45 protein-coding genes and 2 pseudogenes are annotated in these 48,839 nt (G+C 46.0%); 8 read left to right on the top strand and 39 right to left on the bottom strand.

What is annotated here, in order from left to right:
- Nucleotides 1-246 precede the first annotated feature (246 nt).
- The 4 genes and pseudogenes from FGQ85_RS12880 to FGQ85_RS19190 all read right to left on the bottom strand — a co-directional run.
- Complete coding sequence (locus FGQ85_RS12880; protein ID WP_243128561.1) at nucleotides 247-1,044, bottom strand: DUF262 domain-containing protein; 798 nt, start codon at nucleotides 1,042-1,044, stop codon at nucleotides 247-249.
- Between the two features lie 17 nt (nucleotides 1,045-1,061).
- Complete coding sequence (locus FGQ85_RS12875; RefSeq protein ID WP_138373633.1) at nucleotides 1,062-2,417, bottom strand: P-loop NTPase fold protein; 1,356 nt, start codon at nucleotides 2,415-2,417, stop codon at nucleotides 1,062-1,064.
- Between the two features lie 38 nt (nucleotides 2,418-2,455).
- Nucleotides 2,456-2,719: a hypothetical protein gene (locus tag FGQ85_RS12870; protein WP_138373632.1), complete on the bottom strand. Its 264-nt coding sequence runs from the start codon at nucleotides 2,717-2,719 to the stop codon at nucleotides 2,456-2,458.
- 58 nt (nucleotides 2,720-2,777) lie between these two features.
- Nucleotides 2,778-2,891, bottom strand: a pseudogene (locus FGQ85_RS19190) (nucleoside triphosphate pyrophosphohydrolase); the annotation flags it as partial.
- Between the two features lie 188 nt (nucleotides 2,892-3,079).
- On the opposite strand from FGQ85_RS19190, the gene FGQ85_RS12865 reads away from it, so the two are divergent.
- Nucleotides 3,080-4,354, top strand: coding sequence for an ATP-binding protein (locus tag FGQ85_RS12865; protein WP_138373631.1), 1,275 nt, complete (start codon nucleotides 3,080-3,082; stop codon nucleotides 4,352-4,354).
- A gap of 672 nt (nucleotides 4,355-5,026) precedes the next feature.
- Here the strand turns inward: FGQ85_RS12865 and FGQ85_RS12860 are convergent.
- From FGQ85_RS12860 to FGQ85_RS12810, 12 genes are all read right to left on the bottom strand, one after another.
- On the bottom strand, nucleotides 5,027-6,073 hold the full coding sequence (locus tag FGQ85_RS12860) for a virulence RhuM family protein (protein WP_138373630.1): 1,047 nt from the start codon (nucleotides 6,071-6,073) through the stop codon (nucleotides 5,027-5,029).
- 273 nt (nucleotides 6,074-6,346) lie between these two features.
- Entirely contained in the window at nucleotides 6,347-6,829 is a 483-nt protein-coding gene (locus tag FGQ85_RS12855; protein WP_138373629.1) for a MazG family protein, read from the bottom strand.
- 200 nt (nucleotides 6,830-7,029) lie between these two features.
- Complete coding sequence (locus FGQ85_RS12850) at nucleotides 7,030-8,133, bottom strand: HNH endonuclease domain-containing protein (protein ID WP_243128560.1); 1,104 nt, start codon at nucleotides 8,131-8,133, stop codon at nucleotides 7,030-7,032.
- A 233-nt stretch (nucleotides 8,134-8,366) separates the two neighbouring features.
- Nucleotides 8,367-9,368 carry an ABC transporter substrate-binding protein gene (locus FGQ85_RS12845; RefSeq protein ID WP_243128559.1) on the bottom strand — a complete coding sequence of 334 codons (1,002 nt, stop codon included), beginning with the start codon at nucleotides 9,366-9,368 and terminating at the stop codon, nucleotides 8,367-8,369.
- 32 nt (nucleotides 9,369-9,400) lie between these two features.
- On the bottom strand, nucleotides 9,401-10,153 hold the full coding sequence (locus tag FGQ85_RS12840) for an ATP-binding cassette domain-containing protein (RefSeq protein ID WP_138373628.1): 753 nt from the start codon (nucleotides 10,151-10,153) through the stop codon (nucleotides 9,401-9,403).
- 3 nt (nucleotides 10,154-10,156) lie between these two features.
- Nucleotides 10,157-11,134: an iron chelate uptake ABC transporter family permease subunit gene (locus FGQ85_RS12835; protein ID WP_138373627.1), complete on the bottom strand. Its 978-nt coding sequence runs from the start codon at nucleotides 11,132-11,134 to the stop codon at nucleotides 10,157-10,159.
- Nucleotides 11,131-12,135: an iron chelate uptake ABC transporter family permease subunit gene (locus tag FGQ85_RS12830; protein ID WP_279233662.1), complete on the bottom strand. Its 1,005-nt coding sequence runs from the start codon at nucleotides 12,133-12,135 to the stop codon at nucleotides 11,131-11,133. Before FGQ85_RS12830 ends, FGQ85_RS12835 begins: the two co-directional genes overlap by 4 nt.
- A gap of 140 nt (nucleotides 12,136-12,275) precedes the next feature.
- On the bottom strand, nucleotides 12,276-13,178 hold the full coding sequence (locus FGQ85_RS12825) for a LysR family transcriptional regulator (RefSeq protein ID WP_138373625.1): 903 nt from the start codon (nucleotides 13,176-13,178) through the stop codon (nucleotides 12,276-12,278).
- A 119-nt stretch (nucleotides 13,179-13,297) separates the two neighbouring features.
- On the bottom strand, nucleotides 13,298-13,579 hold the full coding sequence (locus tag FGQ85_RS19030; RefSeq protein ID WP_347563099.1) for an HAD hydrolase family protein: 282 nt from the start codon (nucleotides 13,577-13,579) through the stop codon (nucleotides 13,298-13,300).
- Nucleotides 13,580-13,587: 8 nt separating this feature from the next.
- Nucleotides 13,588-14,103, bottom strand: a complete 516-nt coding sequence (locus FGQ85_RS19025) for an HAD family hydrolase (RefSeq protein WP_279233661.1) — start codon at nucleotides 14,101-14,103, stop codon at nucleotides 13,588-13,590.
- 17 nt (nucleotides 14,104-14,120) lie between these two features.
- The gene (locus FGQ85_RS12815; RefSeq protein ID WP_138373634.1) at nucleotides 14,121-14,717 is read right to left on the bottom strand and encodes an HDOD domain-containing protein; all 597 of its coding nucleotides are present in this window, start codon (nucleotides 14,715-14,717) and stop codon (nucleotides 14,121-14,123) included.
- Between the two features lie 80 nt (nucleotides 14,718-14,797).
- Nucleotides 14,798-15,718, bottom strand: coding sequence for an AraC family transcriptional regulator (locus FGQ85_RS12810; protein ID WP_138373624.1), 921 nt, complete (start codon nucleotides 15,716-15,718; stop codon nucleotides 14,798-14,800).
- 155 nt (nucleotides 15,719-15,873) lie between these two features.
- Here FGQ85_RS12810 and FGQ85_RS12805 point away from each other — a divergent pair, with 155 nt between their 5' ends.
- Nucleotides 15,874-16,647, top strand: coding sequence for a protein-ADP-ribose hydrolase (locus FGQ85_RS12805; RefSeq protein WP_138373623.1), 774 nt, complete (start codon nucleotides 15,874-15,876; stop codon nucleotides 16,645-16,647).
- A gap of 94 nt (nucleotides 16,648-16,741) precedes the next feature.
- Here FGQ85_RS12805 and FGQ85_RS12800 read toward each other — a convergent pair whose 3' ends face one another.
- The 6 genes from FGQ85_RS12800 to FGQ85_RS12775 are packed head-to-tail and all read right to left on the bottom strand — an operon-like array spanning nucleotide 16,742 to nucleotide 22,361.
- On the bottom strand, nucleotides 16,742-17,698 hold the full coding sequence (locus FGQ85_RS12800) for a carbohydrate kinase (protein WP_138373622.1): 957 nt from the start codon (nucleotides 17,696-17,698) through the stop codon (nucleotides 16,742-16,744).
- Between the two features lie 28 nt (nucleotides 17,699-17,726).
- Nucleotides 17,727-19,076: a glycoside hydrolase family 32 protein gene (locus FGQ85_RS12795; protein WP_138373621.1), complete on the bottom strand. Its 1,350-nt coding sequence runs from the start codon at nucleotides 19,074-19,076 to the stop codon at nucleotides 17,727-17,729.
- Nucleotides 19,077-19,116: 40 nt separating this feature from the next.
- Complete coding sequence (gene ugpC / locus FGQ85_RS12790) at nucleotides 19,117-20,217, bottom strand: sn-glycerol-3-phosphate ABC transporter ATP-binding protein UgpC (protein ID WP_138373620.1); 1,101 nt, start codon at nucleotides 20,215-20,217, stop codon at nucleotides 19,117-19,119.
- A 4-nt stretch (nucleotides 20,218-20,221) separates the two neighbouring features.
- Complete coding sequence (locus FGQ85_RS12785; RefSeq protein ID WP_087169002.1) at nucleotides 20,222-21,073, bottom strand: carbohydrate ABC transporter permease; 852 nt, start codon at nucleotides 21,071-21,073, stop codon at nucleotides 20,222-20,224.
- Nucleotides 21,045-21,944: a sugar ABC transporter permease gene (locus FGQ85_RS12780; protein WP_087169001.1), complete on the bottom strand. Its 900-nt coding sequence runs from the start codon at nucleotides 21,942-21,944 to the stop codon at nucleotides 21,045-21,047. The genes FGQ85_RS12785 and FGQ85_RS12780 overlap by 29 nt, the downstream gene beginning before the upstream one ends.
- A gap of 3 nt (nucleotides 21,945-21,947) precedes the next feature.
- On the bottom strand, nucleotides 21,948-22,361 hold the full coding sequence (locus tag FGQ85_RS12775) for a hypothetical protein (protein ID WP_243128557.1): 414 nt from the start codon (nucleotides 22,359-22,361) through the stop codon (nucleotides 21,948-21,950).
- A gap of 22 nt (nucleotides 22,362-22,383) precedes the next feature.
- Between FGQ85_RS12775 and FGQ85_RS12770 the strand changes: the two genes are divergently transcribed.
- From FGQ85_RS12770 to FGQ85_RS12755, 4 genes are all read left to right on the top strand, one after another.
- Nucleotides 22,384-23,409 (top strand): substrate-binding domain-containing protein, encoded by a 1,026-nt coding sequence (locus FGQ85_RS12770; protein ID WP_138373619.1) that lies wholly within the window; start codon nucleotides 22,384-22,386, stop codon nucleotides 23,407-23,409.
- Between the two features lie 178 nt (nucleotides 23,410-23,587).
- Nucleotides 23,588-23,929 (top strand): PadR family transcriptional regulator, encoded by a 342-nt coding sequence (locus FGQ85_RS12765; protein ID WP_138373618.1) that lies wholly within the window; start codon nucleotides 23,588-23,590, stop codon nucleotides 23,927-23,929.
- A complete protein-coding gene (locus FGQ85_RS12760; protein WP_138373617.1) occupies nucleotides 23,922-24,587 on the top strand; it encodes a hypothetical protein in 666 nt (221 codons plus the stop codon). The genes FGQ85_RS12765 and FGQ85_RS12760 overlap by 8 nt, the downstream gene beginning before the upstream one ends.
- 82 nt (nucleotides 24,588-24,669) lie before the next feature.
- On the top strand, nucleotides 24,670-25,179 hold the full coding sequence (locus tag FGQ85_RS12755; protein WP_138373616.1) for a nitroreductase family protein: 510 nt from the start codon (nucleotides 24,670-24,672) through the stop codon (nucleotides 25,177-25,179).
- A gap of 137 nt (nucleotides 25,180-25,316) precedes the next feature.
- Here FGQ85_RS12755 and FGQ85_RS12750 read toward each other — a convergent pair whose 3' ends face one another.
- The 6 genes from FGQ85_RS12750 to acgA all read right to left on the bottom strand — a co-directional run bounded on the left by FGQ85_RS12750 (nucleotide 25,317) and on the right by acgA (nucleotide 30,862).
- Nucleotides 25,317-26,774: an ATP-binding protein gene (locus tag FGQ85_RS12750; protein WP_138373615.1), complete on the bottom strand. Its 1,458-nt coding sequence runs from the start codon at nucleotides 26,772-26,774 to the stop codon at nucleotides 25,317-25,319.
- 135 nt (nucleotides 26,775-26,909) lie between these two features.
- Complete coding sequence (locus tag FGQ85_RS12745) at nucleotides 26,910-27,830, bottom strand: Sir2 silent information regulator family NAD-dependent deacetylase (protein WP_171027963.1); 921 nt, start codon at nucleotides 27,828-27,830, stop codon at nucleotides 26,910-26,912.
- A 10-nt stretch (nucleotides 27,831-27,840) separates the two neighbouring features.
- Nucleotides 27,841-28,461: a 4Fe-4S binding protein gene (locus FGQ85_RS12740; RefSeq protein ID WP_087168995.1), complete on the bottom strand. Its 621-nt coding sequence runs from the start codon at nucleotides 28,459-28,461 to the stop codon at nucleotides 27,841-27,843.
- Nucleotides 28,440-29,336, bottom strand: coding sequence for a zinc-binding dehydrogenase (locus FGQ85_RS12735; protein WP_243128556.1), 897 nt, complete (start codon nucleotides 29,334-29,336; stop codon nucleotides 28,440-28,442). Before FGQ85_RS12735 ends, FGQ85_RS12740 begins: the two co-directional genes overlap by 22 nt.
- 103 nt (nucleotides 29,337-29,439) lie before the next feature.
- The gene (gene acgM / locus FGQ85_RS12730) at nucleotides 29,440-30,477 is read right to left on the bottom strand and encodes a radical SAM/SPASM domain protein, ACGX system (RefSeq protein WP_087168994.1); all 1,038 of its coding nucleotides are present in this window, start codon (nucleotides 30,475-30,477) and stop codon (nucleotides 29,440-29,442) included.
- A 139-nt stretch (nucleotides 30,478-30,616) separates the two neighbouring features.
- Nucleotides 30,617-30,862, bottom strand: a complete 246-nt coding sequence (acgA, locus tag FGQ85_RS12725; RefSeq protein ID WP_087168993.1) for an ACGX-repeat peptide — start codon at nucleotides 30,860-30,862, stop codon at nucleotides 30,617-30,619.
- Nucleotides 30,863-31,057: 195 nt separating this feature from the next.
- Here acgA and FGQ85_RS12720 point away from each other — a divergent pair, with 195 nt between their 5' ends.
- Together FGQ85_RS12720 and FGQ85_RS12715 are read left to right on the top strand one after the other, a co-directional pair.
- On the top strand, nucleotides 31,058-31,387 hold the full coding sequence (locus FGQ85_RS12720) for a helix-turn-helix domain-containing protein (protein WP_138373614.1): 330 nt from the start codon (nucleotides 31,058-31,060) through the stop codon (nucleotides 31,385-31,387).
- A 16-nt stretch (nucleotides 31,388-31,403) separates the two neighbouring features.
- The gene (locus FGQ85_RS12715) at nucleotides 31,404-32,513 is read left to right on the top strand and encodes an MBL fold metallo-hydrolase (RefSeq protein ID WP_138373613.1); all 1,110 of its coding nucleotides are present in this window, start codon (nucleotides 31,404-31,406) and stop codon (nucleotides 32,511-32,513) included.
- 162 nt (nucleotides 32,514-32,675) lie between these two features.
- On the opposite strand, the gene FGQ85_RS12710 is transcribed toward FGQ85_RS12715, so the two are convergent.
- From FGQ85_RS12710 to FGQ85_RS12660, 11 genes and pseudogenes are all read right to left on the bottom strand, one after another.
- Entirely contained in the window at nucleotides 32,676-35,918 is a 3,243-nt protein-coding gene (locus tag FGQ85_RS12710; RefSeq protein WP_138373612.1) for a UvrD-helicase domain-containing protein, read from the bottom strand.
- Nucleotides 35,919-36,071: 153 nt separating this feature from the next.
- Entirely contained in the window at nucleotides 36,072-36,602 is a 531-nt protein-coding gene (locus tag FGQ85_RS12705; RefSeq protein ID WP_087168989.1) for a hypothetical protein, read from the bottom strand.
- Nucleotides 36,593-37,237: a DnaJ domain-containing protein gene (locus tag FGQ85_RS12700; RefSeq protein WP_087168988.1), complete on the bottom strand. Its 645-nt coding sequence runs from the start codon at nucleotides 37,235-37,237 to the stop codon at nucleotides 36,593-36,595. Before FGQ85_RS12700 ends, FGQ85_RS12705 begins: the two co-directional genes overlap by 10 nt.
- The gene (locus tag FGQ85_RS12695) at nucleotides 37,218-38,075 is read right to left on the bottom strand and encodes a DUF5685 family protein (protein WP_118636638.1); all 858 of its coding nucleotides are present in this window, start codon (nucleotides 38,073-38,075) and stop codon (nucleotides 37,218-37,220) included. The genes FGQ85_RS12700 and FGQ85_RS12695 overlap by 20 nt, the downstream gene beginning before the upstream one ends.
- A 4-nt stretch (nucleotides 38,076-38,079) precedes the next feature.
- The gene (locus tag FGQ85_RS12690) at nucleotides 38,080-39,465 is read right to left on the bottom strand and encodes a diguanylate cyclase (RefSeq protein ID WP_171027962.1); all 1,386 of its coding nucleotides are present in this window, start codon (nucleotides 39,463-39,465) and stop codon (nucleotides 38,080-38,082) included.
- Complete coding sequence (locus FGQ85_RS12685; protein WP_138373610.1) at nucleotides 39,455-41,740, bottom strand: EAL domain-containing protein; 2,286 nt, start codon at nucleotides 41,738-41,740, stop codon at nucleotides 39,455-39,457. The genes FGQ85_RS12690 and FGQ85_RS12685 overlap by 11 nt, the downstream gene beginning before the upstream one ends.
- Before the next feature lie 132 nt (nucleotides 41,741-41,872).
- Nucleotides 41,873-42,229 (bottom strand): molecular chaperone Hsp90, encoded by a 357-nt coding sequence (locus FGQ85_RS12680; RefSeq protein WP_087168984.1) that lies wholly within the window; start codon nucleotides 42,227-42,229, stop codon nucleotides 41,873-41,875.
- Between the two features lie 80 nt (nucleotides 42,230-42,309).
- The gene (locus tag FGQ85_RS12675; RefSeq protein WP_138373609.1) at nucleotides 42,310-44,322 is read right to left on the bottom strand and encodes a beta-galactosidase; all 2,013 of its coding nucleotides are present in this window, start codon (nucleotides 44,320-44,322) and stop codon (nucleotides 42,310-42,312) included.
- A gap of 15 nt (nucleotides 44,323-44,337) precedes the next feature.
- On the bottom strand, nucleotides 44,338-47,382 hold the full coding sequence (locus tag FGQ85_RS12670; RefSeq protein WP_138373608.1) for a glycoside hydrolase family 2 TIM barrel-domain containing protein: 3,045 nt from the start codon (nucleotides 47,380-47,382) through the stop codon (nucleotides 44,338-44,340).
- 93 nt (nucleotides 47,383-47,475) lie between these two features.
- Nucleotides 47,476-48,306 (bottom strand): carbohydrate ABC transporter permease, encoded by an 831-nt coding sequence (locus FGQ85_RS12665; RefSeq protein ID WP_343215466.1) that lies wholly within the window; start codon nucleotides 48,304-48,306, stop codon nucleotides 47,476-47,478.
- Nucleotides 48,299-48,736, bottom strand: a pseudogene (locus FGQ85_RS12660) (sugar ABC transporter permease); the annotation flags it as partial. The gene FGQ85_RS12665 and the pseudogene FGQ85_RS12660, both read right to left, overlap by 8 nt.
- Nucleotides 48,737-48,839: the final 103 nt, after the last annotated feature.

Raw genomic sequence — 48,839 nt, 5'->3', positions numbered from 1 at the left:
GTAAAAAAATACAACCCAAAGGCTGTATTTTCAATATATTTTTCAGTTGTTAGAATGGAGAAAGTGGCAAAGTCGGGAGATGTGAAACCGCGTAAAAAATCTCTTAATAGATTTTGAAATCTGCTTATCATTTTGGTTCGCTTGTGTTATACTGATATTCATAGCATGAGCCTCCGGTTTTAATTGTTTTTTGGTCAATTCAATTATATCAAACCAGATGGTTTCATGCTATTTTATTGCCAGAACTTATTGAATTTTCAAGGTGCATAGGCACTTATTCAAGTGCGAAGTTTGAGTATTCTTTATTAAATCCAATGCGGACAGCGGAACCCCTCTATGATTCAATGATTCAAAAAGCATATATGCATCTTTATTTGTATCAACTTCAATTCCAACGAGAACTGCAGTCTCGAATTTACGAACAATACCAAAGAGTGCTCCTACTTCTGTTATGTTATGATTCTCATTCCTGATTTCTGTAACTTCGTCTTCAATCAGTTTGCCGAAGTGTCTATAAGCTTTCGCGATACGTCGATTTCCAAAGTTTAACGGCTTAACTTTTTGATCGGTTATAATCCCCTTATCGTACAGAATATATGAAAAATCTTCGTCATTCATATTTTGTTTTTGAAGAAACAAACGTTGTTTGTATTCTGTTTTCTTTTGTCCATCAGCAATAAAACTTTGTTTCTTGTTTGCCAATTCACTTCTTAAATTGGCAAGATCATTTCGATCATCATCATCCATCTCTGCTTTATGCTCAGACAGTTTATCATATAGTGCTGTTAAGAGTAATATCAACGTAGAGAAACGCTGCTGTCCATCAATCACCTCAAGTATTGTTCCATTTAAAGATCCATTGTTTACACAGATATATGACCCAAGAAAATAACCATAATCATTATCTGTTATATCGTTGAACAGTGCATCCCAATCATTGATTCCCCATGTATATTCACGTTGATATTTAGGAATCTTATAAATTTTATCATTATTAATTGAAAAAATTTCAGCCACGGTGGTTTGATCTACTGTTTTAATCATATTTGTAACCTCTTATCTTATTTTTTCCTATTCTGAGATTTTAGTCCATTGCAGGCTCTGATACAAATTTCTTTCAGATTTCTGCTGATATCTGCTTCCTTAAAATATTCTTCAGTGACTCTTCCAAATACATACTCATAAACAGCTTGAACCAATTTATATTTTTCTGTAAGTTTTTCTTCGTAACCATCTCCAATGTCGATCCCAAAGCTTCTGACAATATACTTTTTATAAATTTCAATTCTAGGCATTAAGTCAATTAAAATATTACTCTTTCCTTCCAAAAAGGCCTTTTTCTCTTTTGCATCGACCATATCTAAAAGAACAACTATAACTTCGAATATAATTAAATACATCTTATCCGAACTGAATGCATCTCCAACCTCTCGAGTTATTGACTCAATGCTACTTTTATATATAAGTTTATCTCTAAGAGAAAATCCATAATAATCACTAAGCGCATCGGCAATTAACGTTATCCAAAAACGCTCTGAATCGGTACACTGTACTTTTTGTCGCTGAGACCTACTAATCTCAGGCAAATTGATTGAAACATCAAAAAAATGATTCAAATATCTGGTTGAATCAAATTCGCTCCCGTAATAATTTGAAATAGTATGTATCAATTGTTCTTTGTTCAATGATACTACAAAAATGATTCTTTCATCGTCAAAATAATGTTTGATTCTTTCCAACATTTCAATTGCAAAAGACGGTTTGCAACGATCTAATTCATCAATAAAAATCACAAGCTTTTCAGCTTCTTCAACAATAATATCATTAAAGACATCTCGAACACATTCTTTGATATCTTCTTCTGTTTTGACTGCACTCAATATATCCATCTTTCCCTCTTGGAGATCTTTTATGAGTGTAGCCGGATTTACCTTTTTGATTGAAATCGGTAGGGAAGAGGCAACCGCAAGCAACCGTTCACCAAGGGATTTCGTATTGATTTTCGTATTGTACGCCCCACCGCACTGTTTTGTCATTACGAGTAAGAGCGACATTAAGGGATCATTATGATCATCATACATCCATGCATTATAATAAACCGGCAAATAAATATGTTCCACTGTAGTCTGCTTTACAGCCACGCTTTCTTTTAAGTACTCATATGAGTTTAAATCTTTTAATGGCTTTTCTTCTGTTTCCATTTTCTTTGCCCAGAAATATTTTAATGTTTCCTCAATCTGTCTAACAAAGAAAGTCTTTCCATCTCCCCATTTTGCATCCAAACTAATAAAAGCGTTCCCTTCAATCAATTCCAAACCTTCAATAAATTCCCGTATGTCTTTACCCCTATCAAAAGTGTTGTCTTTTAAAGATGTCCAGACATTTATATCTGTTGCCTCCTGAACATATTTTTTCATTTTTACTTCGGTCCTCCTGATTATCGAAAATACTTAATTTATTTTCTCATAGAAAGACTTGGAGTACAACCATCTATCTTACATTTTACTACACCATTTACTACACCATTTTCTTTCAAAATGACGATTTTTGACGCTCCCAGACAAAAAGTAAGAACCCGTAAAAACCTTGTAAAATAAGGCTTTACGGGCTCTGACACCACAGGACAAAACCACCCCAAACGAGCCAAGAGGTGAGTGCTAATTTTTTTAAATTTTATGGCGAGAGCTTTTAAAAAGGTAAATTTTACCTTGTTTTTCATCCTCATATCGCATTTCGATACTATCCGGCAGATATGCTTCCGTCCATCCTTTTCCCGCCTTCTCCCATTTCTTAATTTCATCCCATCTGGTCAGCACTTCACCTGAACCCAGCACGACTGCATTCCCGAACACATGTGGATGCCGCTGCGCCATTTTATCAATAATCCCCTGGTTAGATTAGTTAGAATATATCCACTTAAATTCCGGCGAATGATCCGGCTAAACGAAAATTATAATTTGGTTTGGCCGGATATTTCGTTGACAATCTATGAAATTCTGGCTATAATAAAATTATAATTTGGTTTGGACGAATATTCTAAATGAAATTGACTATACTATAACCGAAGGGAGAGATTGTCATGGCATATATCAAACGAGCTGTGGAAGATACGATTGCACGGGTGTCCAAAATGTTTCCGGTGCTGCTGGTAACCGGCCCCAGACAGGTTGGAAAAACGACCTTATTGCAAAGGATGTCAGAGACAGAGCAAAGCGAAGGCATAGAGCGTAAATATGTGACTCTGGATGATCCTGATGTCCGCTACTTGGCAAAACACGATCCTGCCCTGTTTTTGCAGAGGTATTCCCCACCGGTACTGATTGATGAGATCCAGTATGCAACAGAGCTATTGCCCTACATCAAAATGAGTGTTGACCGTTCTAAGAAAAAAGGTGATTTCTGGATCACAGGATCGCAGGTTTTCCGCCTTATGAAAAATGTCAGAGAAAGTCTGGCCGGACGGGTTGGAATCGTAAACCTGTTGGGATTATCCGATGCGGAAATCTACCATGAACCAAGCAAGCCTTTCCAGACAGAAGCCGGGGATTTGATGGAGCGTTTGCCTGTAAAAAGAAAAAGAGATTTGAATGAGATCTACCGTAGGATATTCAAAGGTTCTATGCCGGAACTCTATGCAGATGAAAATGTGGATTGGGAAACTTATTACCGCTCCTATGTTAACACCTATCTGCAAAGGGATATCCGGGATCTGGCACAGGTCGCGGATGAAATGCAGTTTTACAATTTTATGACGATTGTTGCTGCGTGGACTTCAAAGCCTGTTGTCTATGAAGAACTGGCGAGTGCCGCGGGCATTTCAGCTCCAACGGCCAAAAAGTGGCTCTCTATTTTGGTGTCATCTCATATCATTGCGCTTGTACAGCCTTATCACAACAATGCACTTAAACGGGTGGTAAAGATGCCATTGATCCATTTCCTGGACACCGGCCTGGCAGCGTACCTTTTAAGATGGGGCAATTCCGAAGCCCTGGAAAGGGGCGCCATGTCCGGGGCGTTCTTTGAGAGCTATGTTTTTTCAGAGATTTATAAGAGTTATCTGAACGCCGGAAAAGAGCCGCCTATTTTCTATTACAGAGATAAAGACCAGAAAGAAATCGACCTGCTGCTATATCAAAATGGTATTCTTTCTCCAATAGAGATCAAAAAATCGGCGTCACCGGGTAAGGCCGCGATTAAAAATTTCAAGGTATTGGAACCCGTTAGCAGGGAATCGGCTTTCGGAGGATTAGAGTCTTTGAAGGTTGAAATTGGAACCGGAAGTGTGGTCTGTATGGCAAACGATCTGTTGCCTGTGGACGAAAAGAACTGGTATGTACCCGTTTGGCTCATTTAATCAGTATTTTGCAGAAGAAACGAGGACCGAACAGCCCTCGTTTTTTCTATGTTCTTCGTGAGAATTTTTACCATTGTTAGCGCCGGGCGATTTTCGCCATTCAGGGGATGCGGACGAAATCCTGGACCAAATGAGGTCATTAACAGGAAGAGGTCTCGCACATGTATTCCTAGCTTTACCAACTATGTGTATACTTTCTATGACAATAAATCTTTTATATCCTCTATTAGGATCAACTCAGTGCTTTTACAGATTAATGATCTATAACCATTTTGCCGGCTACTGGTTAATTATTTGCCGGATTATTATCGGTGATATTTTCTGTAGTAAATGATGGTTTCCTTAATAAAATTATACAAGCCATTAAGTCAATAGTTATGATGTTTCCTGATATATCTTCAATTTTCAATGTCGATAATTAATGCATTAAACTTCTTTTTCTAGTTTATATCGCAGATAGTGTTTCCGTCAATGTTTGATTAATATATTTGTCGAATATTTTTGGCATTTCATTTAGCTGTATAATCTTATCAGACATGGTTTTATAGCTTTCTTTGATAGATTTTGTTGTGGTGACTTAATTTTACCAAACGGCTATAAACCATGTCTATTTTTATGAAATTGATTTTGCGAAATTAATTATACGTTATCAAGAGTTCAAATTATATTAGTTTATTTTTTTGCATTTTCTTCTAATTCAAGTAGATATTTATCAAAATCCGACATATATAATCTATCCTGAATCACCCGGTACTTTTCAAATTCTGTTTCTGCTTTCTCTTTTGCAATTTCTGCTGTAATTTTCCCGGAATCTTGCAGAACCTCTCTGTCATCCGCCATCAAGAACAAATCTAAACGCTCGGACCAGTCTTCCATTGTCATAGGTATATGACGTTCAGCTCGGTCTTCAGCTAAATCCAAATATGCAGATACAATTCGTTCCAAAGAACGCATTTCCTTCTCTGTAAGATAATTCTTGGCAATGCTAACATCACTTTTCACAATTTTACCATCTGGTGCTGCTGCCCATGTAGTAAGTCCCATATGCGGTTTCTCAGCATTTGCCCGTTCATAGATCAATTCCGCCGCCGTATGCCCATGAACTGCATAGTGCATTTTATTCTGTACTTTAGCAAAAAACTGCTTTGTCGTTTTTGCCGTCCGATCATAATCAAGGGATGTAGCGTAGATATCTGTAATTTTCTGATAGAATCTACGCTCTGACAAACGAATTTCTCGTATCTGTTCAAGCAATCTATCAAAATATTCCGTAGTAAGCATAGAACCACCATTTTTCAGTCGTTCATCATCCACGGCCCAACCTTTGATTGTATAGTCTTTCACGATCCTATTAGCCCACTTGCGAAATTGAACTGCTCTCTCATTATTTACCTTAAAACCAACGGCTATGATCATTTGCAAATTATAATGTGCCACTTCCCGGCTCACTTGACGGGAACCTTCGGTTTGAACTATCCGGAATTTCCGGATAGTTGAAATAGGTTCAAGTTCTGAATCACTATAAATCTTTTTTATATGTTCATTTACTGTACGGACATTTACATCATATAACGTAGCCATCATCTTCTGTGTCAGCCATATATTTTCATCCTCATATCGCATTTCGATACTATCCGACTGATCGCCAATGGATGACACATACGTCAAATACTCTGCTGCGCTGGATCGAATCGTCACTTCGTCTTTTTTCTTGTTCACCCGAAATCCCTCCTCTTCTTATTTCCTACTTTGTATAAGTTCATTATAGGTTCCGGAAATTAGACCTTTCTCGCTCAAATTTACATTTATCTCAATTTTATCAAATCTCCATGCTTTTCGCTATCTCTATATTTTTCTTCACCTTCATATCCATTTCACTACATCATCTCCATAGAAAACTACACTATTGACACTCCAAAGCAAAAATCAGTACCCATAGAAACCTTATAAATAAAGATCCGCATACTCTAATACCACAATACACCCCAAAACTCACTCCCTCACCCCAACCCCTTTCCTCTCCTTCGCTTCCTCAATCAACTCCTTTGCCTCTTCAAACGCCTCTGGCAGATATGCTTCCGTCCATTCTTTCCCCGCCTTCTCCCACTTCTTAATTTCATCCCATCTGGTCAGCACTTCCCCTGATCCCGATACGACCGCATCCCCAAACACATGCGGATGTCTCCGCACCATTTTATCAATGATCCCCTGGATCACATCATCCATGGTAAAGTATCCTTCTTCCTCTGCGATCCGGGCATGCATTACTACCTGCAGAAGCAGGTCTCCCAGTTCTTCTTTCAGGTTATCCGGATTTCCTGTCTTGTCCAGTATATTGATTCCACAGATCACTTCCGCTGCTTCCTCTATGCACGGCTTTTTAAGGCTCTTATGTGTCTGCTCTCTGTCCCACGGACATCCGTCCGGAGCCCGAAGTTTCGCAACAACCTGCTCAAATTCTTCAAACTTTGTCATATGATTTCACTCCTTTATCTCTGAGATACTCCCTTATTTTTGAAATATCCTTTTTCGTTCTTCCCAGCTGTCCTGTTTTCAATGCTCCTTTTCGGTACGATCCTTGCTCCATACAGCTTCAAACCTCACATTCCCCACCAATTCCCCACTGTACAGCACTCAACACTGTCTCCCGCAATACGCACCCATCACTTCATCTCTCACACCCTCAGACTCCAATTTGAAAATCCCATACTTTTTGCAGACTGATAGACCGGAAGCATCACCTCTTCCAGCCTCCCGGAGAATTCTCTTTCCGACAGTCCGCGTTGATACAGCTTGTGTTTAATCTCCTGATTATTCAGATGTTCCTTGGCGCATTTTTCAAAAGCCGCATGGATTTCCGGATATTCCCACATCATTTCGTAAGATAAATATTCGCTTTTACATAACATCGGAAAATAAGTATTCCAGTCCGGAAGGCTGTTGCTTTTCCTGCTGTTCATGCTCCGGGTCGTCGGCGTCAAATTCCACAGTTCATCATGCGCCACATAAGACCATGGCACAAAATGATCAATCGAGATATTTTTCTCATTCAGCCGTTCTTCTCCATAGATCTCGCAGACAGGTTTGATGGAAACAATCATTTTCCAGTATTTTTTTACCTTTTCCAGATTCCTCTCTTTCGGCGGATAGAGCTTGTCCACGATTCCCGGAACACTTGGATTCCTTCTCTGGAGATACTGGATGAGATTACGCTCCACCCATCCCTGTATGATTTCATAGTTCTGTTCGATGTAATCCGCCCATTCTTTCTGTATCTGAATCCGGGTATCCAGTCCACGGAATTGTAAAAAATAATACATCAGTCTTTGTTCCTGATTAATTCTTGCTGCAAGGTTTTTGCCGGATCTGTTCCACTCTTTTCCTTTCATGGACTCCATGAAAGATGCCTGCAGCCGATAAGGCACGTTCTGGGATAAAGTCCGTTTCATGGTCAGGACTTCTTTATCCTCACAGGCTGCCAGATAGTCCAGAATCACTTCTTTCTTCTCACAGGATTTCATATTGCTGATTTTCCCCAGGCGATGAACCACCCGTTCCAGCGCATCACTGGGACCCAGATTTAAGTGATACTCCGAAACCATATACCAGGCATCGGCAATCATTTCATCGATCAGTTCCTCGAAGGTAATGATCGTGTGTCCCTCTTTGATTTTCCGCGCAATCGCCTGAAACCAGAATAATTTATAGCACTCGCTTTTGTTATCAAACAGTCTGGAAAAATGAGCAATGTCCAGTATGTCCGAATATGGTAACTGCATATCAATCTCCTAACTAAATCTTCTTTCTTCCAAAAGATTATTTTCCTCATTTACACCATACAATTCTACCTTCCATTTTATCAGACTCTCTATCTTTCGCCAACCGATAGCACTCTATTTCTAAGCCCTCCAAAGCTCCTTTCCTCCCCATTCCGTCCCCGAAATCCACACATGAAAAAAGCCCGATTCTATTTTCCAAGAATCAGGCTTTTTTCGAAATGCTATTTTTATTGTTACAGCAGTGCCCCTTCCAGATCCTGCAGCATGATATCCAGTGCATTAATTCCGCCCTCTGCCGTATACCATACTGCCGGGTGTTCCAGGTACACGATATGTCCGTTTTTGTATGCGTCCGTTCCCTTCACAAGCTCATTTTCCACAATCTCCTGTGCAAGTTGCGCGCCCTCTGTGTTAATTGCGGCGTCACGGTCCATGACAAAGATGTATTCCGGATTACGTTCCACTACGAATTCGAAAGATGCTTCATTTCCGTGGGTGGAGGTATCCACATTCGAATCTACTCCGATGTTTTCAAACCCGATCTCATTTCCGATCAGGGAGCATCTTCCGTCGTTTCCGAGAATGTTGAAGCCGCCGCTTGTGCACATTCCGATAATAGCAGTTTTGTTTTCCGCAAATTCGGCCAGCGTCTGGATGCGCTTGTCAAATCCGGTCATCAATTCTTCTACTTTATCTTCTTTTCCAAAGATTGCAGCGATGGTTTCCGCATTGCTGCGTACACTTTCTACAACACCCTTTTCGCTGTCTGTGGAAAGATAGACCACCGGCGCGATTTCACTCAGCGCATCATAGGAAGCGGAAAGCCGTCCCCCGATGAAAATCACGTCCGGTTCGCTTTCCATGACTGCTTCCAGATCGGCTTCTTTGATGGTTCCCAGATTTTTTATATTCTCGTTCGTCACATAGTCCTGCAGATAATCGAGGGAAGTGGTTGCGCTTCCAACTACGCAGTCTCCTTCTCCAATGCTGTCGATGATGTCAAGACTGGCCATGTCGAGGAGGGCGGCCCGTTCCGGACGGTACGGTACTTCGACCTGAGTCTCTTCTCCATTTCCGTCCAGGCTTGTAATCGTCACGGTCTCCGGTTCTGAAGTTTCTTCATTTCCCGCTGTCTGTGCTTTCCCTGATGTATTTTCTGCTTCTTTTGAACCGCACGCGGCAAGTGAGAAAGCCATTGTGCAGGCTAAAATCAATGTAATGAGTTTTCTTTTCATAATCCTGTTCTCCTTTTTCATATAGAAATCATTTAATAGTAAATTGCCAGCGGTCTTCCTTTGACCATCTGGATTTCAAAATCCACCTGATAGATCTCCGCCAGATTTTCCTTTGTCATAACTTCCTCCACGGTTCCGAATTTAGCGATTCTGCCGTCCACAAAGGCGCAGATATAATCCGAATAAAATGCCGCATAATTGATTTCGTGCAGTACAAGTACCACCGTCTTTCCCAGTTCATCGCAGAGCCTGCGCACGATCTTCATCATATTGGCGGCGTGGTAGATATCCAGGTTGTTGGTCGGTTCATCCAGCAGCACATAGTCTGTGTCCTGGGCAATAACCATGGCGATCATCGCCCTCTGGCGCTGTCCTCCTGAGAGTTCGTCAATGAACCGGTCTCTCATCTCCTCCAGTTCCATGTAGGCAATGGCCTGATCGACGATTTCCTGGTCCTCTTTTGTAATCCGGTTTCCGGAATACGGGAAGCGTCCGAAGGCGACCAGCTCCTGCACCGTCAGCTTCATCTGGATCTGGTTGCTCTGGGTCAGAATCGCCAGCTTTTTGGAGAGCTCCCTGCTCTTCCATTTTCCAATATCTTTTCCGTGAAAATCCACCATTCCTTCATCCCGCGCAATCAGACGCGAAATCATGCCCATGACCGTCGATTTTCCGGCCCCGTTTGGACCGATCAGCGACAGGACCTTCCCTTTCGGGATTTCAAACGAGACTGAATCCACCACTGTTTTCCCATCGTATGTTTTCGTCAGTTCTTGTATATTCATTTCTCAAACCCTCCGTCTTGTCAGCAGCAGATACAGGAAATAGATACCGCCGCCCACTGTAATAAACACGCTGACCGGAATCGAGTAGGTAAAAACGTGTTCCACAATCAGCTGTCCTGCAACCAGTACGATCGTTCCAAACAGGGCACTGCCGAGGATCAGCTGTCCATGCCGGAATGTCTGCAGGAGCTGCCTTGACAGGTTGGCAATGATCAGTCCCAGAAATGAGATCGGTCCCACCATCGCTGTTGCCACTGCGATACAGATCGTAACTCCAAGCAGAAGCCTGCGGATCGTCCGGTCATAATCCACGCCCAGATTCACCGCCTGCTGCCTTCCGAGAGTGATGACGTCCAGAAGTGCCAGATCTTTTCTCAGAACAAAAATCAGGGCTCCGAGAACCACCACGGAAAACACAATAATTTCCGAGTTGACATTGCTGAAACTTGCCACAAGCGTGCTCAGCAGGTTGTCATATTCATTCGGATCCATCACTCTTGTAAGTGTCGACTGGATGCTGGAGAAAAACGAGGTCAACACCGTCCCGATCAGCAGTACATACAGGACATTATAGTTTGTCTTTTTGAAAAGCCATCCGTAGATCACCGTTGCCGTAATCCCCATGATGACGAGATCCACCGCAAACGATGCATTTGCATTATTTGCAAGAACGCTTGTGGATCCCGCGAAAAATACCACTGCTGTATGAATCAGGGTATAAAGGGAATTCATCCCAAGCAGACATGGAGTGACGATAGTATTGTTGATCACCGACTGGAACACCAGGGAGGCGCCTCCGATGGCGAAGGCAGTGATAATCATGACAATCAGCTTTGGCGTCCGCAGTTTCAGGGCATAGAAAAAGAGCCTCTCATTGTCAAAATTGACTTCCACCAGCATGTATGCCGCTGCTGCCGCTGCCGCGAGCAGGGCCATCATCACCAGTTTCTGTATGTTCCGATAGTATGCTTTCGTCCTCATGCTCTGTCACCTCCGTCCAGTCCGGGCACACGTTCCGCACATCCGGCTGCACCGCCCGTCCGGAATGTTACCGCTTTTCTTCCGTGCTTTAACCGGTAGAGCAAAAGCCCGATAAAAAGAAGACTTCCGAGGATGCCGATGACCAGTTCAATCGGCAGCTCATACGGAGCAATCACAATTCTTCCGATCATGTCGCATACCAGAACAAAGAGCGCTCCAAACAGGGCTGTATCCACAAGGGTTCCGCGGATCTTGTCACCTTTAAACATGGCGACGATATTTGGCACAATCAGGCCGATATAGGAGATGGATCCCACGACCACAACAACGGATGCTGTGATCATCGCCGCAATGGTAAGTCCCATGAAAAGGACAAAATTGTACGGCACCCCGAGATTTCTGGAAAAATCCTTTCCCATTCCCACAATGTTGAAATGGCTTGCAAAGAGAAACGCAAGCACCACCAGCGGCACAACCAGATATACAATCTCGTACCGCCCCCTCATCACAAGGGAAAAATGTCCTACCAGCCAGGACGATAATGCCTGTGTCATTTCATATTTGTAGGCAAGATAATTGGTGATTCCCCCGATTACGTTTCCGAACATGATTCCGACAAGCGGCACCATCACCACATCTTTAAACTGGATTTTCTGGATAAACCATACGAAAATCCACGTTCCCAGAATCGCCGCCGCAAAAGCAAACAGCGCCCTTCCCCATAGTGTGGATTTTGGCATAAACAAAAGTGCCAGAAGAATCCCGAACTGAGCCGAAGATATGGTTGCTCCCGTTGTCGGCGAAACAAATTTATTCATGCATAACTGCTGCATAATCAGTCCTGCGGTGCTCATGCCGATTCCCGTACACAGGATTGCAAGCAGTCTTGGCATCCTGGATACCAGAAAGATTTCCCACTGCTTTGCATCTCCTGTCAAAAGCTGACGCAGATCCATGTCCATGACGCCTACAAACAGCGACATAAAAGACAGGACAATCAAAAGCGCCGCAAGAATGATTGTTAGTTTTCTTCCTTTAATAGCTGAATCCCCCTTCCTTGGTTTGTTGACGAAACCGATTATAACACGGATTAGTTTTAACTAACTAATATCGATTTGGAATGGGTTTTCTGCTTCTTCAGTTATAGCTTCTCTCTTAATTTTTCTATAAATTCAACGCATGGACTACTCAAGATATGCTGTTCTGACGTGACATAGCCAACCGTAAGAAATGGTTCACAGTCTTTGACTGTCAGTGTTTTGATTCCGTGTCCTTCATACTGGTTTGTAAGAAACTTCACGCCCATCCCGCAGAGATCGGTCGCACTGAGTGCATGGATCAGGGCATACTCGCTGTTGGTACAGATGACATTGTTGAGCATTTCCCGGCTGATGATCCCAAGGCTTATTGTCTCCAGATGATGTTCCATTGAGAAATAATCCCTGGCTCCACTGACAAACCGCAGCTTGGGAAGTTCCGAAAAGCGGACTTCGCTGCGCTCGTACAATGGGTTGTTCTTTCCCACGTAAAGGCACAGTTCTCTTGTGGCCAGCGGATGGAACTCCAGCTTTTTGTGGGTGAGGATATGCTGAAACGCCGCCAGCTGGTTCTGTGCAATAAAGACAACACCCAGCTCGGAGAGACCGGATTTGACATTATCCGTGATTTCTTCCGCCGTCCCCTGAAGATGTTCAATCGTATAGTTTTCCTTTGTTTCCTCATAAAAGCTGACCAGAATCCCTGCAAGCAGATTGCTTGGAAATGTGGAAATTTTCAGCTTTGCTCCCGGATTGACGGATACAGTACTGTGAATCAGCTGGGCATTTTTCAGGATATTCTGGGCGTACTCTTTGATCATTTCCCCAAAAGACGTCAGCTGTATCCCCTTACTGTTTCTCACAAAAAGCTCCCGCCCCAGTTCTTTTTCCAGACTTAAAATGACTTTACTTACATTGGGCTGCGATGTATACAGACACTCTGCCGCCTTATTAAAGCTTCCCTTTTCACTGGCTGCTACAAAATATTCTAACTGTTTGATTTCCATCTTGTTCTCCTTTTAGTTTGTCTTAACTAACTATATCTGAAACAAACCCGGATCGCAAGAATTATTTCTACATGAATTGAGCAGCGCTTCCGGACAGAAGCGCTGCTGTTCCAGCCGCACTATTTTCCAAAATACTCATCCAGCGTGACAAGGACTCCGTCTTCCTCGTTGGAAGGGCAGACCGCTTTTGCCGCTTTCTTTGCCTCCGGCATGGCATTTGCCATTGCATAGCTGTACCCGCAGTATTTCAGCATTTCCAGATCATTTCCGCCGTCTCCGAAGGCCATGCATTGCTCCGGCATAATTCCCCATCGCTGCGCCAGTCTGTGAATGCCCGCCGCTTTATGAAAGTCCGGCAGAATCAGATCGATGGAACCATGTCCGCTTGTAAGGGGCTCTATCTTCCCTTTCAGTTTTTTTCGTAAAAGATCATAATAAAAATACGTTTTTCCAATGGAACTGTCGGTGCAAATTTCAGGATCTGGTCGTCCACGGTTCTCAGATCATCCACCCATTTCAGGCGGTGATAAAACTGACGGGTCGCATCAAAAAACTCCTGGCTGACTGCTCCTCTCTGGCAGTATGCGCTTTCCACGCCGCATAAGACATTCTGAATTTCGGGGTACCTTTCGCAGACGTCAAACACCAGATTCACCGTTTCCCTCGGCATGTCTGCCGCAAAGACAAGCTGCCCGTGATCCGTTATGTAGGCGCCGTTTTCGGCCACAAAGGAAATTTCCTTTTCTTGTCCCGGGAACAGATCTCTCAGCTGATAATACTGATTTCCGCTTGCCACCACAAAATGGCATCCGTTCTGATGCATCCTGTGAAGAATCCGTTCAAAACGTTCCGTATCATACGTATAATCGGAACGCATAAATGTTCCATCGATATCTACTGCCACCAGTTTGATTTCCTGCTGCATCTTACTTTTCCCTCCTGCTAAAAACTGTTTTCAACAACTCCCGGGAGAAGGTCATAAATCGATCCGCCGATTTTTCGTTCAAACATCTCCTTGATTTCCAGTGTTTTCTTCCACCGCGGTACGGTAGCGGGTTTTGTCCCGTACCGGATTGCCACGTCCACGAACCGCTTCTCCAGAAGGCAGAATCCTGTCGGAAGTGCAAGTGCATCGCACAGTTGTACCAGTCTGTCGTAATCATCGTAGACAGCGTGCTGAATAAACTGCTCCATGAACCGGTAGTCCTCTTCCGATACGTCGAAAACACCGATTGACGTCTGGATATCCTGAATCATAAATGCATGGGAAATGCAGATCTGCGCCGCCTTTTCCCAGCCTCGTTCCATACAGTAGCGGTAACCGTCAATCAGGTGTTTCTCCGAGCTTCTCCCCGCATACCGTCCAATATCATGCAAAAGTCCAAAACAGTATGCCTCGTCCGGTGATAATCCGGGACAGCAGGCTGCTATATTTCTACATGCCTGAGCAACAAACCGGGAATGTGCCACCCAGTCTCCCGGATTTAATTTCTCTGCACGTTCCAGTTCCTTTTCCGCTGTTTTTACATTCAGTTCCATCATCCCATCCCTCTCTGTTTCGTATCATATACTATTATGATAGCGCCACAGTATCCTTGAATGATATCCTTTTTCTGTCACTATTTGGTAAAATCCCGCCATTGGTCTCTGTATGCAAGAGGTGAAACTCCTTGATACTTCCGAAAGACCTTGCCAAAGTAACTGCCGCTTCCCATTCCGCAGTCCAGAGCAATTTCCGTGATGGACTTCCTGCCTTCCTCCAGCATCCGGCACGCCGTCTGAATCCGGAAGCCCGTCAGATATTCTGTTGGCGTCATCTGTAAACATTTCCGGAAAATCCGGTAACATTCCCTTTCGCTGATAAACGCCGCAGCCGCGATTCCGGAAACAGTCAGTTTTTCTGCATAATTTTCCTGAATATAGCTCATCATCTGTTTGATCTGCTCTTTCGACCGGTCTGCCGGTCCCGTACTTTTTTGTTTCCGCAGTACCTGCTGATTCTGCCGGAAAAGTTCCAGCCAGATTTCAGACAGGGCTTCGCGGATCTGCAGCTCATACCCGCTTTCTTCTTCCGGGATCTGAAACGCCTGCCGGATCATGTGAAGAATCTTTTGCTGCTCCGAATTTTCAGGCGAAAGGGCAATCAGTTCCAGTTCTGAAGACGACATCAGCGGTGTCACATATTTTTCCCCGATCCGGCTGCTGTAATTTCCCGCAATCAAAACTGGATCAAAAATGTGAAGAAGCTGCACGTTCTCTCTGCCCTCTTTCTGAAATTTCGTCATATGCAGCACATTGGAATTCACCATCCCGCCCGATCCGGCCGGAAATTCTTTCACCCCTCCGGGTGTATGGTAAGTCAGCGTCCCGCTTTCTATATAAAACAGTTCCACCGCCTTATGCCAGTGCCATGGCACAAAGGATTCCTGATAAGCGTTTAATTCCGCCCTTGACGCAATATAAGGGAATTCCTCTGTGAATCCTTCTATTTTCTCTTCCCTGCTTCCCGTATAAAACTGAAGGCCTCGCGTAATCTTCATTGTGTGTTTCCTCCTTCTTTCAGTGTACCATATTTTAAAGAAATTCTTCATGTATTTTATTGTAACTATTGACATTACATCTGCTCTCTGCTACACTTTCCCTTGTAAGCAAAACGATTACATCTATTAATCATAAACAAAGGAAGTAAGAATTCATGAACCAGAACGAACGAAGACAATACCTGATTGAAACCTTGTTAAAAGAGGAACCGTCTTACCGGACCATGCAGATTCCATCCGGAGAAGAAAACCAGAAGATGCTTCTGCGTGCCCTTTTGAATGTCCGGCCGCCGCGCGAAATCAGCGAAGAATTTCTGAACGTTCAGGATGCCTATCTTCAGGAAGAGACCCGGAAAAAGGGAATCACTGATCTTACGGATCTGACTCCTGTCTCAGACGGCATTTATCTTTGGCAGGGCGATATTACGACGCTGAAATGCGATGCCATCGTCAATGCAGCAAACAGCGGCATGACCGGCTGCTACGTCCCGAACCACCGCTGCATCGACAACTGCATTCATACATTCAGCGGCATACAACTGCGCCTGCTCTGCGGCACCATCATGGAAAAACAGGGGTATCCGGAGCCGACCGGGACGGCTAAGCTGACACCGGCCTTTAATCTTCCGTGCCGGTACATCCTTCATACCGTCGGTCCCATCGTATCGGGTCGCCTGACCGAGACACACTGCCATCAACTTGCGGACTGCTATCAATCCTGTCTGGAACTTGCCGCAGGCCACGGGTTACACAGCGTTGCTTTCTGCTGCATCTCCACAGGAGAATTTCATTTTCCGAATGACAAGGCGGCTGAGATTGCCGTCCAAACCGTCCGGGAATTTCTCGCAAAAGATACCAGTGTGAAGAACGTGATCTTCAATGTATTCAAAGATCTGGATCGGGACATTTATACAAGACTTCTTGCATAACGCCTTTTCTTGAAAAACGAATTTTGACACTGCCGGACAAAAAACAAAGCCCGTAAAGCCTTCTAAAACCAGGACTTTACGAGCTCTGTCAATATTAACTAAAATTTCCCTCGATTTCTTCTCTTGACGGCATCACGCGCAATGCACCTCTTCTTGTTGTGATCACCGAAGCTGCGCTGTTGGCAAACATCAGCATTTCTTTCAAATATTCGTCTGTAAGTTGTTCCAGCCCCTTTTCCAGAATCCCATTCAGTATACATCCACAGAATGTATCCCCGGCTCCGGTTGTCTCTATCGTGTCCTCCCGGAGAATCGGAGGTACCTCTATCATATTCCCCTTATAGTAAGCTCTGCTTCCTGCTTTTCCCATAGATACAAGTACAAGCGGAATCCGGTATCTGTTGTTCAGCCACTCCACACCTTCTGTGTAGTCCTTTTTCCCGGTCAGCCAGATAATTTCATTATCTGAGATCTTCAAAATATGGCAGTGTTTCAATCCCCATTGTATCTGCTCTCTTGCCTCATTCAGATCGTCCCAGAGGGGTGCCCGCAGGTTTGGATCGAAGGAGATCATGCATCCAGCTTGTTCTGCGATCTGTACTGCTTTTCTGGTAGCGTTCCTTACCTTTTCATGGGTCATGGAAAGACTTCCAAAATGAAATATTCTGAAATCCCGGATCAGTTCTTCCGGAATCTCCTCTTCTGTAAGCATCATGTCTGCGCCTGGATTCCGATAGAAGGAAAACTCCCTGTCCCCACCCGGAAAGGTATGCACAAGAGCAAGGGTCGTATGGATCTTTTCATCCATACGAAGATACTGAGCATCGATTCCCGCTTCTTCCAAAGCGGTCTTCAACCGTTCTCCAAAAACGTCTTTCCCGACTTTCCCGATAAAAGCTGTATTTCGTCCAAGCTTTGAAAGCATGGCAAGGACATTACAGGGTGCTCCTCCGGGATTTGCCTCGAACAAGGGATTGCCTTGACCGCTGACCCCGTTTTCTGTAAAATCAATCAGCAGTTCTCCCAGTGCTGTCACATCATATTTTTTCATAGTCCCTGCAGCAGAACCAAAGTCCGCCTTACTCCTCTCCCCGTGTTCTTTCATCATGTTCCTTCAGTGTATACAGATGTACTGTTTTTTCAATGTTTACCTTAATAAAATCGCCGATTCCATACACTGCATTACTGATCACATACTCTCCGTCATTGATATAAACTTCAATCAGATTCTTATCTGCCAGTACCTCAATCCGACATCCATCTGTCAGTTCCGGTGTCTCGGATAGCAGATGCGCTCCCTCAAAGGACGGATATACTGCCGTCCGGTCCGTTTGAATCCGGTTTCCTTTTCTTTTGATAAGGAAACCGCCGATATCTGCCTGCTCCCCGTCCTCCAGATCAAATACCGCCATGTATCCGTCTTCTGAAGCACAAGAAATATCTGTGATTTCTTTAGAATATGCCGCCCTCACATTCGGATGTATTCGGAAATAAATATGATTTCCCTTTCTCTCTACAATTCGCGGCAGGCAGAACATCCCAATCCAGCCTTCTTCCGCCGGTTTCGGCATCCGGATCCAGCCTTCCATCACTCTCCTGCCCTCCGAGTCACGTGTGGTCTGAGGGGCATACAAATCCATTCCATAGTCTGTAAACTGGTACTGATCCGGTATCTCCATCCGGCAGGTACTCTCCGTAAATTCCACCGGGAAGCATACTGACTGATTTTTCTCTTTTTCTCCGTTTTTCAGCAGTCCCATCGGGGAAACCATCAGTACGCCGCCCCCTTCTGTTTCAAAGAAATCCGGACATTCCCACATCCATCCATAATCCGGGCCTTTCCATGCTTTATTCACATAGGTCCATGTATGCAGATCCTCGCTCTCGTAAAAAAGCACTTCTCCATACTTTTCTTCCACCGTGCTTCCAATAATCAGATACCATCTGTCTTTTCCCCTCCAGATTTTGGGATCTCTCGTATGTGTCCGGTCGCCGATCTTTTTATCTGTAAGCGGAGGAATGATGACTGTTTTTCCCTCTTCATTGTCGAAGTGGAATCCGTCCTCGGAAGTAATCATAAGCTGGGCAGATTCGAACTGTTCATCCAGACACGTATGTGGATCTTCCGGATTCACAACCTCGTAGCGTACGCCGGTATAAACAAGATACAGTTTTCCGTCTTCCTCTATAGCACTTCCGGAAAAGCATCCGTTCCTGTCTTCGTGGGTAGATGGATAAAGTGCCACTCCCCGATGTTCCCATGTTACCAGATCCCTGCTCACTGCATGGCCCCAGTGCATGGTTCCCCAGCGTAGTTCATACGGGAAATACTGATAAAACAGGTGATAATATCCTTTGTAGTATATGAAGCCGTTCGGATCGTTGATCCAGTTATCCGGCGCTTTCAAGTGCAATCGCTGTCTTTTCATAGCTTCCTCCATGTCTATCTTATCTTTGTTTGACCGGGGATCACATTTCCGTATAGTTGATTCCCGTCTCCTTGTCAAAGAAATGCATCTTTGACGGCATGAACACGAAATCAATCCGGTCCCCGATCTGACTGATTTCATATTTCGATACTCTCGCCACTGCCTGTGTTCCGCCGAAGTTGAAGTACAGGTTGTTTTCATTCCCCATCACTTCCGTATCCGTGATGACCGCATACTGCCGGTTGTCACTGTGAAGATCCATATTCTGGGCATCCATCTTGATATCCTCACCGCGGATTCCAAGTACCATTTCACCCTGGTGTCCACCCAGTTTTTTTGCCATTCCCTCTGATAAAGTGATTGTATTTCCATCGGCGAATTTCACCGTATTTCCGGAAACAGTGACATCAAAGAAGTTCATCTGAGGGGAGCCGATGAATCCGGCGACAAACTGATTCTTCGGATGATCATAAAGTTCCATAGGCTTTCCAACCTGCTGGATAATTCCGTCCTTCATAATAACAATCCGGTCTGCCATGGTCATTGCTTCCACCTGGTCATGCGTAACATATATTGTGGTTGCCCCCAGTTCTCTGTGGAGCTTGCTGATCTCCGTCCTCATGCTGACGCGAAGTTTCGCGTCCAGATTTGAGAGCGGTTCATCCATGAGGAACACTTTCTGATTTTTTACAATCGCACGCCCGAGAGCAACTCTCTGCCGCTGTCCTCCGGACAGATTTTTCGGTTTACGATAGCGGTATTCTTCCAGTCCAAGGATATCAATCGCCCAGTCGACCTTTTTCTTAATCTGGTCCTCCGGCATCTTCATATTCTTCAATCCGTATCCGATGTTCTTCTCCACCGTCATATGCGGATACAGTGCGTAGTTCTGGAATACCATGGCAATACCTCTGTCTCTCGGCGCCACTTCATTCACTTTTTTCCCGTCAATATAGAGTTCTCCTCCGGTGATCTCCTCGAATCCGGCAATCATACGTAATGTTGTGGATTTTCCGCAGCCGGACGGACCTACAAAAGCAATGAACTCTTTTTCTTCAATATCAAGGTTGAAATTTTCTACTGTATTTTTATCTGATCCAGGATACATTTTGCAAATATTTTTAAATTCTATAAAACTCATCTTCTTATCCTTCCTTTGAACCTGTTGATGTTACGCCTTCCACGATCTGTTTTGAGAACAGAGAGTAGATAATAATAACCGGAATCGTAACAAGAGTGATAACTGCAAGTGTCTGTCCCATCGTTGTGTTTTCGTTCGATGTGATTGAGTTCAGGCCGATCTGAGCCGTCAGCAGATCACTGGATGTAAATACCAGTGATGGCCAGAGGTAATCATTCCATACATTCAGGAATGTGAATACGCTGACTGTTGCCACAACTGTCTTTGACATCGGCAGAACCATGGTGAAAAAGTATTTTACCGGTCCGCAGAAGTCAAGCTGTGCCGCCTCATACACATCGTCCGGCAGACTTACGAACACCTGACGGAACAGAAAGATATTAAAAGGATTCACAATCAGCGGAAGAATATATCCTACAATTGTATTCAGCAGCCCTGCCTTTGCAATAATCAGAAAGTGAATGGTGATGACTGTCTCTGTCGGCACAATCAGCAGCATAATGATAATCATAAGCCACTGGTCACGGAATGGAAACTTGATTTTTGCCAGCGCATATCCTGCAAGTCCATTTACCACAATACTTAAAAGAATGAGAATTGCCGCATAAAAGAGCGTATTCGCCATATATCTCAAAAAGCTCGTATCGGTGATAATGGAAACATAGTTTTCAAAGAAATTTCCGTCAGGTGCCGGAGGGATAAATGCCGCAACCGAATTCATGTCAGCGGTGATTGCCGCATCCGGCTTAAAGGAGTTCGCCAGCATCCATATGACAGGAAACAGAAAGAAGATTGACAGGATCAGCAGTACTGCTACCAGGATCCAGTTAATTCGCTTTTGCTTTTTTGTTAACATGCTTTCTCTCCTCCTTGTCCTTAGTCAATACATTTTGAATAATCGTCAGCACTACGACAAATACGGTAAATACAACTGCCATCGTAGACGCAAGACCCATTTCCCAGTTCACAGTACCTGTCTCGTAAATATCGTAGACGATCGTGTAGGTCGAATGATCCGGACCTCCTCCGGTCATAACCATCGGCTGAACCAGCATACGGAACGCGCCGATTGTAACCGTGATGAACACGAAGATACAAAGAGGTTTCAGTTCCGGAAGCGTAATATCTTTGAACTTCTGCCATGCACTTGCATGATCCATCTCCGCCGCCTCATAGAGTGCCGGATTAATATTCTGCAGACCGCCAAGGAAGATGATCATCTGATATCCTACACCCTGCCACACACTCATGATGGCAATAGACGGAAGCGCCTGGTCTGCACTGTGGATAAACGGCTGCGTGTCAATTCCGAAATTCGCAAGCAGTGTGTTCAGTATCCCTTCCGGGCTGTAAATCTGCATCCATAAAGTAGATACAACAGCCAGAGACATTACAACAGGTACAAAAAACGCAACTTTAAAATATTTCTTACAGTGCGCGGCTTTGTTGATCGCAAGAGCAAGCAGCAGCGCTCCGCCGCACTGAAGAGGTACGATGATAACTACAAATTTTACAGTATTCAAAAATGACTGTACAAACAATTCGTCTTTAAAAATATTAATATAGTTTTCCAGCCCTACAAAATGTGTCAGCTCAGGGTTCAGCGCAAAGTAGTCTGTGAAGCTGAATCCGAAAGTCAGAAGCATCGGCAGGAACAAAAACAACGTGAGCAGTACAAGTGCAGGTCCGAAAAACGCCATTCCCATAATTGAATTTTTCTTTTTCATTGTTTATTTCCTCGTATAACGTTCCAGTTTCGCATCAATTCGTTCCACCGCCTTGTCAAGTTCGGACGAGGCGTCTTTTCCGCCAAGTGCCACACTTTCAAGCACTTCCTGAAAAGAGGTGCTCACCTGCGGGTATACCGGCGTCTTTGGCCGCGGGTGGCCATAAGTACTCAGCTGTTCATATAGTGCGCTGTAGTTTTCGTCCGTCTGGAAAACATCGATGCTCTCGAATGCCCCGTAGGTGGACGGAAAGCTTTTCGCCATCTCCCAGATCCGGATCCCGCTGTCCACGCCGCTCATCCATTTGACAAGCTCGGTCGCTCCTTCAATCTCCTCCGTCTCCGATGATGCTGCAAATGCCCAGGAACCTGTCGGCGTATAAGTTCCGCCGTCCCAGTTGTCATTTATTTTTATCATGAAGAGAGGAAGGGATTACTACATGAAAACAAAGAAGGTCACTTTTGCCGATATTGCATCCTATACCGGCTTTTCCAAAACAACGATCTCCCGCTATTTCAATAATCCGGATTCCCTTACGTTAGAAAATCAGCAGAAGATCGCAGATGCTCTTGTAGCACTAGATTATAAAGAAAATAAGGTTGGAAGGATACTGGCAAGCGGAAAAACGGAATTCGTCGGCATTATCATACCAAATCTGTACCTGCATTATTATTCAGAGATGCTTAATCAGATCCTGGCTACATACGAAAAATACAAGTATAAATTTCTCGTATTTGCGGGCAATGACAAAGCAAACGTAGAGCGGGCATATATAAAAGAGCTCCTCGCTTACAATATTGAAGGGCTCATTACTCTAAGCGGAACGATTCCTTCACAGGAACTTGCTTCCTACAATATCCCTGTTGTTGGGATTGAGCGGGAAGACCAGTATATCTCCAGTGTGAATACAGATAATTATATGGGAGGTGTACAGGCCGCAAGTCTGCTCAGAAAGAGTGACTGCGATATCCTGATCCATGTAAACAGTGATCTTCCGGACACGATCCCTGCTTCTGGCCGAATCAGAGGTTTTGTTGATACATGTAAAGAAAACTCCCTGCCTTATGAACTCATTCTTACGCATCTTGGCAATACATTTGAAGAAAACAAAGAACGGATTTCCGGCCTTGTGGATCAGCTTGAAAGTAAATATCCCGGCAGGAAGAAAGGGGTATTTATGCCTAATGATACCCACGCAAATGTGCTCCTGAATATTCTCTTTCAAAAATACGGGAAACTTCCGGAAACATATCAGATCATCGGCTTTGACGATTCTCCGATTTCCAGAGAGGCCGTCATTCCTATGAGTACAGTCGGCCAGCAGATCTCTGTCATCGCCAATGAAGCAATGAACATTTTGTCCGCACAGATGGCAGAACGTAAGAAAAGACGGCCGGAACCGTTAAAAGAACCGGTGCATAAGATCATTCCGCCGATATTGATCAGGCGCGAAACAACAGTATAACACTACTCACCTGACACTTTTTCCGAAACCGGATACCGGAGATGCTTGCCGTATCCGGTTTTTTCTTTCTTCTTTCCCTCATTTTCTCTCATTTACTCCTGTTTCTATTGACACATCCGGTATTTTGTATTACCATATACTCAAGCTATTTGGTATTACAAAATAGGATGTGATAATTATGATCTCGACGCAGATGTTGAAAGGAACACTGGAGGGCTGTATCCTTGGCATCATCCGAAAAAGAGAAACATATGGATATGAAATCTCAGAGGCACTTGGACAGTACGGCTTCGGAAAGATTACGGAAGGAACCATCTATCCGATTCTCCTGCGGCTGGAGAAAAATGGAATGATCCGTGCCACTTACCGTCAGTCCGACGTAGGTCCGAAGCGCAAGTACTATTCACTGACGGAAGACGGGGAGGCGGAGTTTCAGTCTTTTCTGACAAGCTACCGGGAATTATCCTCTGCCGTCGCCGCCCTGCTTGCCGATGTGAAGGGAGGGAATGATCATGAATAAAAGAAAAGCGTTACAACAACAAAATAATCATTATGAAAAGCAGCTTCCGGAAGAGACAAGACAGATCCTGACCGATATTGTCGTCTATCTGAAATCCTTTCCGATCAGCGAATATCAGGTAGAACTTGTTCGTCTGGACATTACCCGGATGCTGCTGGAGGGAGCTGCAAGAGGGGCTTCTGCTTCCGAAGTTCTCGGAGAGGACTACAAAGAATTCTGCAAAGGCATTGTAGCAGAACTTCCGCCTCGCACGCCTTTACAGACGATCGCATATCATGCCGACATTCTGTTTCTTGGTCTTGCGATTCTGATGCCGCTCTGGATGGTCACCGGACTTCTTGACAGCGTACAAAACGGCGGCAGCATGATCCACGTTCCGGTCTCCTCGGGAACGATTTCCGCAACCTTGATCATCCTCGTCGTCTCTTACGCGATTGTACAGTATATTTGCAAGACTTCTCTTGAAGATGAATCCGAACAGGCTCGCCGGAAAAGCCGTTTCCGTTTCATCCTGATCCTGTTCTTTGCCGTCCTGGTCTGCATGGCACCGGCAATTCTGTTTCGGAATACCATCCTTAACGTGCACATCGCCGTCTACATTGCAGGATTTGTGATCTGCTTTGGCGTACACAAACTGCTGGCTGCGTATACGGACTAGTTTGCTTCCCGGCCCGCCCGGCGTTATAATAAACGTAATCAAATTGTTCAGAAATTGTCTTTAGAGGAAAGGAGCATTTAGTATGAATTGTTCAGACGTAATCCGTGAAAGAAGAAGTATCCGCAAATATAAAGAACAGGTTACAATCCCGCAGGAGGATTTTGAGAAGATGCTGGAAGCTGCCATGATGGCGCCAAGCGCATGCAACACAAGGCCGTGGGAATTTTTCGTCATTACCAACCGTGATACAATGGCCAGACTTCAGGAAGCTCATCCATACACCAGTATGCTTACCACCGCCTCCGCTGCCATCGTTGTCTGTGGACAGCCGGATCTCCAGGAAGGTAAATGTGGACCTTACTGGCCGCAGGACTGCGGCGCAGCCATTGAAAATCTTCTCCTTCAGGCAAAAGATCTCGGATACGGCACCTGCTGGTGCGGCTGCTATCCAACCATGGACCGGGTGGAAAAAATCCAGGAAATCTTGAATACTACAAGCATACCTGTTGCAATCGTGGCAGTCGGCGTTGCAGATGAAACACCTGCGGCAAGAGGGGGATTCGATCCGGACCGCGTGACGTATATCCGGTAAAAACTTTACTCTAAAAGGAGGGGAGGGACAGAAAGCTTCTCTTTTGGAAGCCTTCTGTTCCTCCCCTCCTTTTTAGGGAAATACAAAGTGGCTTTTATATTGTCTATTCAAAAAATATTTGTTCAAAGGCAAAATAGTCACATTCCATTCTTTCCCTCTGCTTCCGTCTTGCCTAAGATATAGAGAAATGCAATGGCCGGTACACGCAAAATCGGTACCATTGTTTCGTGCCTGGTAATACCAAAATCGTCCAGGCGTTTTGTGATTAAAAAGGCGTTTGTTACTTTGGATTTTTCGTCCTTACACAACTCTACAATGGCATCTGTCTCCGCAATGTGGGATTGATTACGATATTTTACTTCACAGAGAATCTTCTGGCGAGGAAGTTCCACTACCACATCAACCTCTTTCTTATTATCCTTTGCCTTTCTGAAATATCCCAGTTGTGCCGGACTGCCCTGATAGAAGGAAACCATATGCTTGTAAACAGTTGTTTCCACCATTGCACCAAGTTCCTTTTCATCCGAAAGTACATCGTCAATCATCAGCACAGCATTACGGATAGCCGCATCAGCGACAAATATTTTCGGTTTCCCTTTTAGCGAACCTTTGCTTCCCACATTCATCGGCTTTGCCAGATAAATGAGATTGGACATTTCCAATGCCTTGATATAACTATCAATTGTTGTGATCGAGATATTCTCCAATTCCTTGGCTGCGGTAGTTGCATTAAAAATCTCCGTAGAATTCATACACAGGTAGAGAAACAGCTTTTCCATCAGTAAAGGACTTCGTATATTAAATAGCGACAGTACATCGCGCTTAATAACTTTATCAACCACATCTTCTCGCAGCATCCTTTGGGCATAGGCATCATCGTCCGATAATACCAGCTCCGGAAAGCCTCCAATCATAAGATAACGGTTAAAATGATTTTGCAGCGGAATAAATTTATTCATCAAATCACCAAGTTGTGCCAAACCATAGCCTGGAAGCTCTGATAGACGTAAATCCTCCGGCAGAAGAGGCAAGTCCAGATCAAGTAACCTGCAATACTCATAAAATGACATGGTCGGTATTTTGAGAACACTCCATCGACCTGTACCGCTGTCTGCAGAACCCTTTTCTAAAATAGGACTGGCAGATCCTGTGGCAATCAGGCGAATATCCTTTCTGCTATCATAAATCACCTTCATCCAAAGTTCCCAATTTTCAGTATACTGCACTTCGTCAAAGAAAATATACCTTATGCCTTCGATAGGATACATAGATTCATAAATGGACAGCACATTTTCCACATTGACAAGTTTCAGAATCGGATTATCAAAAGTAGCGTACAAAATGTTTTTAGGATTGACTCCCTCATCAATCAGATGCTCAATAATCTGATATAAAATTGTCGTCTTACCTACACGCCTCATACCAGACAAAACGGCAAACCTCCGGATGCTCTTATGTGTGAGCGTTTTCAGAGCTTCATAATATGCCAGCCTCTTTTGAGGCTTACTTTCTTCCTTTATAGCAGAAGGTGTACGCCACCACGGATTATACTGTTGCAATACTTTTATAACCTGTTCATCACTTACAATTGCCATAATACACCTCCATAATATTATTATTCCGTTGGAATTCAACTACTATACAATTCATTTTTCTTTTCCGTTTACAAAGTATATTATAGCAATAGTTTTAGCAAATTGCAAATCATACTATGGAAATAGTCCACGATTTTACTTTAATTTTTTCAACACCTCCCCAATATCCCCATCCACGCAGACCGACCGCTCCGCAATCGGTTCCGGTGCCGCAGCCTCCCCGTAGTTTACACAGGCATATACTGCTTTCGGGTTTTGATTTGTTTTCTGCCAGAATGGGTACTTGATGATTCCCGGAGTGTTAAATCCGACTCCAAGCTCCAGAAACAGGATCTTTCCATTCTGGTGTCTGCGCAGGAAATCCGCATACCGTTCTGCTGCCCGGTGCCATCCTTCATCTTCCACAAAGGTATCGTCTGCGCGCAGATTCATTGCCATCGGTTTCCCGCATTTCGGACAGTAAGGGACAAGTTCCGACGGGATCTGCCGTTTTGGCACTGTTCCATCCGTCAGAATCAGTTCTCCATTCTCTGCAATCTCAAATCCCTGTGCCTGTACCATTTGCCGAACCACTTCTTCATTTTCATAATTTTTCGGATGGCACGGCTTACTGCACTGGAACAGCCCATAATCCCCCTGGGTGTAGAAAAGGCGGTGTTTCTCAAATCCTGCCTTCTGAAAACAGTGATCTACGTTGGTAGTCAGGACAAAATAGTCTTTGTCTTTCACCAGATCGAGCAGTTCGTCATAGACCGGTTTCGGTGCATCCATATAGCGGTTGATCCAGATATAGCGGCTCCAGTATGCCCAGTGTTCCTCCAGCGTATCATATGGGTAAAATCCGCCGGAATACATATCATGAAATCCATAGCGTTTCTCAAAATCAGAAAAATAGTTCCGGAAACGTTCTCCGGTGTAGACAAATCCCGCAGAAGTGGAGAGGCCGGAGCCCGCGCCGATAAGCACACTCTCCGCCTCATTCAACGCTTTTTTCAGTTTCTCTATATTCATTTCCCCGGACTCTCCCGGTTTTTTCGACCACAATCTTGATAACATCTTTCTCACCTCATACTCGTTCTATTGCCGATACCGGACAGTGCTCAGAGCAGTTTCCACAATGCAGACAGTGTTCCGGACTGATGTGATACGGTGTTCCTGCATCTCCCGGTGTAATACATCCCTGCGGGCAGACCGAAGCGCAGATGCCGCACCCGATGCACGAATCTGTAATCCGGTATCCCTTTTCTTTCTCCCTGCCATTTCCAATGACATAGGTTTCCCGGAAAATCGGATGTACACCCAGATGGAAATATTCGATCTGAGCGTCCCGGATTTCAAACACGATTCCAATTTCTCTTGTATTTCCCGGGTAGACGTTTTCCAGATACGGCTGCTCCCGGAAAATCGTATCGATCCACTTTTGCTGTTCCTCCTGAGAAACCGGCTTTGCCTGTGCCGACAGCCGGATCATTTCTTTATATCGTGTATAGCCCAGGATCTGCACCCTTCCGTCTTCCAGAAGCTCCCTGCAAAAATCTTTCCCTCTGGCGGTAAAGAAATACAGAGCATCCGGCTCATAATGGACGGCGCTGATATTTCTCACCTGCGGATTCCCCTGTGCGTCCACGGTAGCAAATGCCAGCACACCGACATATTCCAGTTTCTTTAAGCACGTCTTTGCATCCATATCTCTTCTCCTTTTCTTTCTGATATTGTCACCACAATTTTTCCATTGACTTTCCCTTGTTCCATTGCCATGCACGCCTCCCGGATTTCAGAAAACGGATAGATGTTTCCAATGCAGGGACGGATCCGGTGAATATCAAAGAAGTCCAGGATTTCCTGCATGACTGTCTGATCCGGCTGGTTACTGTAAAAGCCTGTCAGATATACTCCGTTTGGAATTCCCTTGATCGGATCAAATCCATTCCATACGCCGGTTCCGCCCAGAATCCCGGTATCACAGACAATGCCGCCTTTTTGTACACAGCGCAGTGTATCCGAAAGAGTTTTCGGCCCGACCAGTTCCAGTGCTTTGGAGGCTTTTGGGATCGCATCGGAAAGTTTCCCGATATCCAGCACGGCAAGATCTGCATCCTGCAGCAGTTTTAATTTTTCTTTCTTATGTGTCGTTGCAATTACCTGACAACCGAGGGCTTTTGCGATCTGAATGGCCGCATAGCCAAGGGCACAGGTGGCACCGCGTACCAAAAGCGTATCTTCCGGCTTCAGATTCAGCCCCTCAAAAAGGGAACCCCAGGCGGTAAAATACGTCTCCGGTACTGCCGCCAGTTCCTCCCACGGAAGATCCGAAGAAACTGCAAAGACATGATGCGAAGGCAGCAGGACATATTCCGCATAACTGCCGTCAAAACTTCTCCCCATGCCTCCCATCAGCGCCGCAACTTTCTGCCCGGTTTGGAACCGGCTGTCCGAAGGATCGACAATTTCTCCGACGCACTCGATCCCCGGAATCACCGGCTTTTTGATGTAATCCGCACGAATTTCGCTCTGTCTTAAAATCTGCTCCGAATGATTCATCCCGAACGCATGAATCTTCACAAGCACCCAGCCTGGCCGGACTTCCGCACCGGAACCTCTGTCAGACAGACCGCTTCCGCCCTGGTCGGCTCACTTAAAACAACTGCTTTCATCCTTTCCGGTATCATGCTGATACCTCCTTCCAACACTGCGGATCCGCGGCATAGAAATTTCCATCCTGTCCGCTTGCGACAGCCGGGCATCCGCGGCACCATGCCAGAAGCTCACACTTTGCACATTTTTCAAATTTCGTATAGTCCCGGTACTGCTCCATCTGACAGATCCAGACGTCTGCAATCCGGTCCGTAAAAACATTTCCGACTTTGCTGTTCTGGACTCTGCGGCACGCATAAATATCTCCGGTCGGAAGAATCGTCAGGTGGCAGTTTCCACAGTTGCATCCGCCGTAAATCATGCCTTCTTCTGCTGCCTTCGGAATCTGAAATTCTCCTGTTTCATATTCATACAGTGTCCAGAGGTGGTCCTTCTTGTTAAAATACGTCTGGCATCCCGCTGCCTCGTACTCTTTGAATTTCCGGTCGCAGTCTTCCAGAAGTTTCCGATAGCGCATCGGCTCAATTCCCACATCTTTCTCCTCGCTGGTCGGGCAGTATCTTGCAAACGCAAAGACATCTGCTCCATGTACTGCAACCGTATCGATAATGTCCGGGATTTCGTCGATATTCGTGCCGGACACCGTTGTCATAATGACCGCGCGTATCCCTGCCTTTTTGATACAGTTAATCTTTTCCAGTGTAATATCAAAGCTTCCCGGTTTACGGAACCAGTCGTGCGTTTCTCTCATTCCGTCCAGGGAAAGCTGATATTTCTCACAGCCATATTCCTTCATCTTCCGGCAGTTCTCATCATTTAAATGAAACGGATTTCCCAGAATGGTAAATGGAATCCCGTTCTCCTTCATCAGGCCCAACAGTTTCCAGAAATCCGGATGAAGAATCGGGTCTCCTCCGGTAATATAAAAATATGGCAGGCGGTGATACACCTTACAGAAATCCAGACAGTTATAAAAAGTTTCCTTCATCTGCTTCCATGTCATCTGGTCCAGTTTTTTGCAGTTATCCTCTGAAAAAATATAGCAGTGCTTACATCTCTGATCGCACTCATCTGTGATATGCCACTGAAAAGAAAAATACTGTTTCATTTCCTTGCTCCTTCCTCTTCCTATCATCCCGCTGTGATCTTTCTATGTCAATCGGCCTCTTGCCGAATTTCTTCTTCATTGGCTCCCCGGAGGCCCAGGCCTTCCGGGAAGTCCGCGTCCGTTTTCTTCTTCCAGCTTCCTATTTGTCAGCTGCTCCACATGCGGAACCACATGCAGACGGTGTCTCTTCCGGCTTGTCAGCTGCTCCACACGCAGAACCGCATGCAGATGGTGTCTCTTCCGGTTTGTCAGCTGCTCCGCACGCTGTGCCGCATGCTGCCGGTGTTTCCTCCGGTTTTCCTGCTGCCCCGCACGCCGTACCGCATGCAGATGCCGGCGCCTCTTCCATTTTTTTGCTCCATCCAAACAGATTCAAAAGTGACATATTCTGTTCCTCCTTTTTTTGTCGTTAAACGTCTTCCTGTTTGCAGTTTTATTGTACTGCCGGGAACTTCCTGAAAAAAGTACGCACTAATCTATTACTTAGTTACCTTTTTATAACCCCTGGATTCAACTGGCATGTTACATTCAAATCTGATATAATATTTCCAGCAAAACTATTGAGATGAGGTGACGCCAGATGATGACAAAAGAAGAAATGCCGGCCTGTCCTGTGGCAACGACAGTACAGCTGATCGGAAGCAAATGGAAGCTGTTGATTCTGAGAAATCTTCGGATGCGGCCGTGGCGTTTTAATGAACTGAGAAGAGACCTGGAAGGGGTCAGCCAGAAAGTGCTGACAGACAGTCTCCGGGCGATGGAGGATGACGGGATCATCACAAGAACAGTTTATCCGGAAGTGCCGCCGCGGGTGGAATATGCCCTTTCCCCTCTTGGTAAATCCATGGAGCCGATTCTTGATGCCATGGAACAGTGGGGCAGTGCATATCAGAAAATGATGAACGAATGATACGGGAGGTACATACATGATCAGAAGTTTTTTACCTGTTGGGCAGGGTGCCTTTTATACAGAACAGTTTGACTGCGGAGTCAATGTTGTCTATGACTGCGGTTCATCCACAAGCAGGTCCGCTATCGAAAAGCAGATTGCCTGCACGTTTGAGTCCAGGGAGAAGATTCAGGCAGTTTTTATTTCCCATTTACACGAAGATCACATCAACGGACTTCCATTTCTGTTATCCCATTGCTGTGTGGAACGTCTGTACCTTCCGTTCCTGACGGAGGAAGAAATCCTTCTGACCAGGCTCATTGCCCGGCTGGAAAATACAGAATCGGAATTTTTATCCAAACTTATCGTGGATCCTTATGGGGCAGTGCAGGATTACACCCTTCCTGTCGATACGCAGACTCCGGAAATCTTTTATGTGATGCCGCAGGATTCCAGCCGCAGACCGGGCGGCAATGTCGGTGCTGTTCCTTCCGGCAAGGCAGTGGATCTGACTGTGTCCGATACAGACTCCGACTGGGGTTATGTGCCTTACAATTTCCAGAATACCCGAAGAAGCAAGGCATTTTTCCGGGGCTTGAAGAAAAATGGATATGATAAAAAGACATTGCAGGCCTACCTTGAGACATCCGATATCTTCTCCTATGACTGGGATGATATTAAACGGATTTACCAGAAATACGCACCGGGAAGTCTCAATTCCAACTCCCTTGTCGTATACTCCGGGCCGCTTACGCCGGATCACCGCCAGATCCGCCCGTACCGCTTTTTCATGCCGGATCTGACAGAACCACAGTCCGGTCGCAGGACCGGCTATCCGGACGGCTGCCTGTATCTGGGCGACTACGACGCCGGAACAAAAGAAAACTGGGACGCACTCACCGGAGAACTCTCTGCCTACATGCCGTCTGTCGGCACCGTACAGGTTCCACATCACGGTTCCATGCACAATTATAACGAAGAACTTTCCTGCGGGCAGTTTGTCCTGATCATCAGCGCAGGATACCAGAATAAATACAAACACCCGCACACAAAAGTTTTAAAAGATATGCTGATGAAAAAAGTCATACATTTCTGGGTAACCGAACAGGCTGGAAGCATGGTACAGTTCCAGATTGAAGAAAAATAGAGGGATTTTAACCATTTTGGGGACGTGTTCCGATGCACCGGAACACGTCCCCAAAACGCAAAAAACGCCCGAAACCCGCATAAAATAAGGGAAAACTCAAATTGTCAGATTTTTTTCATCGGGGACAGGTTCCGAAACGCCGGAACACGTCCCCAATGAATATCATTCAAACAGGCTCATCTGGTGCCAGAGTTCTTGTTGTTTTTTCCTGCCGGCTGTTTCTCGTTGGAGCAGGTCACCGGAGAGTGATTTCAGAAACGGGCTTTCTTCGCCTGCGGATGTGAGGATCAGTTCTTCTTTGGCTCTTGTCATTCCGACGTAAAGGAGCCGTCGTTCTTCCTCAAAATCCGTTTCGTAATATTCGTTTTCCAGAGGAATTTTTCCCTGTTCTGCTCCATATAGAATCACTGCCGGAAATTCCAGGCCTTTGGAGCCGTGGAGGGTCATCAGTGTCACTGCTTCTGCGGTATACTGTTTCTCCCCGCAGCGTTTCAGATCGCTTTCTACTCCAAGTTCCAGCATTGTCAGAAGTTCTTCTATCGTTTCATAGCATACTGCCATCCGGGATAGTTTTTCCATGGCTTTGTTCGTCTCCATTCCCATCTCCTGGATCCATTCTTTCAGAAGTTCTGCCGGGCTCTGTTCCTGGATTTTCTTTTTCCAGACTTGTGCCGTCTCTTCAAACAGCAGACTGCCAAGTGGATTTCCTTCTCCGTCTGTAAACAGAAGGCTTCCTTCTTCTTTTGCCGCCGTCTGTTCCGGATCCAGAAGGTACCGGAAAAAGGCTGCGCTCCGGCGGAGGGTCTCGTCTTTTAAAAAGGATTCTCTTCCTGACACTACGTACGGAATCCCTTCTTTTCTCAGACAGGTTTCCAGAAGTTCTCCCTGCCGGTGTGTCCGGTACAGTACTGCAATCTCGTGGAAACTTCGGATTTTCCGTTCTTTTTCTTCGGACGTTCGCTGGGCCTCCAGCATTCCGATCCCGCCTGCCATGCGTCCAATCTCTTTTGCCACCGTGATGGCCTCAGCCATTTCTCCGCCGGTCTTTAACATCCGGACCGGAACGCCGTCTTTCTGGTTTGGATGGAGGATCCGCTCTTCTCCCGGATTTTCTGAAATCACGGCAAGGGAGCTGTTTAAAATCTGCGGTGTACTCCGGTAGTTTTCTTCCAGCCGGACCATGCTAAGATCCGGGAATTCCCGATGCAGTCTTTCAAAGCAGCGGGCATCCGACCCGCGGAATCCGTAAATCGCCTGATCCGGGTCTCCGATCACAAACAGGCTTTCTCCGCCCCGGTTCCACTCTTTCATCAGTTCATACTGCACCGGGCTGATATCCTGGAATTCATCGATCAGCAGATGCCCGAACGGCTTCCGCCATCCTTTCTCTTCCGGATGTTCCTTTAACATCCGGACCGTCTCCAGGATCAGATCTTCAAAGCTAAAGAGTCCCCGGCCTGCCATTTCCTCGCCATAAGCCTCATAAGTTGCTGTACGGTCTGGTTCCTTTTCTCCCTTCTCCCCGGCCTCTTCCGGATGCAGAATCTGCATTTCCTTCCATTTGGCCGCCTGTTCCAGAAACTCCTTCGGCTCTTCGTCGATTCCAAATCGTGCCAGAATCTCTTCTGCCAGACGGATGCACCGGGTTTCATCCGCCAGAAGAACCCGGACTCCACGCTCCTTCAGGAAACGCAGACAGATGGCGTGGAATGTTCCCGTCTGAAGTCCGGCAAAACTGCTACCCTGCTCTCCAGCCTGCTGCAGCCGGTCCCGGATTTCTCCCGCTGCCTGGTTTGTAAAGGTCACTGCCGTAATCCGATCCGGGTTTATCTTCTGGTCATTCACCAGATACAGAAGTCTCGCAATCAATGTCTTGGTTTTTCCGGTTCCCGGTCCTGCAATGACAGCCGTCCTTCTGGCCGGCGAATGTGCCGCCTTCTGCTGCTTCTCATTAAGTCTGCCCGGATTCTTTCCGGCATTTTCCGCCTGCCGTTTTCCTGTTACTTCTATAGCTTCTTCCTGCTTTTCGTCCGGCTCTTTTCGCTTCGCCGTCACGGCCTCCGAAGCCTTCACTTTTTTCTCCCGTGTTTTCCCGGATTTTGCCTGCTTTCCTACCTCTTCTTTCACTCCCAGCATACTGAAAAAATCCATCTGCCCGTCTGTCTCATTACGCTCTTCCTCATCGAAAATCCGGACTTTTCCGTATTCTCCGTCAAATCCCGGGCTCCATGTCACTTTCCCTGCCCGGAGCCGTTTGATTCCTTCTGCAATCAGTCTGCCGGACACATGCCGGATCTCTTCCACAGGAATATTCCGCAGAATCTCAAACTCGGCCCCGAGTCTTGCCGTCAGCTTCTGGTACTCCCTCTGCACGCCCTTGCTTGCGGAACTGTGTCCCAGAGCCGCCCCGATGATTTCCGGAAGGGGAATCAGGCTTTCAAACCGCTTTGCTCCCGGTCTTTGATACTGTTCCGGCCGGTCCGCCATCTGCTCAATCCGGTGGGACACTCCGATCGTGATCTTGCGCCCGCACACCGGGCAGATCCCGCCGTACTTTTCAGTCTCTTTCGGGCTCAGGCAAAGCCCGCACTTGCGGTGCCCGTCCATATGATATTTTCCTTCCTCCGGGAAGAATTCGATGGTTCCCAGAAGTCCCGCTCCTGTCTCCACCGCGGTTTTCAGTCCCTGATAGGAAAGCTCCGTATCCAGAAGATTCGCCTCCCGCCCGAGTTTTGCAGGAGAATGGGCATCCGAATTGGAGATCAGCTGGAACCGGTCCAGAGCCGACACTCTCCAGTTCATCGGCGGGTCGGAGGAAAGCCCGGTTTCCACCGCCTGCACGTAGCCGGCGAGATCTCCAAAACACTCTTCCACGGAATCAAACCCTGAGAACGCACCGAACATGGAAAAATGCGGCGTCCAGATATGAGCCGGCACATAGACGGCCTCCGGGCACAATTCCAGAATGATTTCCAGCAGATCATGGCAGCTGATGCCGAGGATCGGTCTTCCGTCCGAATAGATGTTTCCGATTTCTTCCATCTTTCTGGATATGATCTCTGCCTTCTGAAGATCCGGAAGCAGAATCAGACTGTGTACTTTCCGCACCTTTCCGCCCTGCTTGTAAATCGAACTGATCTCCCCGGTAATCACAAAGCGCGGAATCATATGATCAGGTGCCGAGTCCTCATGGATCCGGTATTCCTCTTTCAGGACATAGAGACCGTTTTCATCCTGCCGAAGTTTCTCCTTTAACTCTTCCCGCCATGCCGGATGGGTAAAATCCCCGCTTCCGACAAGATGGATTCCCTTTCTTCTTGCCCACAGGTCCAGATGTTCCGGCGTGCAGTCCTTGCTGGTGGCTCTGGAATATCTGGAGTGGATATGTAAATCCGCAATATACATCGCACAAAACTCCTCATTTGTAAAAATAGAACTACCGAAATTGTAACGCGGTCTGAAGATCCGGTCAAGCCGGACACGGGAAAACAAACTCCCGGGCATTATAAAAAGGCCCCGGTACACTACTGTATACCGAGACCTAAAAATAGCATCCCTCTAAAACATTCTTCCTCTGATTTTCGTCCAGACATGGGCCTGTACATACTCATATGCGCGGTCATAGATAAACAGTGCAATCTGGCCTGCAATCCAGATTCCGGCCGTCATAATCGGGGAAAGTTTCTGCCCGCCCAGAATCAGTTCTTCAAAAAATATCAGCATCGGAATATACATGACATTGAACGCCATATATTTGACTGCCCAGAAAATAGTCTGCCGCTGTGTCCGGCTGGAACGTCCCAGAAATCTCCATGCCGCTTCGATGATCACGATATAAAGCCCCATCGCCGCAAAGGAGAAAACATAAAACTTGTTCGGTGCGATCAGAAGACCGAGCAGAACATCAGCCACATAAAAGGCCCCTCCTGTCCTCATTCCGAACTCCCTGATTACAATACCTACAAAAAATGAAGCAGCTGCAAGCAGGAAGAGCGTATTCGTCTCAATCACGCTTCCGAGAGACATACAAACGACCGACAGTGCAATGAACAGACCGCAGAACGCCATCATTTTCCCTTTTACATGCATGAACAAAGATCTCCTCCCATACATTCACACAGCGTATCCGCCAGCCACAAATCACAGCACATATTTCCCGTACCGCAGGATGAGTTTCCACCGTATCCGCCTCCGTACGGATTATTCTGATATCTTCTGCTGTTCCAGTCAATCTGATTTAGCAGCTGACGGTACTGCACATTATTCGGCTCCATATTCACTGCCTGTGCGGCATGTTCTCTTGCTACAACCAGATTTCCGATCCCCGCATTTGCCGCACCGCTTGCGTAATACCACATCGCGGTCCGGTTCGGCATCCTGTCCAGAAGATTGAGTGCCTCACGGTAGCGTCTGTTGTTAATATAGTTAAAGACTGCCTGCATCTCAACGTCGTTGCTGTTTCCGCCGTAGGAAGAACCTCCGCCATAGGATGAACCGCCCCCGTAGGAGTAACCGCCGGAGCTTCCGCCCGATGCACGCTCTTTCATAATCTCATCATATGCTTCCTGTACTTCCTTAAACTTCTCCTCTGCAAGATCTGCCAGCGGATTGTTTACATTCGCATCAGGATGATATTTTCTTGTTAACTCTCTATATGCTTTTTTTACTTCTTCGTCAGATGCGTTTGGGGATACACCCAATACATCATACGGATTCTTTGACATGATCCTGTTCCTTTCCTTCTTTCTTTTTCATCTGAATCAATCTGTAACGATTCCACACTCCATCATACAGGATATTTCGCAAAATGTCTACATCCAAAAGGCAAGGAAGCTTTTCAAATTCTGCACTGCACTCCGCAATCATCATACAGAGAATATTACGTATCCGCTCTTCATAGTCTTTTTCTTTCCGGATACGGATCAGTGGATTGTAGCAATGTTTCTTCATATCTTCTTCCAGATCATCATACGCATCCATCAGATAGATGAACTTTCCGAGGAAAAATCCGATTCTCCTGAGTGTCTCTTCCCACACATCCTTTTTGTAAACAAAGAGCTCTGCCATCATCCGTCCAAAGTATCCTGAGACACGGTCCAGATCCATGCAGTTTTCTTTTTCGCACCTGCGGATTCCCCTCAGCGCCTTTTGGATCACCTTGCTCTGACGCGGATATTTCCGGATAACTGCTCCGGCTTTTTTCTGGAGTACGCCCTTTCCAAGGAGTGCTCCCGGCTTCTTTTCATCGGCCCAGTCATCCTCCAGATGATAATATGCAAGAAGCAGATTCATATCCGCCGCATAGTCTGTAATTTCATTTCGGTTCATTGTCTGCTTTTTCACCGGATGTGCTTTGCAGCGGCGCTGCTCGGTTTTTGTCCCGTATTCATACAGCGACGTCAGCAGGATGATTGCAAACGTCATATCATAGGTCAGTGTCATCTGACCAGAAAATCCATATTTTTCCTTCAGTTCCTGGCACAGCCCGCAATAATACGACCTGTACTTTCGGAAATCTTTCATTTTCAGTTCCGGCTCACAGACTGTTACATATCCAAACATCCACTTACTCCTGTTCTGCTTTTTTTACTTTCTCTATATTTTCAATACGAAATGTCCCTTTACACTGCTGTTTCACACCATATAAAATCTGATCTGCTTTTTTGTACAGCTCAACAAAAGAAATTCCATGATCTGCATAAATTCCTCCAAAAGACAGTGAAGATTTGCTTTTCGGATAATCCAGCTCTATTTTTTCCTGGTATATCCTGCTGATCTTTACCAGTTTACTTTCAATCGCCGGAATGCTGGTACATGGATGTACAAAAATCACAAACTCATCCCCTCCAAGCCGGATGATCACATCATCCTGCCGGAAGCAGTGCTTCAGCTCCTCCGCAACATACTTTAAGACATTGTCTCCTTCGTGATGGCCGTAGAAATCATTAACCTCCTTGAATCTGTCAATATCCAGCATCAGGAAGATATAAGGTTTGCCGTTTCCAAGTTTCTGTGCAACCATCATTTCGCCGCCTCTGCGGTTGTAAAGTCCGGTAAGAGGGTCTGTCACTGATTCTACGAACAGGTTGTTTTTAATCCGTACATTTTCAGAAATGTCAACGATCAAACTGATTACTGCTCTTCGTCCGTCCTGTGTGGTAATCACTCTCCCCCGATCATAAACCCACACAAAATTCCCGTCTTTTTTCATCATTCGGTATTCAATCTCATATTCTCCGCGCTCCCGGCATTCTCTTTCTGCAACAGCAAGCGCTTCATCCTGATCCTTCTTCCAGATCCGGTTCAGTACATTTCCTCCTGTTGCCTGCATGAATTCCTCATATGTATATCCAAGCAGGTCCAGAAGCTTATCATTGACCATGTAAATCGGAAAACCGTCCTCCATATACCCTCCGATCACACCGCTCGGCATCGTCTCGCAGATGATATCGAGAAGTTCACGCCTGGAAATCTGATCCGGTTTTCCAAGGCGGTTTGACAGAATGCGGAATGGAAACCGTTCCTCTTTTTGAATATAACCTTCCAGCAAAGTCCGGTGAAGAACTGAAATCCTGTATTGCCCGTTCTCCTCCACAACAGTGGCCGTTACTCTGGCAATGCTTTCATGTTCATGCTGTTCTTCCCCCTGCATTGCAATCCCGATCTGACAGTAGCAGTCCCAGGAATGTCCGTCCCGGTTCTTTTCCCTGTAATCCGTGATCTGATATAAAATCGGCTTTGCGACACTGTTCAATTCTCCCTCCAGGAACTGGATAAACACTTTCCGTCCGAACACTACCTCGGAAGCGCCCAGAAAATAAACATCTTCTGTCATCAGCGCTGCCGCACTTTCTGCGTCGCGCTTTGTCAATGCATTGTTATAAAACTGATTTAAAGTCTGAAAGACCGGATTGTATTCCCACGTCTTTCCTCCTTTTTCCTTACACTTCATGATTTCCGTTCCCCTTTTCCATATACTTCCTGTCGAATTCATCCTCATCAATCGGCCTGCTGTAGTAATATCCCTGACCGTAGCCGCATCCCAGTGTCCGGATCAATGTTTCATTTTCTTTTGTTTCCACACCTTCCGCTACAGTAGAAATCCGAAGCTTCTTTGCCAGATCCACTACCTGTGCCATAATAATCTTCTGCCGTTCATCTTCTTTCCCCGTAATCGCTGACAGGAATACCCGATCCATCTTCAACTCATCGATATGGAGTTTTCCAAGTATATTAAAAGAAGAATATCCGCTTCCGAAATCATCCATGGAAATGCGGAAGCCTTTCTCCTTTAACTGATCGATCTTCTCATTGAGTTCATCAATATTTCCTGCGGCAAGTCCCTCCAGAATCTCAAGCGTAATCAGATCGCCCGGAATCCGGTACCGTTCCAGAACAGCACATAGATTCTCCACATAGTCTTCCTCGTAAAAGAGGATCTTTGACTGATTCACGGAAATCGGAACCGGTGTGATCCCGGCATCGATCCACTCCCGGATTTTCCTGCAGACATTTTCCACCATATACATATCCAGGCTGGAACAGAACCCATTGCTTTCAAACAGCGGGATAAACTGGTTCGGATAGATGATTGTCCCGTCTTTTGGAATCCATCTGACAAGCGCTTCTGCGCCTCCAAGCTTTCCCGTCCTCATATCCATCTTCGGCTGTAAAAACATCCGGAACTCTTTGTCCTTCAGCGCCTGATGCATATGACTTTCGATGTAGTTCTGCAGTGTTTCCTGCTTATGAAGCTCCACGTCATAAAACCAGACATTATTCCTGTCTGTTCCCTTTGCCGTCTGAAGTGCGAACATTGCATGTGTCATCATCATTTCTGCGGAACTGTCATCCCGCCGCACAGCCACTCCACAATAGATCATAATCTGATAGTTGTGATGCTGGCTCAATGAAAAACGGCTGATCTTTTCCATCATTTCATAGAGACGCTCTCTGATCGCTTCTTCATTCTGCCCTTTTAAAATCATCCAGAAAAAGTCACCGGTATCTCTGCAGAAATACTCTCCCAGATTCACACTTTCTTTCAATACCTGACTGATATGACAGAGAAGTTTATCCCCCTGCGCGCGCCCGAATATTTCATTGATAAATTTAAACTGATGAATATTCAGAACGCAGACACTGTACTTTTCCGGTCCTGACAGCGCATCCTTCATTTCCTGCATAAAGCGGACCGTATTATATGCTCCTGTCAAAGAGTCATAGTAAGCAAGCTCAATCAGCTGTTTGTGATTCTTTCTCAACATCCGATAGCCATAAATCAGCAGAAATACACTCAGACAAAGGACTCCGATAAAAATTGCCCTTGTAACATTGATCATCTGATAAATGGGCGCATTCACCCCCTGCATTGTATCAACACAGAAAAGGTACCAGCCATTCAGGCCGATCGGATTCAGATAAATCTGATACGCCGTTCCCTGATACCGGAATTTACTGAACACGCTCTCATCATTATCGATCGCTTCCCGGATTTTCTCCTTTTCTGCCTCTGTGATATAGTTCCCGTCAAAAATACTCTCCACTCTTCTATTGACGACTTTATTTTTAGAACGAATCAGAAACTTCCCTTCCTTTCCGATCATATGGACATAACCATAACCGTTCATAGCCGTCTTATCATCCAGAATATCTTCAAATGCTTCAATGCTGTCTTTCGCAGTCAGCACACCTGTGATCTCGTCTCCCTGATAGACAGGAACAGCATAGGAAAAAACCTTTTCCCCGGTCCGGGCATCCTCATAGACTCTGGACACCGCGCTCTCCCCCTGCCACGCCTCTCCGATACTCGCCTGCAGTTCCTCTTCCAGATTTTCCATACGGACATTTTTCTTAATCTCTCTATCAACTGTCACCCGGATTCCATCGCCGTCTTCCGTAAAATAACCCATCTGGATAAAACTGTTATGCCGGTTCGATTCATAAAGACCGTTCGCGAAGGCATCCGTATCAATCATGCTGATCGTATTGCTGAACCGGAAGAAACTCGCCAGCGTCTGGAGTGTCTGTTGATCCATCTTGATTTTACGCAGTACATTTGCCTTGTATTCTTCCGCCTCTGAAATCATCTGCGTTGTCATGGTATCTTTCTGCACCCGGCCAAGCGAAGATGTAATAAAGCCTCCCCCGAGGAACAATAGAATGCTGATCACCACAACTACCGCTGTGATTTTCCTCAGCCTTCTCATCAACTGTTTTTCGCTCATATTTCCACATCCTTTAACATGCTTTTATCATAAAATAGAGAAGTATGAGGTGTCAAGGAGTGCAAAAAAATATCTCCAACCATCTTATAATGGCTGAAGATATTTTTCTACGCTCTCCGTTGCACTATAAAATTATAAAAGCTCGTCCTTCTTCGCGAGGATTGCTTCTACAGCTGCGCATGCAGGGCAGTCACAGTACTGTTTGCCTGCAGCTTTTAATTCTTTTCCATGAGCAGCGACTTCTTTTGTCTTTTCTGCTCCGAATACCTGAGCACCCATTTCGGACTCTGCAAATGCGATCAGTCCGTCCAGCGTCATGATATCTTCTTCGAGTTCGGCAATATATTTTTTCGTCTCTTCTGCCTCGTTCTCGGTTCCTACAGCGTCAAGCCATGCCTGTGCTGCATCTTTTGCCTCCTGACTGCATGACGGAGCTGCCATCAGCTCTTTTGTCTTCTCTACTACATAATTTAATGTTTCCTGAGTCATACTGTACACACCCTTTCTGAAAATTTTCTCTCCTACTATTGTAGCACAATCCGGTCCGGATCGGACCATCTATTTTCTAATTAAATCAGAATCATACACTGAAACGGTTTCATTTCCAGTGTGCCTTCGTACACTTCCTTAGTTTCCGCATCGGTCCATTTTCCGATTCCTTCTACGCAGACCGGCTCATTTTTGAAGTTCATAACAAACACAACCCGTTTTCCATTGTCACCGACACGTTCTGTCACGGTCACACCGTACGGCAGCTTTGTCTGAAGCGCGTTTTCCAGAGCGGCTTCCCGAAAGAGATCCTGATAAAACGCCCGCAGGAAATCGAGGCTGGATTCTGCCGCCAGATAGTATGCCTCTCCTTTTCCGAAGCTGTTGCGTGTCACAACCGGAGAGCCGGCGTAGAAATCTTTTTCGTATACTGCAAGCACTTCTGTGTTTTCTTTCGCATGTACGATCTCGCAAAGGTACTGTGCCGGATAAACAGATCCGCCATAGGTAAACTGATTCTCAAATTCTTCAGACGGCGCGTCAATCTCTTCCTGAATGATTCCCAGCACATCTTCCAGTGGGGACTGTCCGGTAAAGCAAAGATCTGTGTCATCCACCATACCGCTGAAGCAGGTGTTAACGAAAATACCTCCGTTCTCCACGAACTTTCTTACGTGCTCCGGATATCCTTCCTTGTACATATAGTTCAACGGCGCCGCCACAAGGCTGTATCCTTCCAGAGAATCGTTCATATCCACCAGATCGGCCTCAATGCCGTTTTCCCAGAACACACGGTAGTGTTTGAGGATCGTTTTCACATAATTAAAGTCAAGACGCGGTCCCTGCGTATCTTCCACTGCCCACCAGTTGTCCCAGTCAAAAATGATGGCGGCTTTCGGCCTGTTTACTGTATGATCAATGAGCGCACCAAGACCCGAAAGTCTCTCTCCCAGTTCGGTCACTTCCCGGAATACCCGGGTATCCGATCCGTTTCTGTGATCCAGCACGGCGCCGTGGAACTTTTCAAAGCCTCCCCGTCCTTTCCGCCACTGGAAATACAGTACGGAATCCGATCCATGTGCCACCGCCTGCATGCTGGAAAGCATGTGCATACCCGGCCGCTTCAGCGGATTGGCCTCGCGCCAGCTGATGGCGGACGGAGAGCTTTCCATCAAAAGGAACGGCGCTTTCCGAAGGGAGCGCATCAGGCTGTGATTTGCGGCTGCCTTTACCGCCATCGGGACTTCATCTTTCTGTTTGTGCCAGTACGGATAATTGTCCCAGGAAATGATATCCACTCCTTCTTTCAATCGGTTGTAGTCCATCCCTTTGAAAAAGTACATAAAGTTCGCTGTAGCCGGAAGATCCGAATATTCTTTTACCGTCCGTGCTTCCAGCTGGTAAAAGTCATTCATCTGCTCCGTGGCAAACCTTCTCCAGTCCAGCACAAGAGCCGTGCTCGTCGTCTCGCCGTTTGGAACCGGACTGTGAATCTGCTCCCAGTCCGTATAGGTGTGGCTCCAGAAGTAATTCCACCACGCCCGGTTCAGATTCTCAAGTGTACCGTACTTTTTCTTAAGCCAGATACGGAATGCCGCCTGGCAGTGTTCACAATGGCAAACGGAATCCGCGAAGTTTCCTCCAAGCTCATTGGAAATATGCCAGAGAATCACATTGCTTCTTTTTCCGAACCGCTTTGCCAGTTCCCGGTCAATTGCCGTGATTTTCTCACGCATCACCGGCGAGGTGTAGCAGAAATTGTGGCGCTTTCCAGGCAGATTTCTTCTGCCGTCCGCCTGCACCTGCATCACTTCCGGATATTTCTGAGTGAGCCAGTGCGGCATTGCCCCGGAAGGGGTTGCCAGGATAACCTGAATCCCTTCCGTTTCAAGCCTTGTGATGATCCGGTCCATCCAGTCAAACTGATAGACCCCCTCTTCCGGTTCCAGCGAAGCCCAGGCAAAAATGCCAAGGCTTACGCAGTTCACGTTCGCTTTTTTCATCAGCGCTACATCTTCTTCAAAAATCTCCGGGTGGTCCAGCCACTGATCCGGATTGTAATCTCCACCGTGGAGAATCCTTTCTCCTAACATTGTTACTCCTCCTGTTTAGATTCCGCGGAAACGGAATGTAAACTCCATCTTTTTGTCTGCGTTTAACAGATATTCCGGATGCGTAACAGACAGCCAGCTGTCGTCTCCTGCAATTCCCATCTGTCCAAGAGCCGCACGTACAACCGTGTAATGAACCTGCGGAAGTTCATACGGATGCTTTGCATTTTCCAGTTCGTGCGGTGTATAAGGAAGCGCGGAGAACATCATCGGTCCACTCTTTTCATCCATTTCAAACAGCATTCCTCTTCCGCTTCTGTCGGTCACTTTTGCGTAGCGTACTTCTTCTTTTGCTCCACATTCCTGCGGCACAATGTATCTTGCCATATTGTCTTTCACCAGGTTCTGGTAGATTCCAAGCTTCGCGCCTTTTTTACGGTCCGCATAGGTCTCAGCCGGTCCGAGTCCGTACCATGTCACATGATCGTAGTCCGCATCCAGCTTGAGCATCACGCCAAACTCCGGCATATCGCCCAGTTCTTTGACCGGATCATAGGAAAGCGTTACCTGTACCGTGCCGTCGCCGGTTACCACATACGTCATCGTACACTCGCCGGCCGGAGTCGTCGGCAGAAGGTAGGTATATGTCACTTTGACAGAATCTTCCGCCGCCTCTACTTCCGGCAGAAGAACTTTGCAAAGGTCGTCCCCCCGGTAATCCTTGTGTGACGCGTACATGCTGGCGATCTTCCACTGTGCGTACCGTTTCGGCATCTGGTTGCCCTGGTCGTTGTCCACCGGAGCTCTCCAGAAATTCGGCTTTGGAATTTCCTTGATCATTTCTTTTCCTGCATAACGGTAGGAGACAAGTCCTCCTTCCGGCCCGGAGAAGATCGCTTCAAAAGATTCTCCCCTGACACCGATGTTATGCTTGCTGCGGATTACCTTCACCGGACGGCTGCATGCTTTCTTCTCTTCCCTGATCGCATAGACATACTGTCCGAATGCCACTTCATGTCCTGCTTTCGCCCAGATCGTGTTTTCTTTCAGCCGGAAGGAAACCGTGATCGTATATTCTCCCGGAATCGTCTCTTTTGGAAGCGGCAGATCATACACCTTCTCGGAGAGCGGTTCCACATCGGTTGCCATAACAAGTTCTCTGACTGTCTTTCCGTTCCGTGCCGCTGTTACCACGCATTCATACACACCGGTGTTCAGGAAGAGGTTCTTGTTGATGACTTTTACCTGATCCTTTGTCACTTCGGCTGTAATATTCTGATAGTTGAATTTGACTTCCTGCATCTTCGGGGACGGCTCTCTGTCACCGCCGTATACAATCCCGTTGGCACTGAAATTGTAGTCGGTCGGTCTTTCATTAAAATCGCCGCCGTATGCCTGGAATTCATTGCCATAACGGTCTTTCTTATAAATCGTCTGGTCAATGTAATCCCAGATAAATCCTCCCTGATAGAGCGGTTCTGTATCTGTCAGATCGGTATACTTGTGCATTGCCCCGCAGGAATTTCCCATGGCGTGGGTATACTCACAGCAGATAAATGGTTTGCTTCTGTCTTTTGCAAGGAATTCCTTGATCTTTTCCACCGGTGTGTACATCTGGCTCTCCATATCGCTGGTATCATTGTAGCGGCGATCCTGGAAGACGCCTTCGTAATGTACCAGTCTCGTCGGATCTTCCTTGCGGAAAAACTGAGACATTTCATAAATATCTTTTCCTCCGAAAGACTCATTTCCGCAGGACCAGATCAGGATGGACGGATGATTTTTGTCCCTCTGGTACATGGAATTCACACGGTCCAGCATCATCGCAAGCCATTCCGGTTTGTCATTTGGCACAATGAAATCTTCATCCCCGTCCATAGGATAGGTATCCCAGCTTCCGTGGCTCTCCAGGTTCGCCTCATCAATCAGATACAGACCGTATTCATCACAGAGTCTGTAGATCAAAGAGGAGTTCGGATAATGGCATGTCCGCACTGCATTGATGTTGTTCTGCTTCATGATGGTCAGGTCTTTTCGAAGCTCCTCTTCCGATACATGTCTTCCGCTCACAGAGCTGAATTCATGCCGGTTAACCCCTTTGAAGACAATTCTCTTACCGTTCAGTGTCATGATGCGGTCTTTCATCTCAAATCTGCGGAATCCCACTTTCTCCGGAATGATTTCCATCAAAGTGCCGGAGGCGTCTGTCACGGTAATCGACAGGTCATAAAGATTCGGCTCTTCCGCACTCCAGAGCGCCGGATGATCGATCTCCCAGGTAAAGACATTCTCTCCATTCAGTTCCTTCTCTTCCTCGAAGCAAACTTCTCCGTGGTAAGAAAGCAAGAACTTTGCTTTTCCGCTTCCCCATGTCCGGGTGCAGATTTCCAGCTCCGCCTTTTCCAGCGTCTCATCCGGAACTGCGCGGATTCTAAGATCACGGATATGGACTTCCGGCACCGTGTACAGGTAGACATCCCGGTAAAGCCCGGAGAAGCGGTAGAAGTCCTGATCCTCACACCAGCTTCCGGACGTCCATTTGAATACCTGCACAGCCAGCTTGTTTTCGCCTTCTCTTACATAGTCAGTAAGTTCAAAGTCGGACGGTGTAAAGGTATCCTCGCTGTATCCCACAAAGGTACCGTTTACCCAGACAGCCATGCCGCTTTCTGCCCCCTGGAAGGAGATAAAAAGACGTTTGCCTTTCATTCTCTCCGGCACGCGGAAATATTTCACATAGCTTGCGACCGGATTGAAGTGCTCCGGAATCTCTCCCGGACGGATGTCCTCACGTCCTTCCCACGGATACTGTGTATTCGCGTACTGCGGCGCATCATAGCCCTCCATCTGGATATGGGCCGGCACCCGGATATCATCCCAGGAAGCACAGCAGTATTCATCTTTCTCAAATCCTGGCACAACTGCGTCATAATTTTTCGCATAATGGAATTTCCAGATTCCATTCAGGCTCTCCTGAAACAGACTGCATCCTGTTTCTCTGTCCGCTTCGGACGCATAGTACGCATGATCGGAGTGAGCCTCTGCTCTTCCATCACAGAAATACTCCGGATTCTTTACGTTTTCATAATTAAATGTTCTCATAGTTTCCTCCTCTTTTTCCCTGAATCTTTGTATGAAAAAAGGAGTCCGCCGCATTTGCGGCAGACTCCTGCTCTTATGCGGGCTCTCTGTCTATTATTTTACGGCTCCTGTAATACCTTCTGCAAACTGTTTCTGAAGTACGAAGAAGACGATCATAGTAGGAATGGAACAGAAGAGAACTCCCACCATTAATACACCATAGTCTGTTGTATATCCACCTGAAAGGTTGGCAATCAACATCGGCATTGTCTGTGACTCCGGAAGGGTCATAATTACCTTCGGCCACAGGTATGAATTCCATGCATTCATAAATGTGATAACCGCTGCTGCTGCATAGGTTGCTTTCATCATCGGCATGTACATTCTTACGAAGATTCCGATTTCGCTCAGTCCGTCGATACGCGCTGCTTCCATAACGTCAACCGGGAAGTTACGTGAATTCTGACGGAACATCATAATCAGGAACGGCGTCGAAAGAGACGGGAGGATAAAACCTAACGCCGAGTTCAAAAGCTTTGCTGATGAAAGCAGTCTGAACAGAGGAATCATCGTCGCTACCTGAGGAATCATCATGGCAAGAAGAATAATGGAAAACAGAACATCCTTTTTCTTGTCATGATACAGCTCAAATCCAAATCCTGCAAGAGAACAGATCAAAATCGCAAGAACTGTCTGCAAAATAGAATACAGGAAAGAATTGCCCATTGCTCTCCACAGATCATTGCCGTTTACAAGATTCTGGAAGTTTTCGATAAAATGTCCGCCGAGCGTCAGCTTTCCGTTTGCCACCTCGAAGGAAGTGTTTGTTGCTGCTGAAATCATCCAGTAGAACGGGAATACGGAAAGGAACGCTACGATAATCAAAAATATGTATGTAGGAATCAACCGGCGCTGAATCATACTTCTATTTCTTTTCTTAGTCACGCGTATCACCTACTTTCATATTGATAAATGCCAGGATCGCAACAATAATAAATACGAAGAATGACATTGCCGTCGCGTATCCGAAGTTTGCAACCCCCTGTCCAAGTGAGTTGTTGTAAATATAATGTGACATGGTGATCGTCGCATTTGCCGGTCCGCCGTTTGTCAGGTTGACAGACTCATCGAACAACTGAAGCGTTCCGTTGATGGACATGATAAATGTCATGATAATCGTTGGTTTCAAAAGCGGAACCGTAATACCCCAGAATGTCTTCCATCCGTTCGCACCGTCAATCTTGGCCGCCTCGTAAACGGAATATTCAATATTCTGCAATCCTGCAAGATAGAATACCATGTTGTATCCTGTCCATCTCCAGATCAGGGCGATGATAATAACCGCCTTTGCGCTGGCTGCATTTCCAAGGAAATTGTAATTGGACTCCAGAATACCAAGATTAAAAAAGTGTCTTCGACACTTCAGCCCCCTAGCCCCCATTCATGGGGGAATTGGGGGTTTCTTTTTATGTGTTTTT

This window comes from Pseudoflavonifractor sp. BSD2780061688st1 E11 (assembly GCF_005844125.1).
GTDB lineage: Bacteria > Bacillota > Clostridia > Lachnospirales > Lachnospiraceae > Sellimonas > Sellimonas catena.
Note: the sequence above shows the minus strand (reverse complement) of the source record. Positions and strands in the feature narration are given on the sequence as shown.

What these genes read in the sequence shown, in the direction of transcription:
- FGQ85_RS12755 (WP_138373616.1), top strand. Translation starts at nt 24,670, where the DNA reads ATGAATTGTTCAGACGTAATCCGTGAAAGAAGAAGTATCCGCAAATAT.
- FGQ85_RS12870 (WP_138373632.1), bottom strand. Translation starts at nt 2,719, where the DNA reads ATGAAAAACAAGGTAAAATTTACCTTTTTAAAAGCTCTCGCCATAAAA.
- FGQ85_RS12715 (WP_138373613.1), top strand. Translation starts at nt 31,404, where the DNA reads ATGATCAGAAGTTTTTTACCTGTTGGGCAGGGTGCCTTTTATACAGAA.
- ugpC (WP_138373620.1), bottom strand. Translation starts at nt 20,217, where the DNA reads ATGAGTTTTATAGAATTTAAAAATATTTGCAAAATGTATCCTGGATCA.
- FGQ85_RS12675 (WP_138373609.1), bottom strand. Translation starts at nt 44,322, where the DNA reads ATGTTAGGAGAAAGGATTCTCCACGGTGGAGATTACAATCCGGATCAG.
- FGQ85_RS12845 (WP_243128559.1), bottom strand. Translation starts at nt 9,368, where the DNA reads ATGAAAAGAAAACTCATTACATTGATTTTAGCCTGCACAATGGCTTTC.
- FGQ85_RS12690 (WP_171027962.1), bottom strand. Translation starts at nt 39,465, where the DNA reads ATGAAGTGTAAGGAAAAAGGAGGAAAGACGTGGGAATACAATCCGGTC.
- FGQ85_RS12795 (WP_138373621.1), bottom strand. Translation starts at nt 19,076, where the DNA reads ATGAAAAGACAGCGATTGCACTTGAAAGCGCCGGATAACTGGATCAAC.
- FGQ85_RS12875 (WP_138373633.1), bottom strand. Translation starts at nt 2,417, where the DNA reads ATGAAAAAATATGTTCAGGAGGCAACAGATATAAATGTCTGGACATCT.
- FGQ85_RS12800 (WP_138373622.1), bottom strand. Translation starts at nt 17,698, where the DNA reads ATGAAAAAATATGATGTGACAGCACTGGGAGAACTGCTGATTGATTTT.
- FGQ85_RS12815 (WP_138373634.1), bottom strand. Translation starts at nt 14,717, where the DNA reads ATGGAACTGAATGTAAAAACAGCGGAAAAGGAACTGGAACGTGCAGAG.
- FGQ85_RS12680 (WP_087168984.1), bottom strand. Translation starts at nt 42,229, where the DNA reads ATGACTCAGGAAACATTAAATTATGTAGTAGAGAAGACAAAAGAGCTG.
- FGQ85_RS12840 (WP_138373628.1), bottom strand. Translation starts at nt 10,153, where the DNA reads ATGAATATACAAGAACTGACGAAAACATACGATGGGAAAACAGTGGTG.
- FGQ85_RS12750 (WP_138373615.1), bottom strand. Translation starts at nt 26,774, where the DNA reads ATGGCAATTGTAAGTGATGAACAGGTTATAAAAGTATTGCAACAGTAT.
- FGQ85_RS12850 (WP_243128560.1), bottom strand. Translation starts at nt 8,133, where the DNA reads ATGCAGTTACCATATTCGGACATACTGGACATTGCTCATTTTTCCAGA.
- FGQ85_RS12700 (WP_087168988.1), bottom strand. Translation starts at nt 37,237, where the DNA reads ATGTCAAAGAATCCGTATGATGTATTGGGTGTATCCCCAAACGCATCT.
- acgA (WP_087168993.1), bottom strand. Translation starts at nt 30,862, where the DNA reads ATGTCACTTTTGAATCTGTTTGGATGGAGCAAAAAAATGGAAGAGGCG.
- FGQ85_RS12810 (WP_138373624.1), bottom strand. Translation starts at nt 15,718, where the DNA reads ATGAAGATTACGCGAGGCCTTCAGTTTTATACGGGAAGCAGGGAAGAG.
- FGQ85_RS12740 (WP_087168995.1), bottom strand. Translation starts at nt 28,461, where the DNA reads ATGGATGCAAAGACGTGCTTAAAGAAACTGGAATATGTCGGTGTGCTG.
- FGQ85_RS12670 (WP_138373608.1), bottom strand. Translation starts at nt 47,382, where the DNA reads ATGAGAACATTTAATTATGAAAACGTAAAGAATCCGGAGTATTTCTGT.
- FGQ85_RS12780 (WP_087169001.1), bottom strand. Translation starts at nt 21,944, where the DNA reads ATGAAAAAGAAAAATTCAATTATGGGAATGGCGTTTTTCGGACCTGCA.
- FGQ85_RS12685 (WP_138373610.1), bottom strand. Translation starts at nt 41,740, where the DNA reads ATGAGCGAAAAACAGTTGATGAGAAGGCTGAGGAAAATCACAGCGGTA.
- FGQ85_RS12835 (WP_138373627.1), bottom strand. Translation starts at nt 11,134, where the DNA reads ATGAGGACGAAAGCATACTATCGGAACATACAGAAACTGGTGATGATG.
- acgM (WP_087168994.1), bottom strand. Translation starts at nt 30,477, where the DNA reads ATGAAACAGTATTTTTCTTTTCAGTGGCATATCACAGATGAGTGCGAT.
- FGQ85_RS12855 (WP_138373629.1), bottom strand. Translation starts at nt 6,829, where the DNA reads ATGACAAAGTTTGAAGAATTTGAGCAGGTTGTTGCGAAACTTCGGGCT.
- FGQ85_RS12760 (WP_138373617.1), top strand. Translation starts at nt 23,922, where the DNA reads ATGAATAAAAGAAAAGCGTTACAACAACAAAATAATCATTATGAAAAG.
- FGQ85_RS12805 (WP_138373623.1), top strand. Translation starts at nt 15,874, where the DNA reads ATGAACCAGAACGAACGAAGACAATACCTGATTGAAACCTTGTTAAAA.
- FGQ85_RS12825 (WP_138373625.1), bottom strand. Translation starts at nt 13,178, where the DNA reads ATGGAAATCAAACAGTTAGAATATTTTGTAGCAGCCAGTGAAAAGGGA.
- FGQ85_RS12705 (WP_087168989.1), bottom strand. Translation starts at nt 36,602, where the DNA reads ATGCATGTAAAAGGGAAAATGATGGCGTTCTGCGGTCTGTTCATTGCA.
- FGQ85_RS12785 (WP_087169002.1), bottom strand. Translation starts at nt 21,073, where the DNA reads ATGTTAACAAAAAAGCAAAAGCGAATTAACTGGATCCTGGTAGCAGTA.
- FGQ85_RS12775 (WP_243128557.1), bottom strand. Translation starts at nt 22,361, where the DNA reads ATGATAAAAATAAATGACAACTGGGACGGCGGAACTTATACGCCGACA.
- FGQ85_RS12765 (WP_138373618.1), top strand. Translation starts at nt 23,588, where the DNA reads ATGATCTCGACGCAGATGTTGAAAGGAACACTGGAGGGCTGTATCCTT.
- FGQ85_RS19025 (WP_279233661.1), bottom strand. Translation starts at nt 14,103, where the DNA reads ATGCAGCAGGAAATCAAACTGGTGGCAGTAGATATCGATGGAACATTT.
- FGQ85_RS12695 (WP_118636638.1), bottom strand. Translation starts at nt 38,075, where the DNA reads ATGTTTGGATATGTAACAGTCTGTGAGCCGGAACTGAAAATGAAAGAT.
- FGQ85_RS12745 (WP_171027963.1), bottom strand. Translation starts at nt 27,830, where the DNA reads ATGTTATCAAGATTGTGGTCGAAAAAACCGGGAGAGTCCGGGGAAATG.
- FGQ85_RS12710 (WP_138373612.1), bottom strand. Translation starts at nt 35,918, where the DNA reads ATGTATATTGCGGATTTACATATCCACTCCAGATATTCCAGAGCCACC.
- FGQ85_RS12770 (WP_138373619.1), top strand. Translation starts at nt 22,384, where the DNA reads ATGAAAACAAAGAAGGTCACTTTTGCCGATATTGCATCCTATACCGGC.
- FGQ85_RS12720 (WP_138373614.1), top strand. Translation starts at nt 31,058, where the DNA reads ATGATGACAAAAGAAGAAATGCCGGCCTGTCCTGTGGCAACGACAGTA.
- FGQ85_RS12865 (WP_138373631.1), top strand. Translation starts at nt 3,080, where the DNA reads ATGGCATATATCAAACGAGCTGTGGAAGATACGATTGCACGGGTGTCC.
- FGQ85_RS12880 (WP_243128561.1), bottom strand. Translation starts at nt 1,044, where the DNA reads ATGATTAAAACAGTAGATCAAACCACCGTGGCTGAAATTTTTTCAATT.